This is a genomic window from Streptomyces sp. NPDC058691, assembly GCF_042714775.1.
Taxonomy (GTDB): Bacteria; Actinomycetota; Actinomycetes; order Streptomycetales; family Streptomycetaceae; genus Actinacidiphila.
In genome coordinates this window covers 56706-114376 of the sequence record NZ_JBHXSO010000020.1, presented here as the reverse complement: position 1 = coordinate 114376, position 57671 = coordinate 56706, and the positions used below count along the sequence as shown (strand labels likewise).

The following is a 57671-nucleotide window of genomic DNA, read 5'->3' as shown; positions in this document are numbered from 1 at the left end:
GACCCACGCGGCGAACAGCCCGAGCACCCACCAGCGTTCGCCGCCGTAAGGCCGCATGTTCTCGGCCCAGCCGAGCGGCGAGAGCCAGGTCAGCGTGCCGGAGCCGGCGTCCCCGGCGGCCCGCAGCAGGAAGGCGAGCCCGAGCACGGCGCCGCCGATGCCCCGGGCGGCGCGGGCGCTCTCGGTGAGCTGCGCGGCGACCGCGCCGACGGCGGCGAAGGCGCAGCCCGTGCCCGCGAAGGCGCATCCGAAGGCCAGCGCCCCGGGCGCGCCGTGGCCGAGCATCCCGAGCGTGACGAGGACGCCGAGCACGGCGGAGGCCCCGAAACCCGTGGCCAGCGCGGCGGCCAGCGGCGCCCGGCGCCCGACGGCGCCCGCGCCGACGAGTTCCAGCCGGCCGGCCTCCTCTTCCTCGCGGGTGTGCCGGACGACCAGGAGCACGGCCATCAGCCCGGTCGCCGCGGCACCGAAGGCCATCATGCGCCAGGCCGTCAACCCGCCGATCCCGGTGTCGAAGACGGGTCCGTACAGCGCGCGGAGCGAGGCGTTGCCCGCGGTGCTGGCAGCGACCTCGGCGCGCTTGGCGGCGGTGTCGTACAGCGAGCCGAAAGCGGAGGCGGTGGAGGCGACGAGCAGGGCGATCGGCACCGTCCACGCCGGGATCATGATCCGGTCGCGCCGGAGCGCGAGGCGGGTGAGCACCGCCGTCCCGGCGAGCGCGTCGGGCCTGTTCACCGCGCCGCCTCCGTCACGCTCGCGGTGTCGTCCGCCTGGTTTCCGCCGGCCGCGTCGTCCTCGTAATGCCGCAGGAACAGCTCTTCCAGCGTCGGCGGCGTGCTGGTCAGGCTGCGCACTCCGGCCTTGCTCAACTGCCGCAGCACCGTGTCCAGTTCCCCGGTGTCGACCTGGAGCTTCACCCGGCTGTCCCGGATGTCCAGGTCGTGCACGCCGGGCAGCCCGGCCAGCCCCTCGGGCGTTCCGGCGAGCTCCGCGGTGATCGAGGTGCGGGTGAGGTGCCGCAACTCGGCAAGGGTGCCGGTCTCGACGGTACGTCCCTTGCGGATGATGCTCACCCGGTCGCACAGCGCCTCGACCTCGCTGAGGATGTGACTGGACAGCAGCACCGTGCGGCCGCGGTCGCGCTCCTCGCGGACGCACTCCCGGAAGACCTCCTCCATCAGGGGGTCCAGCCCGGAGGTGGGCTCGTCGAGTATCAGCAGCTCCACGTCGGAGGCGAACGCGGCGACGAGCGCGACCTTCTGCCGGTTGCCCTTCGAGTACGCGCGGCCCTTCTTCGTCGGGTCCAGCTCGAACCGCTCCAGCAGCCGGCGCCGGCGCGTCTCGTCCAGCCCGCCGCGCAGCCGCCCGAGCAGGTCGATGACCTCGCCGCCGCTGAGGTTGCGCCAGAGCGTGACGTCACCGGGGACGTAGGCCAGGCGCCGGTGCAGCCGCACCGCGTCCCGCCACGGGTCCCCGCCGAGCAATTGGGCGGCCCCGCTGTCGGCTCGCAGCAGCCCGAGCAGGACGCGGATGGTCGTGGACTTCCCCGCCCCGTTGGGCCCCAGGAATCCGTGCACCTCACCCGCCTCGACGGCCAGGTCCAGGCCGTCCAGTGCGTGCGTGCGGCCGAAGGACTTGTGGAGTCCGGCCACACTGATTGCCTTCGTCATGGTTCTGAACGTACAGTACGTTCACAAATTTGTGAAGTTAAGGAACTGTATAAACTTCGGGCGGGAGGCGATAGTGGTGGCGGAGCAATCCATCGAGCCGATGACGTTCGTCGAGCGGTTCGCGGCGGAACTGGTCGAGGCAGGCATGCAGCGTATGGCCGCCCGCGTCTTCGCGGCGCTGCTCGCCTCCGACACGGGCATGCTCAGCGCCGCCGAACTGGCCGAACGCCTCCAGGCCAGCCCCGCCGCGATCTCCGGCGCGGTCCGCTACCTCTCACAGGTCGGCATGCTGACCCGCGAACGCGAGCCCGGCTCCCGGCGCGAGCGCTACCGGGTGCACAGCGACCAGTGGTACGAGACCTTCACCCGCCGCGACCGCATCCTCGCCCGCTGGGAGGGCACCCTCCGCGACGGCATCGAGGCCGTCGGCCCCGACACCCCCGCCGGCCGCCGCATCGCGGAGACCGCGGCCTTCTTCGACTTCCTCCAGAAGGAGATCGTCGACCTCATGGACCGCTGGCGCGAGCACAAGTCCGAACTCCGCGAGAACGGCCTCCTCTGACCCAGTCGTACCGGTTCCCCGCCCTGGACATGTTCACCAGTGGGCGAGTGAGCCGAAGGTGAGCGGCCGCTGCCGAAAGGGAGTGGGGGCCCCTCCCAGCGGTAGCTGGGGGAGCGCAGAGGCTGCGAGGAACGAGCAGCCGAGCACGGTCGACTGTCGGCAGTGGCTCAGCGAACCGGAGGCGAACCGAGCCCTCTAAAAAGCCCGCGGCACCGTCAGTCGCCACGCCGCCGGCATCACCGTCCAGGTGCGCCGGCGGACCGGGCCCGCGGTCGTCGCGTCCGCCGTGTAGCGGAAGTCCCGCCCGGAGACGGTGACCGTACGGGCGTGCACCGGCCCGGCCGGCCCGGCGCCGTCACGGCGGACGAGGACCTCGGCGAGGCCGGGGGCGGCCGTGGAGACCGACACCTCCTCGACGCAGTCGTCCAGGTCGGCCAGCACGACCCCGTCGGCCTCCACACGCAACCGCTGAGCGCCGCGCATGGCGAGCCCCGTGGGGTGTCCGTGCAGGCTGAACGTGCGGGCCAGCGAGCGGGCGCGCCGTTCGACGGGCATCAGCCACGCGGGGGTCGCGGAGGAGATGCGCAGCGCGCCCAGCACGATGCCGCCGCTGTCGTCGAGCAGGAGGTCGAGTTCCCGTTCGGTGCCGTCGAGCACGGCCCGCGCCGCGCTCACCGCGCCGCCGGGCACGCCCAAGGCGCGGGCCAGCGCGGTGCTCCGCCCGACCGGGACCAGTCCGACCACGGCCTCGCCCAGCGCCCGCGCTCCGTACAGCGCCCGCACGGTGCGCAGCAGCGCCGCGTCGTCGCCCACCACGACCGGGCGCCGCCTCCCCCGGTGCTCCAGCGCCCGTATGGCCTCTTCGTCGGACTCCGGAAGTGCGATTTTCACGGAGGGCGATCCCCCGCACAGCACATCCTTCGCGATGCGTACGGATTCGCCGTCCATGACACGGGCGGCAGGGTCGATGACCACGAGCAGGGGCTGCCCGACCGGTCGCTGAGCCGACACCTTGGTCCTTCCTCAGGTAACATCTCGGTGCAAGAGCCCCTTGCGCTGCCTTGCGCCAGGGGCTTCGTCTATTCCGGGGCACCGGTCCGACCGCTCTCCCCGACATGGGGAGCCACGTTGGACATGCCCCGCCCGGAAGGGGTGTACGCCTGTGCCCGCACTTGTGCTGCTCGGTGCTCAGTGGGGTGACGAGGGCAAGGGGAAGGCCACCGACCTGCTCGGTGGTTCCGTGGACTACGTGGTGCGCTACCAGGGCGGCAACAACGCCGGCCACACGGTGGTCGTCGGTGACCAGAAGTACGCGTTGCACCTTCTGCCCTCCGGAATCCTCTCGCCCGGGTGCACCCCCGTGATCGGCAACGGCGTCGTCGTCGACCCGGCGGTCCTGCTCTCCGAGCTGAGCGGGCTGAACGAGCGCGGCGTCGACACGTCCAAGCTCGTCATCAGCGGCAACGCCCACCTGATCACGCCGTACCACCAGACCCTGGACAAGGTGACGGAACGCTTCCTCGGCAAGCGCCGGATCGGCACCACCGGCCGCGGCATCGGCCCGGCGTACGCCGACAAGATCAACCGCGTGGGCATCCGGGTGCAGGACCTCTTCGACGAGTCGATCCTCCGGCAGAAGGTCGAGGCCGCGCTCCACGACAAGAACCAGGTCCTGGTCAAGATCTTCAACCGGCGGGCGATCAGCATCGACCAGGTCGTCGAGGAGTACCTGGGCTACGCCGAGCAGATCAAGGACTACGTCGCGGACACGACGTTCCTCCTCAACTCCGCGCTCGACGAGGGCAAGGTCGTCCTCCTGGAGGGCGGCCAGGGCACCCTGCTGGACGTCGACCACGGCACGTATCCCTTCGTGACGTCCTCCAACCCGACCGCGGGCGGCGCCTGCACGGGCTCGGGCATCGGTCCCACCAAGATCAGCCGGGTCATCGGCATCCTGAAGGCGTACACCACCCGCGTCGGCGCCGGCCCCTTCCCGACCGAGCTGTTCGACGAGGACGGCGACGCCCTGCGGCGCATCGGCGGCGAGCGGGGCGTGACCACCGGCCGTGACCGCCGCTGCGGCTGGTTCGACGCGGTGATCGCCCGGTACGCGACCCGGGTCAACGGCCTCACCGACTTCTTCCTCACCAAGCTCGACGTGCTGACCGGCTGGGAGCGCATCCCGGTCTGCGTCGCCTACGAGATCGACGGCAAGCGCGTCGAGGAACTGCCGTTCAGCCAGACCGACTTCCACCACGCGAAGCCGGTCTACGAGACGCTGCCCGGCTGGAGCGAGGACATCACCCAGGCCAAGACCTTCGCCGACCTGCCGAAGAACGCGCAGGCGTACGTGAAGGCACTGGAGGAGATGTCGGGCGCCCCGATCTCCGCCATCGGCGTCGGCCCCGGCCGGACCGAGACGATCGAGATCAACTCGTTCCTGTAGCCGCACCGGACGGAGAAGGGGCCGGGCGCGCCGTACAACCTGTCGGCGCGCCCGCCCACCGTCATACAGGGTGCCAATGGGAGCCCACCGGGGCGTCTGCTTAGCCTTGGGGCCATGACCCCTCCTTACGCAGACCCCGAGACCGGCGCCGCCGTGAAGGCCGCCGACCGTGCGCACGTCTTCCACTCCTGGTCGGCGCAAGGCCTGATCGACCCGCTCGCGGTCGCCGGGGCGGAGGGCGCGTACTTCTGGGACTACGACGGCAACCGCTACCTGGACTTCACCAGTGGCCTGGTGTTCACCAACATCGGCTACCAGCACCCCAAGGTCGTCGCCGCGATCCAGGAGCAGGCCGCGAAACTCGTCACCTTCGCGCCCGCCTTCGCCGTGGAGTCGCGCTCCGAGGCCGCCCGGCTGATCGCCGAGCGCACCCCCGGCGACCTGAACAAGATCTTCTTCACCAACGGCGGCGCCGAGGCCGTCGAGAACGCCGTACGGATGGCCCGGCTGCACACCGGCCGCCCCAAGGTGCTCTCCGCCTACCGCTCGTACCACGGTGCCACCTCCGCCGCGATCAACCTGACCGGCGACCCGCGCCGCTGGCCCTCGGACACCGGCTCGGCCGGCGTCGTCCACTTCTGGGCGCCGTTCCTCTACCGCTCGCCGTTCCACTCGGAGACCGAGGAGCAGGAGCGCGACCGCGCGCTGCAGCACCTGGAGGACACGATCGTCTTCGAGGGACCGCAGACGGTCGCCGCGATCGTGCTGGAGACGGTGCCGGGCACGGCGGGCATCATGGTGCCGCCGCCCGGCTACCTGGCGGGCGTCCGCGCGATCTGCGACCGGTACGGCATCGTCCTCGCCCTGGACGAGGTCATGGCGGGCTTCGGCCGCACCGGCAGCTGGTTCGCCGCGGAGCAGTTCGATGTCGTCCCCGACCTGCTGACCTTCGCCAAGGGCGTGAACTCCGGCTACGTGCCGCTCGGCGGCGTCGCCATCAGCGAGGAGATCGCCGAGACGTTCGCCACCCGTCCCTACCCCGGCGGCCTCACCTACTCCGGCCACCCGCTGGCCTGCGCCGCGGCCGTCGCCACGATCGGGGTGATGGAGGACGAGGGGGTCGTCACCCAGGCCGCCGCGCTCGGCGAGCACATCATCGGCCCCGGGCTGCGCGAGCTGGCCGGGCGCCACCCGTCGGTGGGCGAGGTGCGGGGCCTGGGCGCCTTCTGGGCGCTGGAGCTGGTGCGCGACCGGGAGACCCGCGAGCCGCTGGTCCCCTACAACGCCTCCGGCGAGGCCAACGCCCCCATGGCGGCCTTCACGGCGGTCTGCAAGAAGAGCGGCCTGTGGCCGTTCGTGAACATGAACCGCACCCATGTGGTGCCCGCCTGCAACATCACCGAGGCCGAGGCCAAGGAGGGCCTCGCCCTCCTCGACGCGGCCCTGTCGGTCGCCGACGAGTACACCCGCTGAACCGGACCGGCCGCGCGTGACCCCTGCCACAGGCGCGGGCCACCCGCGGCCGGGCCTCGCATAGGGTGAGGCGCATTCAGGCGCACGCACATCCGAGGGAGGCACCGGGCATGCGGGATGGTGCAGATGCAGGCGGCCCCGTCAGACGGAGCAGTCTGCGCCAGCAGATCGCCGACGCCCTGCGCGACGAGGTGCTCACCGGCCGCATGGTCGCCGGACGCCACTTCACCGTGAAGGAGATCGCCGAGCTGTACGAGGTGTCCGCGACCCCCGTGCGCGAGGCGCTGGTGGACCTCGCCGCGCAGGGTCTGCTGGAGGTCGAGCACCATCGCGGCTTCCAGGTGCGCCGCTTCACCGACTCCGAGTTCCGCTCCATGGTGGAGGCCCGCACCCTGGTCGTGGAGGGCATCTTCCGCCGGATCGCCGCACGCGGCATGCGCGAGGTCGAACCCGCCGCGCTCGCCTCCGTCCGCCGCCGCGCCGAGGCCGCCGCGCCGGCCGCCCGCGCGGGTGCGCTGGACGTGCTCATCGGCTACGACATCCGCTTCTGGCGCGAGCTGACCGCGCTGGCGGGCAACGCCCATGTCGCCGAGTTCCTGGACCGCATCCGCATGCAGACCTGGGCGTACGAGGTGCCCTTCCTGCGCGCCCGCGCGTCCCTGGAGGGGGTGTGCTGGGCGGACCACGTGGAACTGGTGGGCGCCGTCGAGAAGCGCGATCCGGAGACCGCCCAGCGGATCGTGGAGGAATTCAACGACCACTCTCTCGGGCTGATGCGGCGGCCCCCCGGCGCCTAGCCCACTACGCTGGCCCGACCACGCACGGAAGGACTTGGAGCGCCTGTGGCCTGCGACTTGTGGCTGGTTCCCCTGGTGGACGTGCTCTGCCACAGCCCGGACAACCCGTTCGCCGAGGAAATCGCCCGCTACGACAAGGCACTGAGCGACGCCGGTCTGCCGCCGGTGCCCGTCTACAGCTACATGCCGGGCCTGTCCGGCGACGTCGCGCCGGTCGCCGGTTTCGACTACGACGCACTGCACTTCCTGCGCCGGGCGTACCTGCTGCACATCCAGGGTCTCGCCGTCACTCCTGTCGACGAACTCGGCGGTGACTACGAGCAGTTGCTGGAGATGTTCGAGACCACCGCCCAGCAGTCGCACCTGGTGTGGCACTACGACCACGCCGGCGCGTACGTGCCGCTGGACTTCCCCTTCCCGCTGGTCAACGACGAACTGCTGGAGGGCGGCGGCCCCCTGGGCTCGGCCCATGGGCTGCTGCGCGAGCTGGACTTCGTCGCGCCCGTCATCGGCATCGACCCGCTCAACCCGCCGCCCCCGCCCGTGCCGCCGGCCGGGCCCACCGACCTGGAGGAGCCGGCCGCCGCGCCCGCCTCCGGCGACGGCGGCCCCTTCGCGCGGGAGCGGCACGTGTGGCTGGGGCTGCACGCGGCGGCCACACGGTCGCTCGGCCAGGGATCGATGATCGTCTTCAGCTAGCGTCCCTCAGGGCGCTGGTCAGCCCGCGCGCGGCCCCTCCGGGGGCCGCTGGCGCGGCATGTTCGGCCGGCCGCCCGGCAGCAGCGGGAACCGCCCGCCGGTGCCGGGCGTACCGCTCTCCGGGCTCCGCGCGCCCCATCCCCAGGTCAGGGACTGCGTGCGCAGGGGGGCGCCGCCGGCCCGGAAGTCCAGCATCCAGTCCGCGGTCTCGGTCCGTACGAGTTCCGAGACGTCCTCGGAGAACCGGCGCAGCACCGTCAGGCAGCGCTCGGCCGCCTCGGCCGCGGTGCCCTCGGTGGGGCCGAGCACCTCGCGCACGGACTCCGCGGCCCAGTCGTAGCGCAGCGCCTCCAGGCGGCGCTGGACGGCCTGGGCGGTGGCCACGTCCCGCATCCACCCGGCGGTCAGTCCGAGGTACCGGTCCAGGCCGACGCAGACGACGGCCAGCAGCAGCGCGGCGTACGCCCAGCGGTCGCGCACACCCTCGCCGGTCACGGCGAGCACGGCGCCGGAGGTCGCGGCGAGCGCGGCCGCGACGCGCAGCCCCCGGGCCCACAGCCGCTTGCGCACGCGGTCGGCGAGGTACCAGTCGACCGTGCGCAGCGCCTCCGCCTCGGCCCAGCGGTACAGCTCCTCCAGCCGTTCCGCCGGCTCGCCCCAGTCGCCCAGCGGGAACGAGGGTGCCCGCAGGTCCTCCCGCTGCCGGTGGAGCGCCCGCCGTTTCGGTTCCTCCCGAGGTACCTCCTCGGGATACATGTCCGGCTGGCTCACCTGCACGCTCCCTCGCGACTTCGATGACGGAGCCCCCTTCTTACCGCCGAACGGCTGAGCTTGCGAAGTGGATGGCGGTAATTCCGCTCTTATGAGGCGCGTGATCAGGTATGGGGCCCCGTGGGCAGCACCCGATCGAGTGACGCCGCCGGTGCCGCGCGGCAGGTCCGGCGTGCGGCCGGCCCCGGGGAGGGGCAGGGGGAAGCCGGCATCGAGCCGATACCCTTGGCGCCGTGAACGTCCTTGTCATCGGCGGCGGTGCCCGCGAACATGCCCTGTGCCGCGCTCTGTCCCTCGACCCCGAAGTGGCGGCGCTGCACTGCGCCCCCGGGAACGCCGGCATCGCCGAGGCGGCGCGACTGCACGCGGTGGACCCCCTGGACGGGGAGGCGGTCGCGGATCTGGCGGCCCGGCTGGAGGCCGACCTCGTGATCGTCGGCCCCGAGGCCCCGCTCGTGGCCGGCGTCGCGGACGCGGTGCGCGCCCGGGGTATCGACTGCTTCGGCCCCTCGCGGGAGGCGGCCGCCCTGGAGGGTTCCAAGGCGTTCGCCAAGGACGTGATGGCCACGGCCGGGGTGCCCACCGCGCGCGCGTACGTGTGCACCACCCCCGCCGAGGTGGACGAGGCGCTGGACGCCTTCGGCGCCCCGTACGTCGTCAAGGACGACGGCCTGGCCGCGGGCAAGGGCGTCGTGGTGACCGACGACCTGGAGGCCGCGCGGGCGCACGCCAACGCCTGCGAGCGGGTCGTGATCGAGGAGTACCTGGACGGCCCCGAGGTCTCGCTCTTCGCCGTCACGGACGGCGAGACCGTCGTCCCGCTCCAGCCGGCGCAGGACTTCAAGCGTGCCCACGACGGCGACGAGGGCCCCAACACCGGCGGCATGGGCGCGTACAGCCCGCTGCCGTGGGCCGATCCGGGCCTGGTCGAGGAGGTGGAGCGCACGGTGCTCCAGCCGACCGTCGACGAACTGCGGCGCCGCGGCACGCCCTTCGCCGGGCTGCTGTACGCGGGTCTGGCCATCACCTCGCGCGGCGTGCGGGTCATCGAGTTCAACGCGCGGTTCGGCGACCCGGAGACCCAGGTCGTGCTGGCCCGGCTCAAGACCCCGCTGGCGGGGCTGCTGCGCGCGGCGGCGAGCGGCCGGCTGGCCGCCTTCCCGGCGCTGCGCTGGAGCGAGGGCGCGGCGGTGACGGTCGTGGTGGCGTCCGAGAACTACCCCGGCACGCCGCGCACCGGTGACCCGGTCACCGGCCTGGACGAGGTGGCCGCGAAGGACGAGCACGCCTACGTGCTGCACGCGGGCACCAAGGCGGACGCCGACGGCCGGGTGGTGAGCGCAGGAGGCCGCGTGCTGTCGGTCACGGCGACCGGGGTGGACCTCGCCAAGGCCCGTGAGCGCGCGTACCGGGCGGTGGCGAGGCTCGGGCTGAAGGGCTCGCACCATCGTTCGGATATCGCGGAAAAGGCCGCCAGGGGCTGAACCCTGGGCAAGGCCACTCCAAGGGGTGATGGCTTGGCCATCCTGCTGACGTGAGCCCGGGGCCCAACTAGGGTTCCGCGCAAGCGCACTGCGAAACCACACGACCACCGCACAATCGGCCCCACCGGCATTGCGGTGTCGGTGTGCGGTGCGACAGTGGGTGGCATGCAGTCGCGTCAGCAGCTTGGGGGTGAGCACACCGTTGGCCGGGGAAGCAGGTGAAGCAGTCGCGCGGGCACGCGCGCTGGCCGTACTGCGTATTCGCAGCACCGCGCTGGCGGTGGCGCTGCTGCCCGCCGCGGTGGCGGTCGTGCTGCTGGTCGGCGGCGCGACGGGCCGGATCGTCGGCGAGACCTCGGACATCGTGCGCTGGCTGTTCGTCGCGGGCGCGCTGCTGGTGCTGCTGCTCGCGGGCGGCGTCGCGGCCGTGATCGTCCGGGCGAGGCCGGCCGTGAGCCCCACGGTCGCGGTCACCGAGAGATCCGCCCCCGACCTGTACCGCATGGTGCGGGATCTCGCGGTGCGCCTGCAGGTGCCGGCGCCCTCCTCGATAGAGCTGACCCCGGACTGCGACAGCTGGCTGGAGGACCGCACGCACGGCACGCGGCGCAAGGCCCCGCCGGAGGCCCCCGCCCTGGTGATCGGCTCGCCCTTCATGTGGTGGATGCGGGTCGCCGAACTCCGGGCGCTGCTCGCGCCGGTCGTGGCGGGCACGGGTCCGGCGGCCGATCCGGACATCGCCGCGGCCCGCCGCTTCGTGCGCGGGCTGGACGCGGCGGTCGGGGTGGCCACGGCCGCGTACGAGCCCTCGCTCACCGGATGGATACGCCGGCCCGCGTACGCGTTCCTCGGCTGGGTCGCCAAACTGCTGCTGCGCGGCTGCCAGGTGCATGCCGCGGAGATGGAGCGCGCGGTGGCCGGCGCCGCCTCGGAGCGGGCCCAGGCGGTCGACTACGGACTGCGCATCGTGGCCCAGGAACAGGTCGGCCTCGCCTACGCGGGCTGGGACCGGCTGCTGACCCGGGTGGCGCTGCCGGCCTGGCGGATGGGGCGCTGGCCGTCCCGGCTGGACGCGGGCGTGGTGGCGGCGCTGACCGAGCTGTCGCGGCGGGACCGGCTGGCCGAAGGCTTCGAGTCGCGGCTGGGCGAGCGTCCCGCGTGCGACCTGCTGGAGGAGCCGGGCACCATCGACGAGGCCGCCTCGCTCCTGGCGGCGCGGCTGTTCCACGGCGGTCCGCGGCGGCAGGGCCCCGACTGGTCGCCGGTCGGCTGGGACACCTATCCCGAAGAGGTCGTGGACCGCATCTGGCGCAGCGACGCGGCCCGTCTGATCACCGTCCTCGACGAGACGCACGACCCGGCGGAGGCACTCGGACCCCGTCGTATATCCGTCCCCACGGGCGCCTCCGCCAGCCTGCCGGGCACCCCCGACCAGCCCGGCCGCGCGACCCTGGCCCGGGTGCTGGACCGGCTGTCGGCGGGCGGCAGCGAGGAGCTCGCCGCCCGGATCACCCGGCATGTGGCCCGGGAGGAAGCCGCGCGGGAGGAGACCACCCGCGAGGAGGCAGCCGCCCAGGCCGCCGTGGACGGCGCGTTCGCCCCCGTCTTCCACCTGCTGCCGCCGCGCACCGGCCGGGAACTGCTCACCGATCACGTCACCGCGATGGTCTGCTGCGCCGCCGTGGACACCGCCGGCGCGGCCCCGGGACTGGACTGGCTGGACGGCCCTGCCCTGCTGGTCGGCGGGGTCCGCCGGGGGGACCTCTCCTGGCCGGTGCTCCGGCTCGTGGAGAACGGGGACGCGGCCCCCCTGCGCTCGTGGCTCACGGCCGTGGGCGTACGCCCCGAGAAGCCGATACGGCTTGTCTGACCGGAAGTTGACCGGATGTGTCCCGTCGACGTGAATCCCGTCCAATAAAACACCACGAACAGTGACCAGGACAGCGCATTGTGTGATGTCCTTGACCTGGGCACGCGTACACCACCTCGGGGGACGGCGAGGAGGGGAAGATCGTGGTGAGGGAGCAGGTCCATCGCTGGCAGTCCGGAGCGCTGGCGCATGGCGTCACCGATCCGTTCGGGCAGGGCCCGGTGCCCTGGCTGCGCGGGACCGCGCAGTATCTGGACGACACCGGTCAGGTCGTCCCCTGGTATGTCGATCTGACCGCGTCCCGCGGCGAGTCGCACGGCGCGCCACGCGTCCCGGGACCCCGTTCCGCGGACGATGTGCGCTGCCAGATCAAGGGCTTCGCCACCGGCGCCTCCGTGGCCCCGGGCGACGCGATCGACTTCCGCGTCACCGTCGACCCGCCGCAGTCCTACAACGTCGACGTCTACCGCATCGGCCACTACGGCGGCGACGGCGCCGCCCAGGTGGGCACCAGCCCGCGGCTCTCCGGCATCGTGCAGCCGGCGCCGCTCACCGCGGGCCGCACGGTCTCGTGCCACCACTGGTGGCAGTCCTGGCGGCTGCAGATCCCGTCCTACTGGAACGCCGGCGCCTATGTGGCCGTGCTGACCACGCAGGACGGCTACCGCAGCCACATCCCCTTCACCGTGCGCGACGACCGGGCGGCCGATCTGCTCCTGCTCCTGCCGGACGTGACCTGGCAGGCGTACAACCTCTACCCCGAGAACGGCCGGACCGGCGCCAGTCTTTACCACGCCTGGGACGAGCAGGGCCGGCTGCTCGGCGAGGAGGAGGCGGCGGTCACGGTCTCCTTCGACCGGCCGTACGCGGGCGCCGGGCTGCCGCTGCACGTGGGCCACGCCTACGACTTCATCCGCTGGGCGGAACGCTACGGCTACGACCTGGCCTACGCCGACGCCCGTGACCTGCACGCCGGCAGGATCGATCCTTCCCGCTACCGGGGCATGGTCTTCCCCGGCCACGACGAGTACTGGACCGTCCCCATGCGGCGCGCCGTCGAGGCCGCCCGGGACGGTGGCACCTCGCTGGTCTTCCTCTCCGCCAACACCATGTACTGGCAGACCGAGCTGGGCCCGTCCCCGGCAGGCGACCCCGACCGGCTGCTCAGCTGCCGCAAGCGCCGGGACGCGCCGCCCGGCCGCAGCGCGCTGTGGCGGGAGATGGGCGAGCCCGAGCAGCTGGTGATGGGCGTGCAGTATTCGGGACGGGTGCCCGAGCCGTCGCCCCTGGTGGTCCGCAACGCCGATCACTGGCTGTGGGAGGCCGCCGGAGCCGGCGAGGGCGACGAGATCGAGGGCCTGGTGGCGGGCGAGGCGGACCGCTACTTCCCGCGCACCCCGCTGCCCGGCTACACCGAGCGCATCCTGCTCGCGCACTCCCCGTACGAGGACTCCGCCGGCCGCCGGGCGCACCAGGAGACCTCCTTGTACCGGGCGCCGTCCGGGGCGTACGTCTTCGCCTCCGGAACCTTCGCCTGGTCGCCCGCGCTGGACCGCCCCGGCCATGTCGACCAGCGTGTGCAGCGCGCCACCGCCAATCTCCTGGACCGCATCTGCAAGCACGGCTGACACCCCGCGTCGCGCCCGCCCGGGCCGCGTACGGGAGAATCGGGAGCCGAACCACCGATCGGGGAGGCCCCATGTCCGGATTCGTCGAGAAGCCCGAGCCCGTGCAGGTACCCGGACTCGTCCACCTGCACACCGGCAAGGTGCGCGAGCTGTACCAGAACGAGGCCGGTGAGCTGGTGATGGTCGCCAGCGACCGCCTCTCCGCCTACGACTGGGTGCTGCCCACCGAGATCCCGGACAAGGGCCGCGTCCTGACCCAGCTGTCCCTGTGGTGGTTCGACCGGATCGCCGACCTCGTGCCGCACCACGTGCTGTCCACCGAACTCCCCGCGGGCGCCCCGCCGGAGTGGGCGGGCCGGACCATCGTCTGCAAGTCGCTGAGCATGGTGCCGGTCGAGTGCGTCGCCCGCGGCTACCTGACCGGCTCCGGTCTGCTGGAGTACCAGGCCGACCGCACGGTGTGCGGCGTGGCCCTGCCCGAGGGCCTGGTCGACGGCTCCGAGCTGCCCGCGGCGATCTTCACCCCCGCCACCAAGGCCGCGGTCGGCGAGCACGACGAGAACGTCAGCTACGAGGAGGTCGCCCGCCAGGTCGGCGCCGACACCGCCGCCGCACTGCGCCAGGCGACCCTCGCGGTCTACTCGCGGGCCCGCGACATCGCGCGCGAGCGCGGCATCATCCTGGCGGACACCAAGTTCGAGTTCGGCTTCGACGGCGAGACGCTGACCATCGCGGACGAGGTGCTGACCCCCGACTCGTCCCGCTTCTGGCCCGTCGACGAGTGGGAGCCGGGCCGGGCCCAGCCGAGCTACGACAAGCAGATCGTGCGCGACTGGCTGACCTCCGCCGAGTCCGGCTGGGACCGTCGCGGCGAGCAGCCCCCGCCGGCCCTCCCGCCGCACGTCGTGGAGCGGACCCGGACCCGCTACATCGAGGCGTACGAACGCCTCACGGGCCTGAGCTGGTAACCGCCTGCCCCCGGCGACACGGGCCCCGGCCGTTCTCGGCCGGGGCCCGCTGCCGTTCCGTCGTCACGCGGTCTTCTGTCCACAGGCTGTGGACAGAAGGCCGCGCGTGTCCGACGCGGCCGACGCGGCGTCAGCCGTACGCCGCCCACGGGCGCGTGGCTGGGTGGTCGAGGCGTCCCTGCCGTCAGCGGCCGGCCGGCCCGAGCCGCAGCTCACAGGCCAGCGTCCGCTCCAGGGGGCTCAGGGGCACCTCGGGGCACAGGCGTTCCGGATGGCCGGGCGGCGGTCCGTCCCGGCGGGGCACGTGCTGCCACCCCTCGATCGCGAAGTACAGCTCGCCCAGCTCGGCCAGCTCCCTGGCGAGAACCCGGCACACGGCCCGTACGGCCTCGCCGGCGGACGCCCGGAGGGACTTGCGCATGGGGAACCTCCCGATAGGGCACCGCGGCCGCCGGGCCGTGAGCGGTGCGCGGTCCCGTCAGGATCGGCGGTGTGCCCTGGCGTCCACCCCGCGACACGCTCGGGGGGAACGCCGAAGGCCCCGGTCGGATGACCGGGGCCTTCGCTATCGAGAGCGGACGACGAGGCTCGAACTCGCGACCTCAACCTTGGCAAGGTTGCGCTCTACCAACTGAGCTACGTCCGCATGCGCCGCGCGTTCCCGTGCGGTGCGTCCTCCACTATAGCCAACCCGGGGAGTGCTCGGCACACACCACGCCGGGCCTTTTGCCGTGGCGCGTGCCGCCGGCCGTCCCGCGCGCGGATGCCGGGAGCCAATTCCCCGGCGTGGCCCGGCCGGTACGTGCTTACGCCACCCGCCCGGCGCCGTCGCCCTGTCGCGTCGCGATGTGGGCACCGTCACACGTCGGGCGGGACCCTGGAACGGCGGACGCACACGAAGAAGGCCCCGGTCGAATGACCGGGGCCTTCTTCTCAAGAGCGGACGACGAGATTCGAACTCGCGACCCTCACCTTGGCAAGGTGATGCTCTACCAACTGAGCCACGTCCGCATGACGCGACCACTCTACCCGATCGTTAAGACCGGTCGAGCAGTCAGAGCGGGTGACAGGATTCGCACACTGCGCCTTCCCCCTGGAAGGGGGATGTTCTGCTACTGAACTACACCCGCGTGATCCGTGAGCCTTGCCTTTCGGCCCTGCCCTCGGCGCGCCTCTGACTCTAGCGGATCAACGGGGGTGGCTGTCCAATCCGTTCGGCCGGGGGGCCGGACGCGGACCTCAGTTGGCGGCGGCGTGCGCCTCGTAGACCTTCTTCGGAATGCGGCCGCGCGGCGGCACGTCGAAGCCGTTGGAACGCGCCCAGGCGCGGACGGTGGCGGGGTCGGAGGTCAGCGCGGTGTGCTTGTAGGTCTTGCCCAGCCGGCTGTGCCGGCGTCCGGCCTCGACGTACGGCGCGAGTGCGGTGCGGAGCCGCTCGGCGTTCCCGGAGGAGAGATCGATCTCGTACGACTTCCCGTCGAGGCCGAAAGTGACCGTTTCCTCTGCTTCACCGCCGTCGAGGTCGTCGGAGAGGGTGACCACTACGCGCTGCGCCATGGATGCCGGTCCTTTCATGGAGAAGGCGGGGAACCTGCCTTGGCCCCGTTGTTCTACCGAAGTCGGCGGCCCGGGGTCAATGCTTTCCCTTTTTACATCCGGAAATCTTTTCCCGGGAGCGCGCCCGGACAATTTCTCAGAGGTGTCCGCAGGCAATCCGGCCACCCGATATTCCAGGACCATTCCGGCTTATCTACCCGCGTAGACTTTCTGGCAGGGTACGGTTGGGGACATCACCGCAGCACACCACCGGGAGTGACCGTGGCACGCGTCGTAGTCGACGTCATGCTCAAGCCGGAGATCCTCGACCCGCAGGGCCAGGCCGTGCAGCGTGCGCTGCCGCGCCTCGGGTTCGAGGGAATCGCCGACGTCCGCCAGGGCAAGCGTTTTGAGCTCGAACTGGAGGGTCCGGTCGACGACGCCGCCCTCGCCCGCATCCGCGAGATGGCCGAGACCTTCCTCGCCAACACCGTGATCGAGGACTTCGTCGTGAAGGTGGAGTCGTGACGGCACGCGTCGGCGTCGTCACCTTCCCCGGCACGCTGGACGACCGGGACACCCAGCGCGCCGTGCGGCTGGCCGGCGCCGAACCGGTCGCCCTCTGGCACCGTGACAAGGATCTCCACCAGGTCGACGCCGTCGTCCTGCCGGGTGGATTCAGTTACGGCGACTATCTGCGCGCGGGGGCGATTTCCCGCTTCTCGCCCGTGATGGACTCGATCATCGCCGGCGCCAAGGACGGTCTTCCGGTCCTGGGTATCTGCAACGGCTTCCAGGTGCTCACCGAGACGCATCTCCTGCCGGGCGCGATGTTGCGCAACAATCACCTGCACTTCATCTGCCGGGACCAGAAGCTGGTCGTGGAGAACAACACGACCTCCTGGACCGCGGATTACCAGCAGGGCCAGGAGATCAGCATCCCGCTGAAGAACATCGACGGCCGCTACGTCGCCGACGAGCGCGTCCTGGACGAGCTGGAAGCGGAAGGCCGCGTGGTGTTCCGCTACGCCGACGGGAATCCCAACGGCTCGCTGCGTGACATCGCCGGCGTCACCAACGCCGCGGGCAATGTCGTCGGCCTGATGCCGCACCCCGAGCACGCGGTGGAGTCCCTCATCGGGACGGGGCGCACCGACGGCCTCGGATTCTTCACCTCGATCCTCAAGAAGCTGGTCACCGCATGAGCCGCACTCCTCTGGACACGGTCGAGCACGCGGCCGTGACCCCCGACGTCGAACTGCCCTGGGCCGAACTCGGACTGAAGAAGGACGAGTACGAGCGCGTCGTCGAGATCCTCGGCCGCCGCCCCACGGGCGCCGAGCTCGCCATGTACTCCGTGATGTGGTCCGAGCACTGCTCGTACAAGTCCTCGAAGGTGCACCTGCGCCAGTTCGGCGAGAAGGCCCCGCAGTCGGACGCCCTCCTCGTCGGCATCGGCGAGAACGCCGGCGTCGTCGACGTCGGACAGGGCTACGCCGTCACCTTCAAGGTCGAGTCGCACAACCACCCCTCGTACGTCGAGCCCTACCAGGGCGCGGCCACCGGCGTCGGCGGCATCGTGCGCGACATCATCGCGATGGGCGCGCGGCCCGTCGCCGTCGTCGATCCGCTGCGCTTCGGCGCCGCCGACCACCCCGACACCAAGCGCGTCCTGCCGGGTGTCGTCGCGGGCATCGGCGGCTACGGCAACTGCCTGGGCCTGCCCAACATCGGCGGCGAGGTCGTCTTCGACGCCTGCTACCAGGGCAACCCGCTGGTCAACGCCGGTGCCATCGGCGTCATGCGGCACGAGGACATCCACCTCGCGAAGGCGTCCGGCGCGGGCAACAAGGTCATCCTGTACGGCGCCCGCACGGGCGGCGACGGCATCGGCGGGGCCTCCATCCTGGCCTCCGAGACCTTCGACGACGCCAAGCCGTCGAAGCGCCCGGCCGTCCAGGTCGGCGACCCCTTCCAGGAGAAGCTGCTCATCGAGTGCACCCTGGAGGCCTTCCGGGAGAAGCTCGTCGTCGGCATCCAGGACCTCGGCGCAGCGGGGCTCTCCTGCGCCACCTCCGAGCTCGCCTCCAACGGCTCCGGCGGCATGCGCGTCACCCTCGACGACGTACCGCTGCGCGACTCCACGCTCTCGCCCGAGGAGATCCTCATGAGCGAGTCGCAGGAGCGCATGTGCGCGGTCGTCGAGCCGGAGAAGGTCGACCGGTTCCTGGAGATCTGCGAGAAGTGGGACGTCATCGCGACCGTCATCGGTGAGGTCACCGACGGAGACCGGCTGGAGATCTTCTGGCACGGCGGCAAGATCGTCGACGTCGACCCGCGGACCGTCGCCCACGAGGGCCCGGTCTACGAGCGCCCCTACGCCCGCCCGTCGTGGCAGGACGCGCTCCAGGCCGACGACGCGAACAAGCTGCCCCGCCCGGCGACGAGCGAGGAGCTGAGGGACCAGGTCATGCGGCTGGTCGCCTCCCCGAACCAGGCCTCCAAGTCCTGGATCACCTCCCAGTACGACCACTTCGTGCAGGGCAACACCGTGCTGGCCATGCCCGAGGACTCGGGCATGATCCGCGTCGACGAGGACACCAACCTCGGTGTCGCCATCGCCACGGACGGCAACGGCCGCTACGCCAAGCTCGACCCGTACACCGGCGCGCAGCTGGCGCTCGCCGAGGCGTACCGCAACGTGGCGACGACCGGCGCCAAGCCGCTCGCCGTCTCCGACTGCCTGAACTTCGGCTCGCCCGAGGACCCCGCCGTCATGTGGCAGTTCGCCGAGGCCGTCCGCGGTCTCGCGGACGGCTGCCTGCAGCTGGGCACGCCGGTGACCGGCGGCAACGTCTCGCTGTACAACCAGACCGGCGAGGTCGCCATCCACCCGACGCCGGTCGTGGCGGTGCTGGGCGTCATCGACGATGTCGCCCGCCGCACGCCCGTCGCGTTCCAGGAGACGGGCCAGCTCCTCTACCTCCTCGGCGACACCCACGAGGAGTTCGGCGGCTCGGCCTGGTCGCAGGTAGTCCACGACCACCTCGGCGGGCTGCCCCCGAAGGTCGACCTGGAGCGCGAGCGGCTGCTCGGCGAGATCCTGATCTCGGCCTCCCGGGACGGCATGGTCGACGCGGCCCACGACCTGTCGGACGGCGGTCTGGTGCAGGCCGTGGTCGAGTCCTGCCTGCGCGGCGGGAACGGCGCGCGGCTCGTGGTGCCGGACGGGCTGGACCCGTTCGTGTTCCTGTTCTCCGAGTCCGCCGGCCGGGCGATCGTCTCGGTCCCGCGCAGCGAGGAGCTCCGCTTCACCGACATGTGCGGCGCGCGCGGTCTGCCCGCGACCCGCATCGGTGTCGTGGACGGCGAATCGGTCGAGGTGCAGGGGCAGTTCGCGATCGGGCTGGACGAGCTGCGCACGGCGCACGAAGGTACGATCCCGGCGCTGCTGGGCTGATCGCACGGCGCGTTGACGCGCCCCCGTGCCGCTGGGCGCGGGGGCGCGTTGACCTTTTGGTAACCGTGCGCACGAACGGCTGACCCATACTCCAGGCGTGAGCGACCGCAGAGCCCCCGGCGAACTGCCCCTGTGGCGTGCCCGTGACACCAGGCGCTGGTCGGCCTGCCGGCCGGCCGCGTGGTCCCGGCCGCGGTGGGGCGCCCTGGCGCTGGCCGTCGCCGTCGGGGTGGCCGTCGCCGTGGCGCCCGGAGACCTCGGGGCCCCGCACTACTGGCTGGCGGCGGCCCAGGTGTACTGGCTGTTCCGGCTGCCCCAGATCACCTTGGTGTCGGCGCCGTCGTTCGTGGCACTGCTGGCGTGGCTCGCGGAGCCCGCGGTGGCCCTGCCGGTCTCGCTGGCGCTCGCCCTGGCCTGGGCCGGCGCCCGCCACCGGCTCGCGGTCCGGCGCCGGCAGCGCCTGCTCGCGGCCAACGCGGCCGGTGACGTGCGCCTGCGACTGCCCGCGCCGGTGCCCCCGCTGCGCCGCGGGCTCGTGCCGATCGCCGCCGGGCTGCCGTTGTGCGCCGCCGCGGCCGTGCCGTTCCTGCTCCCGGTCGCCCTGCTCGGGTTCACGCTCCTGGTCACCGGGCTGCTGGCCCGGCGGCGGGCCGCGGTGCTGCGCCGGGACGAACTGCCGGTGCTGCGGGTGCTGTCCCGTGAGGACGAGGACACCCGCGTGTGGGTCTACGCCGCCGACGACACCGCCGGCCGCGTGCCGCTCTTCTCTTGCCCGGTGCGGCCCGGTTCCGCCATCCCCGACGACGACCACGCGCCCGGCGACAGCCGGCTGCGCGACACGCTGCTCTTCGGGGCGCCCTGCGAGGGCGCCGAACTGGCGCTGCTCTCCGCCGATGTGGAACACGGACCGCTGATCGACCGGGTGGCCGGACCGGTGCGCCCGGTGGGGAGTTAACCTGCGTCCGCAAGGCAAGGCAAGGCAACCATCGCCACGACGAGGGGTCCTGACCGATGTTCGAGTACAAGGTCGTCAACTTCCGCGAGTCGCTCATAGGGGACGCGATCGACAGCGACAAGCTGGAGAAGACGCTCAACAAGCACGCCGAGGACGGCTGGCAGCTCAAGGCGATCACCGCCGCCGACGTCAAGGGCCGCATCGGTCCCGGCGCCGTCGAGGGTCTGCTGATCACCTTCGAGCGGCCGCGCCAGGCCTGACCGCCGCGGTCCCGGTGCGGGGCCCGGCCGGCGCGTAGGCTGCACGCCATGCCGCCCGCCGCCCGCCGCCCCCGCACCTACGACCCGGCGCGGACCGCCGCCGCGCTCACCGCGCAGGCGGGTCACACCCTCGACGCCGCGCGGGCGCTGAGCGCGGAGCAGCTGGCGGCCTCCGCGGGGCTGCCGGGGTGGGATGTGCACCACCTGCTGGTGCACATGGCGCGCCAGATCGAGGTGGTCCCCCGGGTGCTGGCCGAGCCGGCCCCGGCCAAACCGGATCTGGACCTGACGGGCTGGGCCCGCTCCACCAACCGCATCGCCGTCAACCTGGACGCCGACACCCGCGAGGCCGCGCTCGGCACCGGCGACGTCGCCGGGCGCCTCGAGGCGGCGCTGGCCGACCTGCGGGTCGCGCTGCCCGAGGCGGTCGACCCGCTCCGCGTGATCGCCATCACGCTGGGTGCGATGCGCGCGCCGGACTTCCTCGTCACCCGCCTCGTCGAACTCGTCGTGCACAGTGACGATCTCGCCGCGGCGACCGGCGTCCCCGTGCCACTGGACCGGCAGGCCCTGGCCGCCGTCGTCCGGCTGCTGGCCGACACACTCGCCGTCACGGCGCCCGGCAACTCCGTCGAGGTCCGTGTGCCGCCGTACGCGGCCGTCCAGTGCGTCCCCGGGCCCCGGCACACGCGTGGGACCCCGCCCAACGTCGTCGAGACCGACCCCGTCACCTGGGTGCGCCTGGCCACCGGCCGCACGACGTGGGACGCGGCCCTCGCCGCCGGCGCCGTCTCCGCGAGCGGCGAGCGCGCCGACCTGGCCCCCTACCTGCCCCTGATGGGCTGAGCTGACGAGGGCCCTCGCATAATGCGCCGGTGACCTCGAAGAACGCGCCTGCGGACATACCGGCCCGCCCCTGGCTCTCCGCCGACGCGCACCGCTGGGCCGCCGTGCGCCTGCCGGGCTGGGCGCGCCCGCTGTGGTGCGCGCCGGTGCTGCTGGTGGCGGTGATCGCCGCGATCGCGTTCTCGCCGGACGAGGTGTGCACGACGGCCGCGCCCTGCGGGCCCTCGTGGCTGGACGCGATCGGTACGGTCGGCTTCTTCGTCCACATGGTGTGGCTGTTCGTGCTGCCCGAGGCGGCGCTGCTGTCGGCGCCCTTGCTGCTGCTGTGGACGGCCGATCCCGGCAACTGGTCCGGCGGCACCGCCGAGCGTGTGGCGGATGTCGTGGTGGTGGCCGTGCTCTGCTGGAGCTGGGCGGCGGTCGTCGCGCGACTGCGGATGCGGCGTCGTCAGCGGGCGCTCGCCCTGGAGGCGGCCGGTGGCGTCGCGCTGCCGGTCCCGGACCCGGTGATCCCCGCGCGGCGCGGCGTGGTTCAGGTCGTCGCCGGGACGGCGGGGCTGGCGGTCGCGGCGGTGGCCGCCGTGATCGCGGTCACCGGTGACCGCGCGGACGAGGCGCACGCCGCGGCGGCCGCCCGCATCCCCGCGGTCGTCGTCGCAAACGGCGCCGACGACCACATCGTCGTCCGCTTCGAGGACGGGAGCCGGCACTCCGTCGAGGTCATGATCCCGGAGGACTACGAGCGCGGCACCGGGATGCCCGTCCTCGTCGACGGCGGGTGGCTGCGGCTCGCCGCGGAGCCGTATCACGACCGCACGGGACTGCAGCTCCTGGCGTTGGTGGCGGGTGGCGGCGGGGCGGGTCTGCTGCTGTCGGGGGCGCTGGCAGCGGTCCGCGCCCGTTCCGTGCGCCGTGGACCCGCGCCGGCGCTGCGGGTGCTGGCACGGCACGAGGACGGTTTCACGGTGATCCGCCCGGTGGACGACGCGGACGGCCCACCGGTCCTCAGGTACGAGGCCGTCACTTTCGGCGGGGCGCCCCGCGGCGAGAGCTTCCTGTTCGGCCTGCCGGCCGAAGCGGGCGCCCTGGAACTGGCCGGCACCGACGCCTCCGGCGGCCCGGTGGCCGAGGTGAACGTGTCCTCGGCGCGGCCGTGGTCGAGGCCGCGCCCGGATCGTCATCGGCGCAGGCTCGCGGAGCACCGCCGCGAGTCGGAGGCCCGGGTGGCCGAGGCCGCCGCCGCCCTGCGATCCGGCGCGGGCCCCGTGCGGTGGCGGAGCGGCCCGGTGTCGCGGATCGCCGGCGTACTGGTCCTGATGGGCCTGGCCGCCGTCCTGGCGTCGCACGACTACCTCGGCGACAGCTGGTGGCACTGGACCCTTTGGCTCGCCGGCTGCTGGATGTTCGGCGCGGACGCGGTGGGCCTCATCATGTGGCGCATCACGGCCGACGCGGACGGGCTGCGGCTGCGCCGGCACCTTAGGACCCGGCACGTGCCCTGGGCGGAGGTGACCAGGGTTGTCACCACCCCCTCGGGCGACATGGCATTCCGCCGTGCCAACGGCCTGGACGACATCCGGTGGGACGGCGTCACCATCCCCTCATGGGAGCGCGCGCTGCGCCGCCCGTCCCCCGCGACCCGCGCCGCCGCCGAGCTGACGGCCATGATCCGCGACCCGGGGCTGCGGCCCTGACGGCGGTCAGGAGCGGTTCAGGACCGGTTCAGGAGCGGTCGGGACGAAGGTCACACGGGCAGGCGCCCCATGGGTTTACGCGCATAGAACACGGGTTTGTCGGGTTCCCTCGTTCGGACGACACCGCAACCTGCCCTAGACTCGGAGACGTGCCACGTGGTGACGGACGACTCAACCACGACCTGCTCCCCGGCGAGAAGGGCCCCCAGGACGCTTGCGGCGTCTTCGGTGTCTGGGCCCCCGGCGAAGAGGTCTCCAAGCTCACCTACTTCGGGCTGTACGCCCTGCAACACCGCGGACAGGAGTCCGCGGGCATCGCAGTGAGCAACGGCTCCCAGATCCTGGTCTTCAAGGACATGGGTCTGGTCTCCCAGGTCTTCGACGAAACCTCCCTCGGCTCCCTCCGGGGCCACATCGCGGTCGGGCATGCCCGTTACTCGACCACGGGCGCGTCGGTCTGGGAGAACGCCCAGCCCACCTTCCGCGCCACGGCCAGCGGCTCCATCGCCCTCGGCCACAACGGCAACCTGGTCAACACCGCCGAGCTGGCCGAGATGGTCGCCGCGCTGCCGCAGGGCAACGGCCGGGCCACCAAGGTCGCCGCGACCAACGACACCGACCTGGTGACGGCGCTGCTGGCCGGACAGGCCGACGAGGACGGCAAGCCGCTGTCCGTCGAGGAGGCCGCCCGCCAGGTGCTGCCCAAGGTCAAGGGCGCCTTCAGCCTGGTCTTCATGGACGAGCACACCCTCTACGCCGCCCGCGACCCGCAGGGCATCCGCCCGCTGGTGCTGGGCCGCCTGGAGCGCGGCTGGGTGGTCGCCTCGGAGTCCGCCGCACTGGACATCGTCGGCGCGAGCTTCATCCGGGAGATCGAGCCCGGCGAGCTGGTCGTCATCGACGAGAACGGGCTGCGCGCCTCCCGCTTCGCCGAGGCCAGGCCCAAGGGCTGTGTCTTCGAGTACGTCTACCTGGCCCGCCCCGACACCGACATCGCCGGGCGCAACGTCTACCTCTCCCGGGTGGAGATGGGCCGCCGGCTGGCCAAGGAGGCCCCGGCCGAGGCCGATCTGGTGATACCGACCCCGGAGTCCGGCACGCCGGCCGCCGTCGGCTTCGCCGAGGCCAGCGGCATCCCGTACGGCTCGGGCCTGGTGAAGAACTCCTACGTCGGCCGGACGTTCATCCAGCCCAGCCAGACCATCCGGCAGCTGGGCATCCGTCTGAAGCTCAACCCCCTCAAGGAGGTTATCCGGGGCAAGCGCCTGGTGGTCGTGGACGACTCGATCGTCCGAGGCAACACCCAGCGCGCGCTGGTCCGGATGCTGCGCGAGGCCGGCGCCGCCGAGGTCCACATCCGGATCTCCTCGCCGCCCATCAAGTGGCCGTGCTTCTTCGGCATCGACTTCGCCACCCGCGCCGAACTGATCGCCAACGGGCTGACCGTGGACGAGATCTGCAAGTCGCTGGACGCCGACTCGCTGGCGTACATCTCGATCGACGCCATGGTCGAGGCCACCACCATCGCCAAGCCGGATCTGTGCCGCGCCTGCTTCGACGGCGAGTACCCGATGGAGCTGCCGGACCCCGAGCTGCTCGGCAAGCACCTCCTGGAGACCGAGCTGGCCGGCGGCCCCGACGCCGCCGACGCGCTCCGTCGTCCGTAAGCACACGACGCAAGGACACCTCACAGTCATGTCCGAGAACACCGGTGCCAGCTACGCCGCGGCGGGAGTCGACATCGAGGCGGGCGACCGCGCGGTCGAGCTGATGAAGGAATGGGTCAAGAAGGCCACCCGCCCCGAGGTCGTGGGCGGGCTCGGCGGATTCGCCGGACTCTTCGACGCCAGCGCCCTCAAGCGCTACGAGCGCCCCCTGCTGGCCTCCGCCACCGACGGCGTGGGCACGAAGGTGGACATCGCCCGCCGGATGGGCGTGTACGACACCATCGGCCACGACCTCGTCGGCATGGTCGTGGACGATCTGGTCGTGTGCGGCGCCGAGCCGCTGTTCATGACCGACTACATCTGCGTCGGCAAGGTCTTCCCCGACCGGGTCGCCGCCATCGTCAAGGGCATCGCGGAGGGCTGTGTGCTGGCCGGCTGCGCCCTGGTCGGCGGCGAGACCGCCGAGCACCCGGGCCTGCTCGGCGAGGACGAGTTCGACGTCGCGGGCGCCGGCACCGGCGTGGTCGAGGCGGACCGGCTGCTGGGCGCGGATCGCATCCGTAAGGGTGACGTGGTGATCGCCATGGAGTCCTCCGGTCTTCACTCCAACGGGTACTCGCTGGTGCGTCATGTGCTCTTCGACCGGGCCGGCTGGGCGCTGGACCGCGAGGTCCCGGAGTTCGGCCGCACCCTCGGCGAGGAGCTGCTGGAGCCCACTCGGATCTACTCGCTGGACTGCCTCGCGCTGACGCGTACGGCGGAGGTGCACGCCTTCTCGCACGTCACCGGCGGTGGTCTGGCCAACAACCTCGCCCGGGTCGTCCCGGACCATCTGCACGTCACCGTGGACCGCTCGACCTGGGCGCCGGACGCGGTGTTCCGGACCGTCGGCGAGCTCGGCGGGGTGGAGCGGCACGAGCTGGAGAAGACCCTCAACATGGGCGTCGGCATGGTCGCCGTGGTCCCCGAGGAGTCGGTGGACGTGGCGCTGACGACGCTGGCCGACCGGGGCCTGGAGGCCTGGGTGGCCGGCGAGGTCCTGGAGCGGGGCGACCGCGCCGAGGCCGTCGAGCTCACCGGTGTGTACGCGGACTAGGGCGCCCGGCGCGATCCGGATGCCCGTGCCCCGCGAGGCGGGCAGCACGAAACCCGGTCCGGGCGCGCCCGGACCGGGTCAGTGGTCACACTGGATTGGATTGTGCAGCGTCAAGCGCGACGACGTTGGGACGAGGGCTCGGACTCGTCTTCGTCCTCGTCGTCCTCATCGTCGCCGTAGAGATCCGCGTACCGTGCGTACGGGTCGTCTTCCAGCTCGTCGTCATCGTCGTCTTCCTGTACTTCCGGCGGATTGACCGGCAGTGGTGACGATGCGCCCAGCTCTTCGGCCAGACGTGACAGGTCCGTGCCGCCGCTGTTGTACTTCAGCTGGCGGGCGACCTTCGTCTGCTTGGCCTTGGCCCGGCCGCGCCCCATTGGCTCGACCCCCTCAACGTGGGGCTCGACGGCCCCGAGTCTTGACACGCGTTCACGATGTGGAACGGGCCCTCGCAGGAGAGTCCCGGTCCGTAGGGCTTCAACGGTACCTGCTTCCGAGGCCGCACGGTACGTCGCCCGCACGACGCGCGTCGGAGCAGGGGCCCGCCGAGGGCCCGTCCTGGCTGGTCAGTCGTGATTTTACCTTCTTCCGCCGCGGTCTGGCTGCCGGGGCGTGGTAACGACCGAATCTCCAGTCTGCGGCCCGTGTCCCGGGCGGCCGGCGAAGGCCGTACGGATGAACGACGGGCGCGGGCACACCGTACGACGGCGGGGCGGCGCGGTGTCCGCTTTGTGATGGAGGACACGCCCCCGCCCGGCCGGGCGGGGGCGTGCTCACCCGTGCCGTCAGTTGGCGGCCGAGGGGCGCAGCCAGCGGTCCGCGGGGGTGCGCTCGGCCATGCGCTGCTCGGCGAGCCGGTCGGCCGCCGCGGCGGGCGGGATGCCGTCGGCCGCGGCCCGCTCGAAGATGGCCAGCGTCGTGTCGAAGATCTTCGTCGCCTTGGCGCGGGCCCGCTCGAAGTCGAAGCCGTGCAGTTCGTCGGCGACCTGGATCACGCCGCCCGCGTTCACCACGTAGTCGGGCGCGTACAGGATGCCGCGGTCGGCGAGGTCCTTCTCGACGCCGGGGTGGGCGAGCTGGTTGTTGGCCGCGCCGCAGACGATCGTGGCGGTGAGGGCCGGCACGCTGTCGTCGTTGAGGGCGCCGCCGAGCGCGCAGGGCGCGTACACGTCCAGCGGGGTCCTGATCAGGACGTCAGCGTCAGTGACGGCGGTGACCTGGGGGTGACGGGAGATGATCCGCTCGACGGCTTCGCCGCGAACGTCGGTGATGACGACCTCGGCACCGTCCTCGATCAGGTGCTCCACCAGGTGGTGGCCGACCTTGCCGACGCCGGCGACGCCGACCCGGCGGCCGCGCAGCGTGGGGTCGCCCCACTTGGCCTGGGCGGCGGCCCGCATGCCCTGGAAGACGCCCCAGGCGGTCAGCACCGAGGAGTCGCCGGCGCCGCCGTTCTCGGGCGATCGGCCGGTGGTCCACTGCGGGTTGGCGCGGGCCACGACGTCCATGTCGGCGACGTACGTGCCGACGTCGCAGGCCGTCACGTAGCGGCCGCCGAGCGAGGCCACGAAGCGGCCGTAGGCCAGCAGCAGTTCCTCGGACTTGACGGTGTCCGGGTCACCGATGATCACGGCCTTGCCGCCACCGAGGTCCAGTCCGGCGAGCGCGTTCTTGTACGACATGCCGCGGGCGAGGTTCAGCGCGTCGGCGACGGCCTCCTCGTCGGAGGCGTACGCGTGGAAGCGGGTGCCGCCGAGGGCCGGGCCCAGGGCGGTGGAGTGGATCGCGATGACGGCCTTGAGGCCGGTGGCGCGGTCCTGGCACAAGACGACCTGCTCGTGTCCTCCCTGATCCGATCGGAACAGGGTCCACAAGGGGGAGACGATGCCGGATGTCTGACGTACGTCGGTCACTGTGGTGACTCCCGATGTCCAGAGGTCGCCCTCCGAGCGGGTGGGGAGGGCCGGTTGCGAGAAGAGTAGAGCCACCTGCTGCTGTGCATGCTTCCAGTGTCGTGGATCACTCCCGGTGGGGGAAGCGACGTGGGACGATGCCAGGGCGGATGCCGTCGTGAGGGAGCGGGTGTGGGCTTGTCATCGGTTCTGGTCCCGTACGCGTCGTATCTGCGCGTGTACGAGCCGCTGGCGGCCTTCCCGGAGCCCGAACGAAGCCGTTGGTACCGCTATGCCGCGGCGGGCGCGGAACGGACCGCACAGGACGAACTGCGCCAGTCCCTGGCCAATCTCCTGCCCGTCCCCCCGGTGCCGGTGCCGGTGCACGAGAGCCCGGACGCCTTCGTGGCCGTCGTGGACGGTGTGACGCACGTCTGCCCGTGGCGTACCCGGCTGCGCGGCTGGCTGGCCCTGGAGGAGCTCGCCGAGGAGTTCCCGACCGCGGTGCTGGACGCCGTACTGCCCAAGGTCGTGCGGGAGCAGGCGGCGGCCGACTACGAGGCCTGGCGGGCCGAGAAGCCCGAGAACGCCGACGCGCGGCCGTGGATCCGCGGCGCGACCTGGCACGTTCCGGTGCGCTGGTTCACGCTGTTCGACGACTCCGAGCGGGAGTACGAGCCGGCAGGCGCCGGGGAGTCCAAGCAGCCGGTGATGCGCTACCGGACGCCCATGGTGCAGGCCCGCCGGCGCACGGCGCGGGGCCTTCGGGTGCTGAAGGATTCACTCGATGAGGGTGCTCTGATCGACGGCCTGGTGGATGTGGGGCGCTGGCTGGAGGAGTTCCACCCGCGGTCGCTGGTCGAGCTCGACTACGGCGGTCTCGTCCACGTCATCCCCCAGGACCGTCTCGCCGACGACCACTCCGCCACCGATGTCGCGGACGCCCTCGCGGCGCTGCGTGACGGGGACGGGTCCCGGGCCGGCGAGGCGTACGAGCGTCTCACCGACCGCTGGCGGGCCGTTCGGGACCTGCAGTACGCGAGCTGAGGGACCGTCGGAAGTCCGTTGCCGGGGGGACCTTGGTCCCGAGTACGGTCGACCGGTACCTTTGGCCTAAGGGTGACGTAAAGCACCTTTAGGGGGCTTGCCCTCATCCCTACCCCCCATGACAATATGGGACATCGGGTCCGTAAGGACCTTAATTCCGTCTGCTTGGGACGGAATGTCCGGTATTGCAGTCCTTGAGGTGGGGCTGTTGCTCGTGGGTTGGCTGTGACTGATCGTCACTCAGGTGTGACTGTCCGTTATGGCCCGGTCCATCGGCTTCCGTCGAGCTTAGACACCTCAGAGGGCAAATCCATCGGTTTGGCCGACACGGCTGGACAGATGGTGTAGTTGTAGTGCCGAGGACAAGCCGTTCGTCCTATTACCGACTCGGCCCGCGTCCGCCATTTCGGGCAACGCGGGTCAAGGTGCAGAATTTAGAGGAAAGAACCGTGTTGGTTCGGTTCTCTCGAGGAGGCCGCTCATGACCGCTCGCACCCCTGATGCCGAGCCGCTGCTGACCCCCGCTGAGGTCGCCACGATGTTCCGCGTGGACCCGAAGACGGTCACGCGCTGGGCCAAGGCTGGCAAGCTCACGTCCATCCGCACGCTCGGCGGGCATCGCCGCTACCGCGAGGCGGAGGTCCGTGCACTGCTGGCGGGCATTCCGCAGCAGCGCAGCGAGGCCTGACCTGATCCAACGGGCCTTCGCGCAGGGCCCCCAACCTGCCGAAACGTCCGCTCCACCGGGTCCCTGCCCCCATCAGGGAAGCCCAAAGGAACGTTGATCGCACCGGAGTCCGCCGGCTCCGGTGCGATCTTTTTTGTGCGCGTGATGTGTCCGTCTTGTGTGGACGTGAGGCTCATGAGCACGGTGCAATTGCACATATTAAATTGACGGTTCCCCAGGAGACCTCAAGTTCCCCCAGACTCGAAAATCTTCGCGTGACTCCCGTCACATGCACGGGTCTTGCCCCGGATGTTCCCAGTGCGGTAGTGACCTTCCGCACTCCGCCGCGGTTCCGCCGCCCGCGCCAACGGCCGGTGGCGGACCGGGCGGTGGCGTCTGCCGGCGCCGAACGCGACCGGCCCGGGTGTGCCGTTCCCGGCCGCGTCGGCGGCGGACCCGCCCCCGGCGGTGCCCGCGGCGGCGCTCGCGTCCCGTGCCGGCCGTCCGGCGCCAGTCAAAGCCATGAGGCAGGCGTACCACGCGAGAAGGCCCGGATCCAGGGGATCCGGGCCTTCGTTTACTGCGGTCCTGACGGGATTTGAACCCGCGGCCTCCACCTTGACAGGGTGGCGAGCACTCCAAACTGCTCCACAGGACCAGGTTTCGCCGCCCTCTTTCCTGGCGACGAGGAAGACTGTACAGCAGGTCAGAGGGTGAAAGCGAACCGGATACCGGGCGGGCTCCGGGCCGGGCGCGGGGGTCGGCGCGGGGTCAGCCCCAGGCTTCGTCGAGCGCCTTGAAGATGCGCTTGTCGGAGACGGGGAACGCGGTGCCGAGGGCGTGCGCGAAGTAGCTCACCCGCAGCTCCTCGATCATCCAGCGGATGTCGCCGACCCGCTCCGGGAGGGGCCGCCCGGCCGGCCGCGCGGCGAGCAGCTCGGCGTACTCGCCCTGGATCTCGCGGACCTTCTCCATGCGCGTGGTGTCGCGCTGGGCGCCGCTGGGCATCTGCTGCAACCGCCGGTCCACGGCGACCAGGTAGCGCATCAGGTCCGGCAGCCGGCGTACACCCGTGCCGGTCACGAAACCGGGGTGCACAAGGGCCGCCAGCTGCTCCTTGACGTCCGCGAGGTTGGCGACCAGTGCCAGGCTCTGGGTGGCCTTCAGACGGCGCTCACAGGCCTGCCAGGCGGCCAGCACCTGGCGGACCTGCCCCACCGTCTTGATGGTCAGCTCGACCAGCTCCGCGCGCACGGAGTCGTAGAGCTTGCGGAAGGACTCCTCGTCCCACGCCGGTCCGCCGTTGTCGGCGATGAGCCGGTCGGCGGCGGCGGTCACGCAGTCGTCGAAGAGCGCGGCCACCGAGCCGTGCGGGCTGCGCGACAGGGCGAGCTTGTCCTGGTTGGACAACCGGTCCGCGACGAACTTCGCGGGGTTGGCGGGCACGTTGAGGAGGATCAGCCGGCGGGTGCCGCGCCACATCGCCTCGGCCTGCTCGGCCTCGGTGTCGAAGAGCTGCACGCCCACGCTCTCGCCCTCGTCCACCAGCGCCGGGTACGCCTTGACCGGCTGGCCGGCGCGCCGGGTCTCGAAGGTGCGCGGCAGGGTGCCCACGGTCCACTGCTTCAGGCCCGTGCGCCGCTCGATGCCGATGGAGCCGGCCGCGTCGAAGGCCTTGGTGATGGCGGCCTTGGTCTTCGGCCGGAGGCTGAGCTTGAGCGCCTCCAGGTCCTTGTCCTCGGCCAGCTTGCGGCGCCGTTCGTCGGTCACCCGGAAGGTGATCTTCAGATGGTCGGGCACCTTGGCGAGGTCGAAGTCCTCGGCCGTGACGGGCACGCCCACCATCCGCTGCAACTCGCGCGCCAGCGTCTCCGGGAGCGGGTCCTGCACCGGTACGACCCGGTCCAGGAACGCCTTCGCGTAGTTCGGCGCCGGTACGTAGTGGCGGCGGATCGCCTTGGGCAGCGAGCGGATGAGCTCGGTGACGACCTCCTCGCGCAGGCCCGGGATCTGCCAGTCGAAGCCGTCCGGGGTGATCTGGTTGAGCACCTGGAGCGGGACGTGGACGGTCACGCCGTCCGCGTCGGCGCCGGGCTCGAACTGGTAGGTCACCCGCAGCTTCAGCTTCCCCTGGCGCCAGGAGTCGGGGTAGTCGTCCTTGGTGACGGCCTCGGCGTTCTCGTTGATGAGCATGGAGTGTTCGAAGGTGAGCAGCTCCGGCTTCTCCCGGCGTTCCTGCTTCCACCACGAGTCGAAGTGGGCCCCGGACACGACGTGTTCGGGCACCACGCGGTCGTAGAAGTCGAAGAGCGTCTCGTCGTCCACGAGGATGTCGCGGCGCCGCGCCCGGTGCTCCAGCTCCTCGACCTCCGCGAGCAGTTTGCGGTTGTCGTGGAAGAACTGGTGGTGCGTCCGCCAGTCGCCCTCCACCAGCGCGTTGCGGATGAACAGTTCGCGGCTGGTCTCCGGGTCGATCTTCCCGTAGTTGACCTTGCGGTCGGTGACGATCGGCACGCCGTACAGCGTCACCTTCTCGACGGCCATGACCGCGGCCTGGTCCTTCTCCCAGTGCGGCTCGCTGTAGGACCGTTTCACCAGGTGCTGGGCGAGCGGTTCGATCCACTCCGGCTCGATGCGGGAGTTGACCCGCGCCCACAGCCGCGAGGTCTCCACCAGCTCGGCGGACATGATCCAGCGCGGGGGCTTCTTGAAGAGCGACGAGCCGGGGAAGACCGCGAACTTGGCGCTGCGGGCGCCCAGGTACTCGTTCTTGCTGTCGGTGTCCTTCAGGCCGATGTGCGACAGCAGGCCGGCCAGCAGGGACTGGTGCACATGCTGGGCGTTGACCTCGTGGTCCCCCTCGGCGAGGTGGATGCCCATCGTCTTGGCGACCGTGCGCAGCTGGCTGTAGATGTCCTGCCACTCGCGGATGCGCAGGTAGTTCAGGAACTCCGAGCGGCACATCCGGCGGAAGGCGGAGGAGGACAGCTCCTTCTGCTGCTCGCGGACGTACCGCCACAGGTTGAGCAGCGCCATGAAGTCGCTGGTCTCGTCGGCGAAACGGCGGTGCTTCTCGTCCGCCTGCTGCTGTTTCTCCTGGGGGCGCTCGCGCGGGTCCTGGATGGACAGCGCGGCCGCGATGACCATCACCTCGCGGACGACGCCGTTGCGCTCCGCCTCCAGCACCATGCGGGCCAGCCGCGGGTCCACCGGCAGCTGGGAGAGCTTGCGGCCGGTCCCGGTGAGCTTCTGCCCGTCCAGCGCGCCCAGTTCCTGGAGCAGCTGGACGCCGTCCTTGATGTTCCGGGCGTCCGGCGGGTCGATGAAGGGGAAGCGGGCGATGTCGCCGAGGCCCGCGGCGGTCATCTGCAGGATGACGGAGGCCAGGTTGGTGCGGAGGATCTCGGCGTCGGTGAACTCCGGGCGGGACAGGAAGTCGTCCTCGGAGTACAGCCGGACGCAGATGCCGTCCGCGAGGCGGCCGCAGCGGCCCTTGCGCTGGTTGGCGCTGGCCTGGCTGATCGGCTCGATCGGCAGCCGCTGCACCTTGGTGCGGTGGCTGTAGCGGGAGATGCGGGCCATGCCCGTGTCGATCACGTAGCGGATGCCCGGGACGGTGAGCGAGGTCTCCGCGACGTTGGTGGCCAGCACGATGCGGCGGCCCGTGCCGCGCTGGAACACCCGGTGCTGCTCGGCGGAGGACAGCCGCGCGTACAGCGGCAGCACCTCGGTGAACCGCAGCTGCCGCTTGTTGAGCGCGTCGGCGGTGTCGCGGATCTCCCGCTCGCCGGAGAGGAAGACCAGGATGTCGCCGGGGCCCTCGGCCTGGAGCTCGTCGACGGCGTCGCAGATCGCGGTGACCTGGTCGCGGTCCGCTTCGTCGGCCTCCCCATCGCCCTCCGCCAGAAGCGGCCGGTAGCGCACCTCGACCGGATACGTCCGCCCGCTGACCTCCACGATCGGGGCGTCGCCGAAGTGCCGGGAGAAGCGCTGCGGGTCGATCGTCGCGGAGGTGATCACGACCTTGAGGTCGGGGCGCCGGGGGAGCAGCTGGGCGAGGTAGCCCAGGATGAAGTCGATGTTGAGGCTGCGTTCGTGCGCCTCGTCGATGATGATCGTGTCGTACTGCTGGAGCTCGCGGTCGGTCTGGATCTCGGCCAGCATGATGCCGTCCGTCATCAGCTTGACCAGCGTGCTGTCGCCGACCTGGTCGGTGAAGCGGACCTTCCAGCCGACCGCCTCGCCCAGCGGGGTGTGCAGCTCCTCCGCGACGCGCTCGGCGACCGTGCGGGCGGCGATCCGGCGGGGCTGGGTGTGGCCGATCAGGCCGCGGACGCCGCGGCCCAGCTCCAGGCAGATCTTGGGGATCTGGGTCGTCTTGCCGGAGCCGGTCTCGCCCGCGACGATCACGACCTGGTGGTCCCGGATCGCCGCGAGGATCTCGTCCTTCTTCTGGCTGACCGGCAACTGCTCCGGATACGAGATCGCGGGTATGGCCGTGCGCCGCGCCTCGACCTTGAGCGCGGCCTTGTCGATCTCGGCCCCGATCTCCGCCAGCACCGCCGTACGGGCTTCCGGCTTGCGAATTCGGCGTGCGCCGTCGAGCCGGCGGCCGAGGCGCTGCGCGTCGCGCAGGGTCAGCTCGGTCAGCCGGGTGCCGAGCTCGGCGAATGCGGGGGTGGTGGGCTGCGTAGGCATAGCGCGTTCCAGCATCGCATTGCGCACGGCCCGCGGGCGAACCCATTACGGTCACGCCCCCCTGCGCGCGACGTGCGGCATCCCCGCACCGGGGAGACGATGCAGGAGCGGAGTCCCCCTGGGAAGCGGGCCTGTCCCCTCGCTCCCCGCGGGCCGGGGCTCCGCACGCGTGACCCACGACCCCGGCACGTCCGCAGGAAGGACCCCCACCATGGCCGCTCCCACCGTTGTGATCACCGGCGCGCTCACCGGCATCGGCCGTGCCACCGCGGAAGCGTATGCGCGCCAGGGCGCGAACGTCGTGGTCTCCGGCCGCCACCAGGAGGCCGGCGAGCAGCTCGCCGGGGAACTGGCGGCGCTCGGCGGCCGGGCGGATTTCGTCCGGGCCGATGTGCGTCTGGAGGCCGAGGTACAGCACCTGATGGAGCACGCCGTACAGACGTACGGGAAGATCGACGTCGCCTTCAACAACGCCGGCACCGAGGGCACCCCCGGCGGCATCGACGAGACCACCGACAAGGAGTACGACGCCGTCTTCGACACGAACGTGCGCGGCACGCTGCTGAGCATGAAGCACGAGTTCCGCGCCATGAAGACGGGCGGCGGTGGCAGCATCGTCAACATCAGCTCCACCTACGGCCAGATGGGCTTCCCCGGCGCCTCCCTGTACGTGGCGAGCAAGCACGCCGTCATCGGCGTCACCAAGGTCGCCGCCATCGAGGGCGCGCTGCACGGCATCCGGGTGAACGCGGTGGCCCCCGGCTTCACCCGGACGGCCATGTACGAGCGGGTCACCGCCTCGGACGGGTTCCGCCGGGCGGTGGACTCCGTCCTGCCGATGCACCGCCCCGGCACCCCGGAGGAGATCGCGGATGCCGTGGTCTTCCTCGGCTCTGACAAGGCCTCGTACATCACCGGGCAGACCCTCACCCTGGACGGCGGGCTCATGGCCGGCTGGCCGCTCTTCCCGGTCGGCTGACCGCGCGGCGTCGCGCGCCGCCCGTGGACGGACCCATGGACGACCCGCGGACAACGCAGAACCCCCGCCGAGGATCTCGGCGGGGGTTCCTGCCCTTGCGGGCTGCTGTGGCTGGGGCCGGGGTCGAACCGGCGACCTATCGCTTTTCAGGCGATCGCTCGTACCAACTGAGCTACCCAGCCAGCGCGGTCCTGACGGGATTTGAACCCGCGGCCTCCACCTTGACAGGGTGGCGAGCACTCCAAACTGCTCCACAGGACCCAGCTTTGCGCTTCACTGTGCGAGACACAGTCTCGCACAGGTCAGTGCGTGCCCCCAACGGGATTCGAACCCGTGCTACCGCCTTGAAAGGGCGGCGTCCTGGGCCACTAGACGATGAGGGCTGATGGCCCGCCGGGCGGTGTTTCGGCCGTCGGGGACGTGAGAAGCATATGGGATGCGGCGGGGGATCGCCAAAACGCTTTAGCGCCCGCCCGTCGGGGAGACCGCGGGCGACGGTTCGCGTCCCGGTTCCCGCTCCGCCGGCAGATGGCGGGAGACCTCCGCCGTGGACAGGCCCAGCCCGCCCAGCGTGATCTCGTCCCAGGCCTGCAGGGTGTGGCTGTCGCGGTCCAGATAGAGCACGGAGGCTTCCACCTTCTGCGGCGTGTCGCCCTCCACTGCCCGCAGCCCGCCGCCGCCCGTCGTGCCCTGCACCATCAGGCGGCTGCCGTGCTCCAGGACGCTGACATCGCGCTGATGGGTGTGCCCGGCCAGGATCAACGGGACGGTGCCGTCCGTCTCGGCGGCCGCGATGGGGTTGTGGGCGATGGCGATGTCGACCGTGTGGCCGGCCGCGTCCTGCCGCCGGATGGAATCGGCCAGCCGCTGGCCGGCCCGGCGCTCCGCGGGGTCGCCTGCGGCCTCGACCGAGCGGTCCGGCGTGAACTGCGGGTCGCCGATGCCGGCGATCCGCAGCCCCTTCACGACCACCGACTTCCCGTCGTCCACCACCACCGCGCCCTTGCGGGCCGCCACCGCGCGCTGGCTGCCCATGGAGTCGTGGTTGCCGCGTACGAAGACGTAGGGCGCGCCCAGGTCCGGGATGGCGGCGGTGAAGCCGTTCTCGGCGGCGGTGCCGTGGTCCATGAGGTCGCCGGTGTCCACGATGACGTCGATCCGGTACTCGGCGACGACGGACCGGATGATCTGCCACGCCGCCGGGTTGAGGTGGATGTCCGAGACGTGCAGCACCCGCAGGGTCGACGGGTCGGGGTTGTAGGCGGGCAGCGTGGAGGTCGCGTCGTACAGCCGGGTCATGTTGGTGACCAGGCGCGCCAGCTCCTGCTGGTAGACGTCGAAGTCGCTGACGATGCTGCGCGCGTTGCCGACGACGGACGGCGCGCTGCTCAGCAGCCCGGAGAACTTGGGCTCCAGGACACTGCGGGGGTTCCACGTCCCGTACGCCGTGCCCGCGCAGGCCGCCAGCACCGCCAGCGACAGACCGCCGGCGGCCAGCGCCCTGCGGGGCCTGCGGTAGACCGCAAGGCCGAGGGCGGTGGCGCCGGTCAGCACGGCCAGCGAGGACCGCACGGCGAGTTCGACGGTGCTGTTCCGCACGTCCGCGGCGACCTCGTCCGGCAGGCCGCTCAGCCGCTCCGGGTGCCGCACCAGGCCCTCGGCGCGCTCCGGGTCGAGGGTGTCGACGTCCACCACCAGCCGCAGGGGGCCGTCGTGGCTGTCCAGCTGCAGGGCTCCGAGCGGTGCCACGTTCACCTTGGTGTCCCCGGTCCACGCGGGATGCAGGGACATGCGGGTGTTCATCGGCCCCACGGGCTCCTTGATGCTCCCCAGCACCACCAGCCCGAGCCAGCCGCCGATCAGCGTGACCGCGACCAGCGCGAGCGCCGTGAGCCAGGGGCGGCGCGGCGCGTCGAGCGCGGTGCCGGCGGGGGCCGGATGAGCTGAACGGGCCGAACGTGTTTGACGGGCCGGACGGGTTGGACGAGATGTACCAAGAGCAGGAGAGGGGCGCCGGAGGGCACGGCGCAGCACGGACCGGACGCGGTGCGGCAGATCTCGGAGCATTGCCGACGTATGCCCGTCTCCTCCCTCCCGTATGCCCCGCTATCCCCAGCCCAGCTCGTGGAGGCGTTCCTCCTCGATGCCGAAGTGGTGCGCCACTTCGTGGACGACGGTCGTGGCGACCTCCTCCACGATCTCCTCCGTGGTGGAACACAGCCGCTGGGTCGGGCCCCGGTAGATCGTGATGCGGTCGGGGAGCACCCCGGCGTACCACTCGCCGCGCTCGGTCAGCGGAGTTCCCTCGTACAGGCCGAGCAGACCGGGGTCGGCCGGGTCGGGTTCGTCCTCGACGAACACCGCCACGTTGTCCATGACCCGGGCCAGCTCGGGGGGGATCCGGTCCAGCGCGTCGCTGACCAGTTCCTCGAACGCTTCGCGTGACATCTCCAGCACACCGCCCATTGTCCGGGACAGCCGGGCGATCGGGCAGCGTCCGACGCGGATTGCGTCACACGAGCGCGGCGCCCGCGAAGGCGGCGGCCACTCCCGCGGCGATGCTCCCCGCCACGTTGAGGGCCGCGTAGAGGCGCGCGCCGCCCTCGGCCAGCCGCAACGTCTCGTACGAGAAGGTCGAGTACGTGGTCAGCGCGCCGCACAGTCCGGTGCCCAGCAGGAGTTGGAGCCGGGTGGACGCGCCGGCGGCCACCGCGCCGGCGACCGCGCCCAGGATCAGCGAGCCGGCGATGTTCACGGTGAAGGTGCCCCAGGGGAAGACGCCGTCGTGCCGCGACTGGACCGCACGGTCCGTCAGATAGCGCAGGGGCGCGCCGATCGCGGCGCCGACGGCGACGAGCAGCCAGTTCACCCCTCGTCACCTCCGGCGGTGCCGTGCACGACCTCCACCTCCTCGACCGTGGCCAGACCCGTGGTCATCAGCTCCCGCAGCTGAGGCAGGAATGCCCTGACCCGTTCGGCGCTGTCCACGACGACGATCATGACCGGCAGGTCCTCGCAGAGCGACAGCAGACGCGAGGTGTGGACGACCGAGCCGGCGCCGAAGCCCTCCACGCCGCGGAAGACCGACGCCCCGGCGAGTCCGGCGGCGTGGGCGCGGTGCACGATCTCGCTGTGCAGCGGCCGGTGGTGCCAGGTGTCGTTCTCCCCCACGTGGACGGTGAGCCGAAGCGCGGGGCCGGTGAGCATCATCACGTCGTCCTCCACACGCGGCGGGTCAGGGCCGCCGCGGACCATACGCAGAGCAGGGCGGCCACGGGCGTGGCCGCCAGATAGACCAGGGCGACGGCGACATGCCCGGCGGCCAGCAGCCGCTGCACGTCGACCGTGTACGTCGAGAAGGTCGTGAAGCCGCCGAGCACCCCGGTGCCCAGGAACGGCCGGACGAGGCGGTGCGCCGAGGGCCGGCGCTCCACGACCGCCACCATCAGCACGCCGATCGCCGCGCAGCCGGCCGCGTTCACCAGGAAGGTCGTCCACGGGAAGGCCCCGGTCGCGGTGGGCCACAGCAGCCCCGCGCCGTAGCGGGCGAATGCCCCGATCACCCCGCCGAGCGCGACGACGGCGACCACCGGGCCCTGTTCGCGCAGCGGTGCCGCCCGCCGGGGGCGCGGCGGGTCGCCCACTGTCCGTGCCGGCCGGCTTCCCATGCCGCTTCCCATGCCCCGGACGGTATCCGAACGGCACCGCGGGAGGGCCGGCCGGGCGGCGTGTGGCCGCGGGCGTGTCCCCAGGGGCCGCGGGCCCGTTGGGCAGCGGGGAACCCGCTTCGCCGGGCGACTGCCTCCAGACCCACTCCAGACTTCTTCAGACCTTCCGAGGTGCTCCCGTGACCCCTGCCACAGCCCGCGCGCGCACGGCGGCCGCACTGCTTCTTCCCGTATTCGCCCTGGGGTCCCTGACCGGCTGCATGACCGTCGGCGGCACGGGTAGCGACGCCAAGCCGGACGGGATCTCCTCCGGGATCTCCGGCGAGGACGGCGGGGCCGGGGGTGCCGGCTCGGACGGCGGGCTCGGCATGCCCGGCGCCGGTCCGGGTGCCCCGGTGGGCCGCCCGGGCCGGCCGGGGCATTCGGCGTCTCCTTCGGGGTCGCCGTCGGCGAGCGCGCAGGAATCGGTGCCGGGGCCGACCCAGGGTCCGGGCGGTCCGCACAGCGGCAAGCCCTCGGGGCGGCCCTCGTCGTCGTCCCGGCCCTCCACGCCGGCGTCCCCGACCGACCGGCCCTCCACCTCGTCGTCGCCCAGCGGCGGTGGGTCCTCGGCGCCGCCCTCCGGCGGGCCCTCGCCCGAGCCGTCCCCTTCCAGCGCGCCGTCGGTGAACGGGGCCGCCTGAGGGGCGCAGGGCCGAATTGGCCAAAGTGGCCACCTATGCGTATGCTGGTAGATCGTTTGATCCCATTGCCCGGCGCCGAACCGAGACGCGCCGCGTTGGCGCGTTCCTTTTCTCCTGTGGCTGACCGCATCGAGGCGGTTGTAAGCAACCTCCGGAGCTGGCGCGTGCCGAAATCTCCGAGAGGTTTTAGCTTCAGCATGTCTATTGACACTGCCGACCGTTCCGCCATGCCCTTCGACACCAACGACACCACCGAGAGCACGGCCGGGGCCGTCACCGAGGAGCACGTCGCTCCCGAGACCCCCGAGGCCCCCGAGTCCACCTTCGGCGACCTGGGCCTGCCCGAGGCCATCGTCCGCAAGCTGGCGCAGAACGGTGTCACCACCCCCTTCCCGATCCAGGCCGCGACGATTCCCGACGCCCTGGCCGGCAAGGACATCCTCGGCCGCGGCCGCACCGGCTCCGGCAAGACGCTCTCCTTCGGCCTGCCGCTGCTCACGCAGCTCTCCGGCGGCCACACCGACCGCAAGCGCCCGCGCGGTGTGATCCTCACCCCGACCCGCGAGCTGGCGATGCAGGTCGCCGACGCCCTGCAGCCGTACGGCGACGTGCTCGGCCTGAAGATGAAGGTCGTCTGCGGCGGCACCTCGATGCAGAACCAGATCTACGCCCTGGAGCGCGGCGTCGACATCCTCGTCGCCACCCCGGGCCGGCTGCGTGACCTGATCGACCGTGGCGCCTGCTCGCTGGACCAGGTGCAGATCGCCGTCCTCGACGAGGCCGACCAGATGGCCGACATGGGCTTCCTGCCCGAGGTCACCGAGATCCTCGACCTGGTTCCCAAGGGCGGCCAGCGGCTGCTGTTCTCCGCCACGCTGGAGAACGAGATCGACACGCTGGTCAAGCGCTACCTGAAGGACCCGGTCACCCACGAGGTCGACCCCTCCGCGGGCGCGGTCACCACGATGACCCACCACGTGCTGATCGTGAAGCCCAAGGACAAGGCGCCGGTCACCGCGGCCATCGCCGCCCGCAAGGGCCGCACCATCATCTTCGTCCGCACCCAGATGGGCGCCGACCGCGTCGCCGAGCAGCTGCGCGAGGCGGGCGTCAAGGCCGACGCCCTGCACGGCGGTATGACCCAGGGCGCGCGCACCCGCACCCTGGCCGACTTCAAGGACGGTTACGTCAACGTCCTGGTCGCCACAGACGTCGCGGCGCGCGGCATCCACGTCGACGGCATCGGCCTGGTGCTGAACGTGGACCCGGCCGCCGACCACAAGGACTACCTGCACCGCTCGGGCCGCACCGCCCGCGCCGGGGAGTCCGGCACGGTCGTCTCCCTGGCCCTGCCGCACCAGCGCAAGCAGATCTTCCGGCTGATGGAGGACGCGGGCGTCGACGCCTCGCGCCACATCGTCGGCGGTGCCGGCGCGTTCGACGAGGACGTCGCCAAGATCACCGGCGCCCGCTCGCTGACCGAGGTCCAGGCCGACGCGGCCGGCAACGCCGCGCAGCAGGCCGAGCGTGAGGTCGCCGACCTCACCAAGTCCCTCGAGCGCGCGCAGCGTCGGGCCGCCGAACTGCGCGACGAGGCCGACCGCCTCACCGCCCGCGCCGCCCGCGAGCGCGGTGACGACCCCGAGGCCGCCGTCGCCGCCGCCCAGGCCGAGGCCGCCGAGGCGGTCGCCGCCGCGGCCGTCCCGGCGCAGGCCGAGGCTCCCGCCGAGCCGGCCGAGCAGCGCACCTTCCAGCGCCGCGACGACCGGGGCAGCTACGAGCGCCGCCGCGACGACCGTCCGTCGTACGGCAACCGCGACCGTGACCGCGGCGGTTACGAGCGTCGTGACGACCGCCCGTCGTACAACAACCGCGACCGCCGCGACGACCGTCCGTCCCGTCCGTCCCACGAGCGTCGTGACGACCGCCCGTCGTACGGCAACCGTGAGCGCCGCGACGACCGTCCGTCGTACGGCAACCGCGAGCGTCGTGACGACCGTCCGTCGTACAACAGCCGTGACCGTCGTGACGAGCGTCCGTCCCGTCCGTCCTACGAGCGTCGTGACGACCGCCCCGCGTACAACCGCGACGAGCGCCCGGCCGCCCGCTCCTACGACCGTCCGTTCAACCGTGACCGCCGTGACGACCGCCCGTCGTCCTTCGGGCGCGACCGCGACAACAACGACCGCCGTCCGTACGGCCGTCGTGACGACCACCGCCCCGGCACCACCGGCACCGGCACGGGCACCGGCTCCTTCGGCCGCCGTGACGACAAGCCGCGCTGGAAGCGCAACGGCTGACGCCGACTGAGCGACGTCCCGACACGAAGGGGCCCGGCAGGTGAACACCACCTGCCGGGCCCCTTCGTGTTGCCCCCCTCGGCTTCCGGGGCCTGTGGGGCGGCTGTTATCGTCCATGACAATTGCGTGGGGGGTACAAGCCGGGGGGCTTGGGGGATTCCGCGGCGCCGGACGCCGCGACACCACTGACCTGCTGTGCCGCTCCACCTTCTTCGTGTTCTTCGTGATTTTCAGGAGGAACGGGTGGCCAGACGTGCCCTCGTCCGCATCGCCGCCATGACCGCAGTCCTTTCGTGCGCGGTTGCCGTGGGCTACGGTCCACCGCAGACGCCGGCGCAGGCCGCGACCTCGCAGGAGACGATCGTCCCTGCCACACCCCGTTCGATGCCGAAGCGGGCGTTGCTGCAGAGCGCAGGTGTCTCCGGCTTTCTCCAGTACCGGACTGCCTCACTGAACGGAGCTCTGTGGTGGACCCGCAACGACGGTACCCAGGTGCAGTTGGACGACCCGGGACACCACAACACGGCCTTGCCCGGTACCTACGGTTTCTCGGACATCGTGGCTCTCGAGTACCGGCACCAGGTGGTTCTGAGGGACATGGCGAACGGCACCGTGGACAACGTCACCGTGCCCGCGGAGCAGTACTACATGCAGGCCTACGGACACACCGTCCTCACCGGTCATAACGTCAATTCGGAGCGTGCCGGGCTGCACCTCCTGCACAACGACCACGGCACCACGGTGGACGTCCCGGTCACCGGGCTGCCGGAGGGCTCGGTCTTCCCGTTCTCTCCGCACGGAGCCAGTGACGGATTCGTGGTGCATGTCGACATCCCCGGCGCGTCCACGGCCCACTACGCCTGGGTCGATGTGGCCAGCGGGAAGGCGGTCATGCTCCCCGCGGGCGTCGCCGACTCGACGTCGGTGGTCGGATCGCGGTATGTCCTGACCCGGGCGTCCGGCGCGGTGGCGGTCTACGCGCACGGCAACTGGGACGCCCCCGTACACACCGTCGCGCTGTCCGACGACGCCGCGGTCGTGGGCACGGTGGGTGACGCCCTCGTCGTGGCGCGCCATGTGCCGGAGTACGGGGAGGCGGACTCGTTGACGGCCGTGTGGCGGCTGTCCGCCGTGCCCTTCGACGGTTCCGCCGAGCGCACTCTCGTCACCCGCGCCTCCAAGGAGGTGGTGCCGGCCTCGGACGGCAGTCTGGTCTTCGCGGGCGGCGAGTCCGCCACCGACTACGGAATCGGGAGGATCACCGCCGATGCCGACGGGCATCCACAGGTCGTGCGCGTCGTCGACCTGCCGCCTGTGCCGATGGCCGTCGAGCAGCTCGCGGTGTCCAACGGCCGGCTCTTCACGCTGGAGAACGGCGACGGTCGCACCGCCTTCTACGGCCGTGATCTGAGCGGCACCACACAGGTGCAGTACGGCGGGCGGCAGCCGGTAGCTCCTGTGGCGCGCAGGCACGGCAAGTGCACCACGGACTGCCCGATGTTCAAGGCCACAGGTGACGGGCGGGTCGTGTACACGGGCTTCGCGTCCGCCGCCGACGCAGGCGACGCGCAGAGTCTCTATGTCACGGACGGCGGTCCGGCGAGCGCCGTGACCGAGCACGCCACGGGCTTCTCCGGTCCCGAGGACGTGGCGCTCAGCGCTGCTTCGGGCCGGACGGCTGTCGTCTGGTTCCGGCACGGCAACGACAACTACAACTTCACGGACCTCGACACCGGCAGCGTCCTGCGCAGCCTCGACCTGGGGTCGCGGTGGGCCCTGTGGGGGCGCACCCTGTGGACGTCGACAGGGACGACGGGCGTGGCAGCCCAGGACCTCCGTACCGGCGCACGGATCACCACTTTCGCGCTGAAGGGGTGCTCCGGCCCCGCGAGCCTGGCCGCGGTGGGCCACTGGGTCAACTGGTTCTGCCTGAGCGGGGACGTGGTCAAGGCAGGTGTCTACGACACCCTGACGAAGAAGCAGTTCGCGTTTCCGCAGACCGACGGGGCGCTCCGGTTCGGTGACGGGTTCGCCGTGAACCGCGTCGCGGACGGTGGCCTGACGCTGTACGACTTCCACAGCGGCACCGTGGTGAAGCGGCAGCTGGCCGAGCACACCGGCACGGCGTGGTCGCTGGACCCGTACACCGGTTACATCGCATATTCCGACACCGACCAGAACGTCCACATCCTCAACGCCGGCGTCCCCGCCTCCGCGTTGAGCGTGCCGGACGCGCAGGTCGGGACAACGGCCGACACCGATTCGACCCCCGTGGGGTGGCGCGGCAAGTGGTGGCTGTCGAAGCCCGCCGCGTCGTGGAAGCTGGTGGTCAGGCACAAGGCGACCGGCGCGGTCGTGCGCACGGTGAGCGGGGGCGCGGCCCGGGCTACGGTCAGCGCGGCCTGGGACGGCCGGGACGCCAAGGGCGCCCTCCTGCCGAACGGCGCGTACACCTGGACGCTCGGAGCAACCCCGGCCGACGGCAGGGGCGCGGCGCTGACGACGTCCGGAACCGTGAAGCTGAGCGGCGGAGCGGCCGTACGACGAGACTTCGCGAGCGGTGACGGCTTCGGCGACCTGCTGACGCTCACCTCCTCCGGCACCCTCGCCTTCCAGAAGGGCGATGGCGCCGGGAAGTTCTCGGGCACCCTCTCGGGCACGGGGTGGCCCGCCACCGTCACCGCCGTGCCGTTCGGGGACTTGAGCGGTGATCGGTGCAATGACGTGCTGGTGCGCTTCAGCAGTGGGACCTTGCGGGCGTACAAGCCGGGTTGCGGGAAGGCGGTCACGCCGTCGACGCCGTACACCTCGCTGGGGACGGGTTTCCAGCAGTACAACGTGCTGACCTCGCCCGGTGACGTGAGCGGTGACGGGCGTGCCGATCTGCTGGCGCGTCAGGCCTCGACCGGTGATGTCTATCTCTTCAAGGCGACGAGCGCGGGCAAGTTGGCCGCCCGGGTCAGGATCGCCTCGAAGTGGACCGGTTACAAGAAGATCGTGGGCGCGGGTGATCTGAACGGCGACGGGTTCGGCGATCTGCTGGCGCAGGACAAGTCGAACGAGTTGTGGCGTTACAACGGGGACGGCAAGGGTCACTTCAAGGCCCGGGTGCTGCTGGCCAAGAACTGGGGCGTCTCGTACAACGTGGTTGTCGGCGTCGGGGACATCACCGGCGACGGCAAGGCCGACCTGGTCGCGCGGGACGCCTCGGGCGTCCTCTACCGCCAGACCGGGCACGGCAACGGCACCTTCGCCGCGCGCGTGAAGATCGCGACCGGCTGGCAGGCCTTCAAGGGTGTCTTCTGATGCCGGGGACAAGGGTGGGGAACATGCGGAGCACGAAAAGGTCCCGCAGGGCGCGGGCGATCGCCGTCGCCGTCGTGCTGGCCGCCGCCGGGGTGCCGGCGGCGCTGCCGGGGACGGCCGCGGCGGACGGGAGCGCGCCGGCGGAGGCGGTGATCTCGGCAGGCGCGCGCTACATACCGCGCGGCGAGACCGTGGTGACCGCCGGTCCCACCGGCTACCTGCACCAACAGGAGGGCACCAGTGGCAATCTGTGGACGGACTACGCCACGGGGGCCACGACACCCTCCCTCTCCTCGGTGACGGGGCGGCTCAACACCGGCCTGTACGCGACCGCGCCCGGTAACTCGCGGGATGTCGTCGTGCGTGACCTGGCGACCGGCGGCACCACGAACATCACCCGCCCGGACGGCCAGGAGTGGTCCGGGGCCTTCAATGAGTCCTCGGCCGTCACGTACGAGAAGGCGGCCTCCGGCGCGGTCACAGCGCTGCACGTCCTGCACGCGGCTGACGGCCAGGTGACCGATGTACCGCTGCCCGCGGAGGGCCTGCTGCAGAGCGCCCCGCGCGTCGTCGGTGTCGCTGCCCAGGACCGCCAGGGCGCCGTCATCACCCTGTCCGGCGGCACGGGCACCCCGCGGCTGGTGCTGGTGGACTTCGCCGCGGACACGGCGGCGGAGCTGTTCGGCTCGCTGGCGGTCAAGCCCAGCAAGGTCGTGCTCTCCGGCGACAAGGTGCTCGGTCAGGCCCCGGGCAAGCTGATCGCCTACACCGTCCCGCGCGCCGATCCAGCCGCGGTTCCGACGCAGACCGCCATCCCACCGCTCGATGGCGCCTCGACGCAGCCGACGGTCACGCTGGCCCTGGCCGGTGACTGGATTCTTGTCACCCGCACCGAATCCCAGCCCCAGGAAGAGCGGGGCGAAGCGCTCACGGCCGTCGCCATCGGTGGCGGGGCATGGCGAACGCTGCTGAAGTACGCGGCGAACAACCTCGCGACCGGCCCCGACGGCGGCGTCCTGGTCGCGGGCGGCGGCGACTCCGCCGACTGGGCGGTCCGCCGCGTCACCGCGGCGGGGGCCGAGACCCCCGCGGTCACGTCGGTCTCCCCTGTCGCACCGATGACCGCGCCCATCGACGGCCTTGCTCTCGGCGGCGGCCGGCTGTCCGTCGCCACCGGCGCCGACAGCTGGATACGCGTCCAGTACGACTACGACCTCGCGCTGACGGGGACTCCCGAGCCGGGCCCGCGGACCCTGCGCTCCTTCCTGCACACCTGGTACCAGCCCTGCCGGGCAGGCTCCGCCTGCATCGAGCTCCACGCGCTCGGCAACGGCCGCACGGCGCACCTGTCCAGCGGATTCGTCGAGAGCCCGATCAACCAGAACACGGGTCAGGTGGTGTCGCTGCCGAACCCGAACAACCGGATCGTGGACTCCTCGGGGCGTTACACGGTCACCAACGACGCCGGCGTCGCACGCCAGTACGTCGGGGACTTCGAGCAGTACTCCAGCGACAACATCACGCACAGCCGCCCGCGTTCGGCGGCCTCCGTGTGGGGCACCAAGCTGTGGAAGCCCGCGGCCACGAAGGGCAGCGTCAACTCCTACGACCTGAAGACGAAGAAGACCTCCGCGGACATCGCGCTCGGTTCCGGCTGTGTTCCCCAGGAGTTGCAGGTCGTGGGGCGCTGGCTGTACTGGTCCTGCGGGCCCACGGCCAAGGCGGGTGTGTGGGACCTGACGGCGAAGAGGAACATCCCTGTCCCGTCCGGCGAGGCGCTGCTCGGGGACGGATTCCTCGTCCGCCACGACCGGACCGCGGGCAAGCTGTTGCTGACCGACTTCCACAAGGGTGCGGGCACGGCGGCGGCCACGGCCGACTTCGCGGACCTGCCGGCCGGGGATCCGTCGGCGGACCGCCGGATCACCTGGACCGTCGACAAGTTCGGCGGCAACGTGGCCTACGTGGACGCCGCTCAGCGGGTGCACGTCAAGCCGGTGAGCGTGCCGCGTTCCCCGGTCACCGTCCTCGAGTCGCGCGTGGACGACTACACGAACCTGGGCTGGCCCTCCGAGAGCCAGAACGTCTGGCATGGCACCTGGCTGCTGTCCCGGCCGCCGGTGAGCTGGAGCGTCAGCTTCCGGAACAGGGCGGGCAAGGTCGTGCGGACCATTCACGGCACGGGGCACGAGGGCGCGCAGGTGACCACCACCTGGAACGGGACTGACGACCACGGCACGCTCCAGGTCGGCGGGTTCTACACGTGGACGCTGTCCGCGGATCCGGGCGACGGCACCGGCTCCCGCACGGCCGCCACGGGGACGACGCAGCTGGCCGGCGCCAAGAGCGCCTGGCGTGACAGCGACGGGGACGGCATCGGGGAACTGGTCGCGCTGAAGTCCTCGGGCCTCCTGGAGTTCGACGCCTTCGGCCCCGGGCCGCAGGACGGCATGGCGATCAGTTCCTCCAAGGGCTGGAACCCCGATTACCGCTTCGTTCCCTTCGGCGACCTCGACGGGGACCGCTGCGCGGACACCCTGGTGCGCAATACGGTCGGCGAGCTCTACCGCTACACCGGACGGTGCAAGGGGGCGATCGCGAAGACCAGTCCCCGGATCTCGCTGGGGAAGGGCTTCCAGGCGTACAACGTGCTGACCTCGCCCGGTGACCTCACGGGTGACGGCCGCGCGGACCTGATCGCGCGCAAGTCCTCCAACGGCGACGTCTACCTTTTCGCTGCGACGAGCAGCGGGAAACTGGCGGCGGGCAAGCGGATCGGGGCTTCGTGGGACGGCGACAAGAAGCTCGTCGGAGCGGGTGATCTGAACGGCGACGGCTTCGGCGATCTGCTGGCGCAGGACAAGTCGAACGAGTTGTGGCGTTACAACGGCGACGGCAAGGGTCACTTCAAGGCCCGGGTGAAGGTCGCGAACGACTGGGGCGCCTCGTACAACGTGGTCGTCGGCATCGGCGACATCACCGGCGACGGCAAGGCGGACCTGCTTGCCCGGGACACCTCCAACAACCTGTACCGCTACGCCGGCACCGGCAAGGGCACCTTCGGCGGACGCGTGATGATCTGGTCCATCTGGGACGCCTACAAGGGCATCTTCTGATGGAGGAGACGATGAGGAAACTACTGGCCGTGGCCGCCCTGCTGGCGCTCACCGGGTGTGCCGGCGCGGCGGCGTCGTCCGACGCGGCGGCGCCGGCCACCGCGTCGGCTTCCGCGGCTTCTGCGGCCTCCCCGTCTTCCCCGGCTCCGGCGAAGGCCCCGCACGGCTACGACCCCCGGCGCGACGCGGCCGCGGACATCGCGGCCGCCCGGAAGGCGGCGAAGAAGGACGGCCGTCCTGTGCTGATCGACTTCGGCGCCGACTGGTGCCTGGACTGCGTCGTCCTGGGCAAGCGCTTCCGGGAGCCGGGACCGGCCGCGCTGCTGGCGAAATACCACGTGGTGACCGTGGACGTCGGAGAGTTCGACCGGAATCTCGATGTGGCCGGGGGCTACGTCGACCTGGAGACCAGCGGCATCCCCGCACTGGTCGTGCTCGACCCCTCCTCGGGACGGATCAAAGTGGCCACGAACCAGGGCGAGTTCTCCAACGCCCGGACGATGTCGGCGGACCAGGTCGGGACGTTCCTGAGGCGATGGGCATAGCCGGCGGGGCGAGGGCGATGGGGCCCGCGCGGACGGCGGCCGCCGCGCTCGGCGCCGTCGCCGTGTTCGCGCTCAGCGGCTGCGCGGGGGCCGGTGAGGGCGACGGCCCCGCGCCTCCCGTCGCGAGCAGCTTCTCGGAGGGCGGGGTCGCCGTGACGGTCAGGGTGGAGCCGGAGTCCGGTGACGACGGGCCGCGGGTCGTCGCCGTCCTGCGGCCGGAGCGGGCCGGTTTCCACCTCTACAGCCTCGCCCTCCCCGACGGCGGAGTCGACGGGATCGGCATCCCGACGCGCATCCGCGCCGAGGGCGCGCTGCGGTCCACGGGCCCGGCGACCACAGACTCGTAGGAGAGCGTCCTGAGTCCCGAAGGCCTCGGCGTACGCCTGCCCGTGTACGAGGACGGACAGGTCACCCTCCGGCTCCCGGTCCGGCGGGTCGCGGGCGAGCGCGGCGCGCGGGTGTTCCTCACCTACGGCGCGTGCAGCGAGCACGACGGCTGTCTGGTCCCCGTACGGGACCGGGCGGTCTCCGTGCCGCTCGGCGACTGACGGAAACGCGGCGGAGACACCCCCGTCACGCGCGGGTGAATACGGTCGATTTCAGCCAGCGCATGACGCATGCCGTGCCCCCGGCGGGGGAATCGCTGGGGGCATGACAATTCCAAAAGGTACGGACGCGGCCGAAGGGCCCGCCGCCCCGGTCACCGACGAGGAACGCCTGGCCCAACTGGGCTACACGCAGGTGCTGGCCCGCCGCATGTCCGCGTTCTCCAACTTCGCGGTCTCCTTCACGATCATCTCGGTGCTGTCCGGGTGCCTGACGCTCTACGCGTTCGGCATGAACACCGGCGGCCCCGCGGTCATCACCTGGGGCTGGGTCGGCGTCGGCCTGATGACCCTGGTCGTCGGTCTCGCCATGGCCGAGATCTGCTCCACGTACCCGACCTCCGCCGGCCTCTACTACTGGGCCTACAAGCTCGCCCCGGCGCGCGGCGCCGCCGCCTGGGCGTGGTTCGCGGGCTGGTTCAACGTGCTGGGCCAGGTCGCCGTGACCGCGGGCATCGACTTCGGCGCGGCGAGCTTCCTCAACGCGTACCTGGACCTGCAGTTCGGATTCGCCAGTACGCCCGGCCACACCATCGTGCTGTTCGCGGCGATCCTGCTGCTGCACGGGCTGCTCAACACCTTCGGCGTGCGCATCGTCGCGCTGCTCAACGACATCAGCGTCTGGTGGCACGTGCTCGGTGTCGCGCTGATCGTCGGCGTGCTCGCCCTCGTGCCCGACCGGCACCAGTCGACCTCGTTCGTCTTCACGCACTTCGTCAACAACACCGGCTGGGGAAGCGGGGTGTACGTCGTGCTGCTGGGCCTGCTCATGGCGCAGTACACCTTCACCGGCTACGACGCCTCCGCCCACATGACCGAGGAGACCCACGACGCCGCCACCGCCGGCCCGCGCGGCATCGTCCGCTCCATCTGGATCTCGTGGATCGCCGGCTTCGTGCTGCTGCTCGGCTTCACGTACGCCATCCAGTCCTACGACGAGACCCTCGGCACCTCCACCGGCGTACCGCCCGCCCAGATCCTCATCGACGGCGCCGGCGCCGTCGGGGGCAAGCTGCTGCTGCTCGTCGTCATAGGCGCCCAGCTCTTCTGCGGGATGGCCTCCGTCACCGCCAACAGCCGCATGATCTACGCCTTCTCGCGTGACGGGGCGCTGCCCTTCTCCGCCGTCTGGCGGCACATCAACCCCCGCACCAGGACCCCCACCAACGCGGTCTGGCTCGCCGCCCTGGGCGCCCTCGTCCTCGGCCTGCCCTACCTGATCAACCTCACCGCGTACGCCGCAGTGACGTCGATCGCCGTCATCGGCCTCTACATCGCGTACGTCATCCCCACCCTGCTGCGCCTCCGCAAGGGCGACGCCTTCGACCGCGGTCCCTGGCACCTGGGCCGCTGGTCCCGCCCCATCGGCATCCTCGCCGTCGCCTGGGTCGGCTTCATCACCGTGCTCTTCATGCTCCCCCAGGTGAGTCCCGTCACCGTCGACACCTTCAACTACGCGCCCGTCGCGGTCCTGGTCGTCCTCGGCTTCGCCGCCATCTGGTGGCTGGCCTCCGCCCGCCACTGGTTCCTCCGCGACCACGCCCCGGCCCCCACGGACACTCCCGGCTGACGCCCACGGCCGCCGCCGTCGCCACCTCCGTGACGGCGACGGCGTCCAACAGGCCCAATGCGCTCGGAGCGACGGCCGCCGTCCGGCTATGCTGCGGTGTGCGGGCCGTTAGCTCAATTGGCAGAGCAGTGGACTTTTAATCCATTGGTTGTGGGTTCGAGTCCCACACGGCCTACCCGCAGGCGGTTGGTCTCGCCACCGCTGTCCTGCGTGAATGCGGCCCCACCGGCTCAGGCCGGCGGGGCCGCAGCCCGTTTCCGGGGGCCTGGCGATCGTTGGCTCGGCCGAGATGCAGATGACCACGTCTCGCCCACCCGAGCGCCGAACCTCCCAAGGTGGCCCGCTTGTTGCGGTACGGGCGGCCGACCATGGCTCAGATCACGGCTGCAGGGGGCCGGCCCTCGTCATTCCCACGCCTCGGGTCCGTTGCCGCGCCAGTCGATGAGCTCGGGGTCGGTGACGTCGACCGTGTCCGGGTCGAGGCCTGCGCGCCGAAGGAACTCCAGCAGGTCGCTCGCGTTGAAGGCCACGCCGAGGATCTCCTCCTCCACGCGCACCTGCCGGCCGCCGCCCGGCGAGACCGGCATGACGATCACGCGGTGGTCCATTCGTTCAGGATGACCCGGGGCGGTATCGGTCGCATCCTGGAAGTGCGGCCCCGCTCGCACACCCCGGCAGGCCATTGCCCGCGCGGCGGGGTCGCCCTCACCGAATCGGCACCGCGGGGCAACCTGCCGCCAAGATCGGCGGGAGTAGTGTTGATGACGAGGGCTTCGCTCACCCCCCCGGGTGGAGCCCCAGAGGGCTCCGCTCACCCCCCCCGGGCGGAGCCCTCCCCCATGTCGAGCAGCAGAAGGCCCCCACCGCCTGCCTTCCGTGATGCTTGCCGTCGGAGAGGCGGCAGTCTCAGCTCGGCGCCGTCCAGCGGGGCGGGGCAACCGGAACCCTCTAATATCGCAGGTCAGAGCCACACTAGGGTGCGGCCATGAAATCCGTGTCCTGGAAAATTTGCGCCGCAGTACTCAGCCTGGCGCTTGCCGTCATGGCTTCATTCGTGATCTTCCGTATCGTCGCCGGCGACTGGGCGGGTCTCTCCGATCTTGTCGCCTTCGTGCCTGTCCTCGTCGGTCTCGGCTTCGGTGTGCGTGGCGCCTGGCGAAGAGCCAAGGGCACTCCGCCCGTAGCCCGAAAGCCGCTCAGCCCTTGGGGTAAGGCGCTGTGGATCGTTGTCGCCCTGTTCCTCAGCTTCTGGGCGCTCAGCGGCTTCCTTGCTGTCGCCAAGGCCCACGATCTGTCCATCGCGATCGGGTGCCTTGTGATCGGCGGCCTTTTCCTGTGGGGTGCCGTAGGCAGCTGGATGAGGGTCGGCGCGACTGGCCGTTCCGACGCGGCTGCTCACTTTCAGCGCGGTCGCGACCCCAAGACGGGGGAGTGGCCGACGTGGGATCGAAGGCAGTAGCCCCGAACGCACGAAAGCGCCCCGCCGTCCTTCGGGCAGCGGGGGCGCAGTCGCCGGACTTCCTCGGTGCGGGCGGTGGCGCGGCCCAGCCCGGCTGCGGAGGCTCGGACGGCGGCGGGTAATGAGGCTGTGACATGGCGTCCCCCTGAGTCGTGGTGCGTGTGAGTGCAAACGTCGCAGAGCGGCACATGGGGGGGCATGGCACCACGAACTCCGTGACGCGGCCGTGACTGTATGAGGACGGATCGTGCATTACGGAACGTTCGTGGCGGATCGCTCTTCGCGCGGGGGCAGATGGCCTTGGGAGGGGGGCGGGTCTTGCCGCGGGCCGGGGTTCCGTAATGGATGGGGCGTGTGCGCCGGAGCGGAGCGCGCCCGTATCGTGGGGCCACCGCGAGCGCCGCCGCGCGGCTCGTCCCGCCGTGCGTGCGCCGCCGACGCCCATCGCACTTGCCAGGAACCGGACCTCATATGACCGCACCCTCCTTGCACAGCTCCGCCGACCTCGCCTCCCTCAGCCCCGAACTCCGCCACGACCTGCGCGGGTACGCGGATCTCGGCGGTTTCACGCTGACCGCCGCCACCCACGCCTGGTACGCCGCCGCGGAGACCGTCGGCGGCCCCGAGGAGGCACGTGCCGCCTCCACCGTCTTCACGGAACTGCGCGTCCGCGACCTGCCTGCGGTCGTCAAGGCCGCGAGTCGCATCGGCGAGGGCACGGACTTCGACGCCCCCGGAACCGTGGAGGAGACCGAGCGGATCGTCGCGCTGCTGCTGCGCGTGCGTTCCACGCTGCGGACGCTGAGTCCCGAGGCGTACGAACTGTCCGACGCGGACCTCGACGAGCTGATCGCCGCCACCGCGAACGGCGCGTGGCGCCGTGAGCGCGGCCTCAAGCTGTCCTGGCTGCGCCGTCGCACGCCCGGCAAGCGCGCCCGCTCCCTCGCTTCCGGGCGGGCCCGGCGCGACGCCCTCCACGCCGCGCTGACGGCCACCTCCGCCGACCGCGCCGACTGGGCCGCTCTCGAAGTCCCCGGCCGTCCTGCCCTTCCCGCCGACGCGGACTTCCTCGACGAGGCCGCCCGCGCCTCGCAGGCGGCCATCGAGGGTCTGCGCGAACTCGGCCGCCTTCTGCGGTCCGAGGGCGACCTCGCGGCCCTCCCCTTCGCCGACCTGGCCGGACTCCTGGAGCGCCTCGCCGCGGACGAGGGCACCCTCTTCCGCCTCCCCACCCTCCGTGCCACCCGCGACCGTCTCACGGAGGGTGGTCTCGCGGACCTCCTCGCGGACCTCACGGAGCAGCGCGCCGACTCCGCGGCCCTCGCGGTCCTCCTGGGCGAGACCGAGGCCGCCGGCACGGCGTCCGTTCCCGCGCCCCGGTCGTCGACGGATGCCGACGCCGAGCCGGAAGCGGCGCCCGCGCCCGCGGTCGACGTTGAGGTGGCCGAGCCGGAGACCGCCCCTGCGGCGCCGGACGACGTGCCCGAGGTTGAGGAGGCATCCGCCTCCGAGCCGGAGGCCCTGGCCTCTGTGGAGTCCGAGCCGGCGGCGGAGGCTCCTGAGCCTGAGCCCGAGGCAGAGGCGGTCGCCTCTCCGGAGTCGGAGGCCCTGACGTCCGCGCCGTCTGAGCCGGTGGCGGAAGTCGAGCCTGAGGCCCCCTCGGAGCCGGAGGCCCTGACGCCCGTGGCGTCCGAGCCGGTGGCGGAAGTCGAGCCTGAGGCCCCCTCGGAGCCGGAGGCCCTGACGCCCGCGCCGTCTGAGCCGGTGGCGGAAGCTCCCGAGCCTGAGCCCGAGGTTGTTGCCGAGCCCGCGGTCGAGCCCGAGCCCGAGCCCGCGCCCGAGGCGGCCTCCAAGTCGGAGCCCGTCACCGTCCCCGAGGCCGTGGCCCCTGCGGAGCCCGAGGCCGCAGCCTCGGACCAGGACCAGGACCAGGACCAGGACCTGGGCGAAGGGGAACCCGCGACCGCCCCCACCGAGGCGCGGCCGGCGAAGCCGGCGATCGTGGCGGGGAAGGCCGTGACGGCTTACAAGCCCGAGGAGTTGGTCGCGATCGTGCGATGGCTCGACACCGACGGCGTCAAGCGGACGGACGACGAGCTGCTGCGGGCGGCGATGAAGGAGCTCGGGTTCGCCCGGCTCGGGCCGCGTATCAAGGAGGCGCTGGGCGCGGCGATCGCCGCGGTGCGGGCCTGACCGCATCACGAGGGCGAAGCGCGGCGGCATAGGCCGCACCGTGGGGGCACTTTCCGGCCAAGGAAAGTGCCCCCACGGGCGTTTTCCGGACGGGACTCGCGGGAAGGGCGCGCCTTCATCGGACACACGTCCGTGCGATGTACGTTCCCCTGGCGGTAGAGCCGAAGACCGCGGGAAGAAGCGCGCCCCGACGCGCGCGGGGGGACCCATGAACAGATTTCGCCGTAAGCCGCCGGGGCGCCGGAGGGCGGCGACGGAGCGGCCGCTGACCCTGGCGGGCGCGGTGGGTTCGCTGCCGCAGGTGAAGGCCGCGCGCCGTGTCGCGTTCAGGGTGCGCCCCGCGTATCCGCGTCCCGGGCGCACCGGGCCGCGCCGCTGGGTGCCGTCGTGGCGGCAGGTGCTGGGGCTGGTGCTCTTCGGCCTGTTCGGGGTCTCCACGGTGGTGGGCGTGGCCTACGCGGCCACCGACATCCCGAAGCACCTCAACGACTTCGCCACCCAGCAGGACAACGTCTACTACTGGGCCGACGGCTCCGAGATGGCGAGGACCGGTCCGGTCAACCGCCAGGACATGCCGCTGGACAAGATCCCGGAGAGGGTGCAGTGGGCGGTGCTGTCCGCGGAGAACGCCACCTTCTACAGCGACTCGGGTGTGTCGATGAGCGGCATCGGCCGCGCCGCGCTGAACATGGCGGGCGGTGGTGACACCCAGGGCGGCTCCACGATCACCCAGCAGTACGTGAAGAACGCTTATCTGAACCAGAACCAGACCTTCACCCGCAAGTTCTCCGAGATCTTCATCGCGATCAAGCTCGACAAGAAGATGAGCAAGCAGGAGATCCTGCAGCGGTATCTGAACACCAGCTGGTTCGGCCGCGGTGCCTACGGCATCGAGCGCGCCTCCTGGGCGTACTACGGCAAGGACGCCTCGGAACTGACGCCGAGCGAAGGCGCGTTCATCGCCTCCCTGCTCAAGGGGGCCGGTCTCTACGACCCGGCGGTGAGCAAGGCCAACCACAAGCGGGCCGTGGCACGGTGGGGCTGGATCCTGGACCGGATGGTGGCGACCGGCCATCTGTCGCAGCGGGAACGCGACACCTACCGCACCTTCCCCGAGCCGCACGACCCGCCCAGGTCGGCCGGTCTCGACGGGCAGACGGGCTATCTCGTGGACACGGCGCGGGCGTACGTCAGCGCCCACTCGCCCATCTCGGACCAGGAGTTCGACCTCGGCGGCTACCAGATCCACACCACCTTCGAGAAGCCGAGGGTGACCGCGCTGGCGGCCGCGGTGAAGAAGGAGCTGAAGGGCGTCCCGGCCAAGGTCCACGTGCGGGCCGGGGCGGCCTCGGTGAGCACCGGCGGGCGCATCCTCGCGCTGTACGGGGGGCCGGGCTATCTGAAGCAGGGCTTCAACGACGCCAACATCGCCATCGTCCCGGCGGGCACGACCTTCATGCCCTTCGTGCTGGCCTCGGGCATGGAGAACGGCGTGCTGAAACAGCGCGGCGCGGACCGGACACCGGTCGACGGTTCGACCCTCTACGACGGCGACGACAAGGTTGCGATCCGCACCCCGGAGGGGCCGTACTGGGACCGGGGCGGACGGGTGGTGAAGGGCGCCAACGACGGGGGGCGTTCCTGGGGGCAGATCTCGCTGCGGGATGCGCTGGCGAACTCCGTCAACACGCCGTTCATGCAGCTCGGCATGGATGTCGGGCTGGACCGGGTGACGGCGACCGCGACCCGCACGGGCATGCTGGGCAGCAGCATGGGGGCGCGGGTACCGGCGTTCTCGCTCGGCAACTCCACGCCGAGCCCGATCCGCGTGGCGAGCGCGTACGGGACCTTCGCCGACGGCGGCGTCCACGTCGAGCCGTTCTCCGTGGACCGGATCAACCGGCACGGCGCGACGGCCTTCCGGCAGCAGGCGAAGGGCACGCATGTGCTGGCGGCGAGGACCGCGGCCACCGTGACCGACGGCCTGCGGGACTCCGTCGACCACGGCGCGGGGCACGCCGCCGCGGCGGCCGGCCCGGACGCCGCCGGGAAGCCGGGCGTCGCGGAGGACGAGGTGATCGGTGCCCGCGTCGCGTCCTGGTTCGCGGGTTACCGGGACAACGTGTCGACGGCGGTGGCGGTCTTCCGGGTGGACCCGAAGAAGCAGGAGCTGGTCGCGCTGAAGGGCCCGGGGGTCTCCGGGATCAGCCCGACGCGGGTGTGGACGCGGGTCATGTCCGGCAAGGGGTGAGCCCACGCGGGCCCGAGGGACCGGCGGGGGCCCCGGGCGTCATTTCAGGTACGTCTTCCAGTCCGGCGCCTGGGCGGGGTCGAGGAGCCGGAGTTGCTGCAGCACCTCGGGGTCCTGCGCGTCCATCCAGTCCGCGAGCTCCTTGAAGGAGACGCAACGCACGTCCTTGCGGACGCAGACGTCGCGCATGACGTCCTCGACGGCCTTCATGTAGACCCGGCCGTTCCACGTCTCGAAGTGGTTGCCGATGAACAGCGGGGCGCGGCTGCCGTTGTACGCGCGCTGGAAGCCGTTGAGGTAGCCCTGGCGGGTCTTCTGCTCCCACTTCGGGTACTCGGCCGGGTCGCCCTCGGTGCTGTCGCCGGACTGGTTGGCGAGGAAGTTGAAGTCCATGGACAGCACCTGGAAGTCGCTGTCGGCGTAGGGCACCAGCTGCAACGGGAAGTCCCAGATGCCGTTCTTCTTCACGGGCCATATCTGGAAGTCGCCGGGAGAGCTGGCGTCGTACCGCCAGCCGAAGGACTTCGCCGCCTTCAGCAGGTTCTTCTGGCCCTCCAGGCAGGGGGCGCGGCCGCCGGCGAGGTCCTTGGCGTAGTCGAAGGGGAGCGGGTCGATGTCGGTGTAACCGGTGTTGGTCTTCCAGTGCTCCACGAAGGAGTAGGCCTGCCTGATCTCGCTCTTCCACTCCTTGACGCTCCAGTCGCCGCCGCCCTTGGCGCCGCAGAAGTGCCCGTTGAAGTGGGTGCCGATCTCGTCGCCGTCCTCCCAGGCGCCGCGCAGCTGTTCCAGGGTCTCCTTGATGTGCTCGTC

General features: G+C 71.6%; 48 protein-coding genes and 8 tRNA genes (2 of these 56 cut by a window edge). 33 read left to right on the top strand and 23 right to left on the bottom strand.

The window, feature by feature from the left end; translation table 11 throughout:
• Positions 1–735: the 5' end (the start) of an ABC transporter permease gene (locus tag ACFWVC_RS16725; protein WP_384285389.1), read on the bottom strand. Its footprint begins 858 nt before the window's first position; only the first 735 of its 1593 coding nucleotides appear in the window; the start codon lies at positions 733–735; its stop codon lies off the left edge, out of view.
• Positions 732–1670, bottom strand: a complete 939-nt coding sequence (locus ACFWVC_RS16720) for an ATP-binding cassette domain-containing protein (protein WP_384285385.1) — start codon at positions 1668–1670, stop codon at positions 732–734. Before ACFWVC_RS16720 ends, ACFWVC_RS16725 begins: the two co-directional genes overlap by 4 nt.
• Before the next feature lie 100 nt (positions 1671–1770).
• On the opposite strand from ACFWVC_RS16720, the gene ACFWVC_RS16715 reads away from it, so the two are divergent.
• Positions 1771–2232, top strand: coding sequence for a GbsR/MarR family transcriptional regulator (locus ACFWVC_RS16715; protein ID WP_384285490.1), 462 nt, complete (start codon positions 1771–1773; stop codon positions 2230–2232).
• 195 nt (positions 2233–2427) lie between these two features.
• On the opposite strand, the gene ACFWVC_RS16710 is transcribed toward ACFWVC_RS16715, so the two are convergent.
• The gene (locus ACFWVC_RS16710; RefSeq protein ID WP_384285487.1) at positions 2428–3207 is read right to left on the bottom strand and encodes a diacylglycerol kinase; all 780 of its coding nucleotides are present in this window, start codon (positions 3205–3207) and stop codon (positions 2428–2430) included.
• Between the two features lie 187 nt (positions 3208–3394).
• Between ACFWVC_RS16710 and ACFWVC_RS16705 the strand changes: the two genes are divergently transcribed.
• From ACFWVC_RS16705 to ACFWVC_RS16690, 4 genes are all read left to right on the top strand, one after another.
• A complete protein-coding gene (locus ACFWVC_RS16705) occupies positions 3395–4678 on the top strand; it encodes an adenylosuccinate synthase (protein ID WP_384285382.1) in 1284 nt (427 codons plus the stop codon).
• 114 nt (positions 4679–4792) lie between these two features.
• Entirely contained in the window at positions 4793–6151 is a 1359-nt protein-coding gene (locus ACFWVC_RS16700; protein WP_384285378.1) for an aspartate aminotransferase family protein, read from the top strand.
• 110 nt (positions 6152–6261) lie between these two features.
• Positions 6262–6948: a GntR family transcriptional regulator gene (locus tag ACFWVC_RS16695; RefSeq protein ID WP_384285373.1), complete on the top strand. Its 687-nt coding sequence runs from the start codon at positions 6262–6264 to the stop codon at positions 6946–6948.
• Positions 6949–6993: 45 nt separating this feature from the next.
• Positions 6994–7647, top strand: coding sequence for a hypothetical protein (locus tag ACFWVC_RS16690; RefSeq protein ID WP_384285371.1), 654 nt, complete (start codon positions 6994–6996; stop codon positions 7645–7647).
• Positions 7648–7665: 18 nt separating this feature from the next.
• On the opposite strand, the gene ACFWVC_RS16685 is transcribed toward ACFWVC_RS16690, so the two are convergent.
• Positions 7666–8418, bottom strand: a complete 753-nt coding sequence (locus tag ACFWVC_RS16685; protein WP_384285367.1) for an SLATT domain-containing protein — start codon at positions 8416–8418, stop codon at positions 7666–7668.
• 233 nt (positions 8419–8651) lie between these two features.
• On the opposite strand from ACFWVC_RS16685, the gene purD reads away from it, so the two are divergent.
• From purD to ACFWVC_RS16665, 4 genes are all read left to right on the top strand, one after another.
• On the top strand, positions 8652–9902 hold the full coding sequence (gene purD, locus ACFWVC_RS16680) for a phosphoribosylamine--glycine ligase (protein ID WP_384285361.1): 1251 nt from the start codon (positions 8652–8654) through the stop codon (positions 9900–9902).
• A gap of 190 nt (positions 9903–10092) precedes the next feature.
• Entirely contained in the window at positions 10093–11772 is a 1680-nt protein-coding gene (locus ACFWVC_RS16675) for a hypothetical protein (RefSeq protein WP_384285358.1), read from the top strand.
• Positions 11773–11915: 143 nt separating this feature from the next.
• Positions 11916–13400: a N,N-dimethylformamidase beta subunit family domain-containing protein gene (locus ACFWVC_RS16670; protein ID WP_384285354.1), complete on the top strand. Its 1485-nt coding sequence runs from the start codon at positions 11916–11918 to the stop codon at positions 13398–13400.
• 71 nt (positions 13401–13471) lie between these two features.
• Positions 13472–14368 carry a phosphoribosylaminoimidazolesuccinocarboxamide synthase gene (locus ACFWVC_RS16665; RefSeq protein WP_384285349.1) on the top strand — a complete coding sequence of 299 codons (897 nt, stop codon included), beginning with the start codon at positions 13472–13474 and terminating at the stop codon, positions 14366–14368.
• A gap of 184 nt (positions 14369–14552) precedes the next feature.
• Here the strand turns inward: ACFWVC_RS16665 and ACFWVC_RS16660 are convergent, their stop codons facing one another.
• From ACFWVC_RS16660 to ACFWVC_RS16640, 5 genes are all read right to left on the bottom strand, one after another.
• A complete protein-coding gene (locus tag ACFWVC_RS16660; protein WP_384285345.1) occupies positions 14553–14789 on the bottom strand; it encodes a DUF6059 family protein in 237 nt (78 codons plus the stop codon).
• 152 nt (positions 14790–14941) lie between these two features.
• Positions 14942–15014, bottom strand: a tRNA-Gly gene (locus tag ACFWVC_RS16655).
• Positions 15015–15306: 292 nt separating this feature from the next.
• A tRNA-Gly gene (locus ACFWVC_RS16650) sits at positions 15307–15379 on the bottom strand.
• A 47-nt stretch (positions 15380–15426) separates the two neighbouring features.
• Positions 15427–15498: transfer RNA gene (locus ACFWVC_RS16645), tRNA-Gly, on the bottom strand.
• A 109-nt stretch (positions 15499–15607) separates the two neighbouring features.
• Positions 15608–15925 carry an Lsr2 family protein gene (locus ACFWVC_RS16640; RefSeq protein ID WP_384285341.1) on the bottom strand — a complete coding sequence of 106 codons (318 nt, stop codon included), beginning with the start codon at positions 15923–15925 and terminating at the stop codon, positions 15608–15610.
• Between the two features lie 261 nt (positions 15926–16186).
• On the opposite strand from ACFWVC_RS16640, the gene purS reads away from it, so the two are divergent.
• From purS to purM, 9 genes are all read left to right on the top strand, one after another.
• Entirely contained in the window at positions 16187–16432 is a 246-nt protein-coding gene (gene purS, locus ACFWVC_RS16635; RefSeq protein ID WP_360900414.1) for a phosphoribosylformylglycinamidine synthase subunit PurS, read from the top strand.
• The gene (gene purQ, locus ACFWVC_RS16630) at positions 16429–17109 is read left to right on the top strand and encodes a phosphoribosylformylglycinamidine synthase subunit PurQ (protein ID WP_384285336.1); all 681 of its coding nucleotides are present in this window, start codon (positions 16429–16431) and stop codon (positions 17107–17109) included. Before purS ends, purQ begins: the two co-directional genes overlap by 4 nt.
• A complete protein-coding gene (gene purL, locus ACFWVC_RS16625; protein ID WP_384285335.1) occupies positions 17106–19364 on the top strand; it encodes a phosphoribosylformylglycinamidine synthase subunit PurL in 2259 nt (752 codons plus the stop codon). Before purQ ends, purL begins: the two co-directional genes overlap by 4 nt.
• A gap of 97 nt (positions 19365–19461) precedes the next feature.
• The gene (locus tag ACFWVC_RS16620) at positions 19462–20319 is read left to right on the top strand and encodes a hypothetical protein (RefSeq protein ID WP_384285332.1); all 858 of its coding nucleotides are present in this window, start codon (positions 19462–19464) and stop codon (positions 20317–20319) included.
• A 56-nt stretch (positions 20320–20375) separates the two neighbouring features.
• Positions 20376–20579, top strand: a complete 204-nt coding sequence (locus ACFWVC_RS16615; protein WP_384285329.1) for a DUF4177 domain-containing protein — start codon at positions 20376–20378, stop codon at positions 20577–20579.
• A gap of 48 nt (positions 20580–20627) precedes the next feature.
• Positions 20628–21425, top strand: coding sequence for a sterol carrier family protein (locus ACFWVC_RS16610; RefSeq protein ID WP_384285324.1), 798 nt, complete (start codon positions 20628–20630; stop codon positions 21423–21425).
• 29 nt (positions 21426–21454) lie between these two features.
• Positions 21455–23119, top strand: a complete 1665-nt coding sequence (locus tag ACFWVC_RS16605) for a PH domain-containing protein (RefSeq protein WP_384285321.1) — start codon at positions 21455–21457, stop codon at positions 23117–23119.
• A 149-nt stretch (positions 23120–23268) separates the two neighbouring features.
• Positions 23269–24786 carry an amidophosphoribosyltransferase gene (gene purF, locus ACFWVC_RS16600; RefSeq protein WP_384285317.1) on the top strand — a complete coding sequence of 506 codons (1518 nt, stop codon included), beginning with the start codon at positions 23269–23271 and terminating at the stop codon, positions 24784–24786.
• Positions 24787–24814: 28 nt separating this feature from the next.
• Positions 24815–25882, top strand: coding sequence for a phosphoribosylformylglycinamidine cyclo-ligase (gene purM, locus ACFWVC_RS16595; RefSeq protein WP_384285312.1), 1068 nt, complete (start codon positions 24815–24817; stop codon positions 25880–25882).
• A 110-nt stretch (positions 25883–25992) separates the two neighbouring features.
• On the opposite strand, the gene ACFWVC_RS16590 is transcribed toward purM, so the two are convergent.
• Together ACFWVC_RS16590 and ACFWVC_RS16585 are read right to left on the bottom strand one after the other, a co-directional pair.
• Entirely contained in the window at positions 25993–26307 is a 315-nt protein-coding gene (locus ACFWVC_RS16590) for a DUF3073 domain-containing protein (RefSeq protein ID WP_384285307.1), read from the bottom strand.
• 360 nt (positions 26308–26667) lie between these two features.
• Entirely contained in the window at positions 26668–27795 is a 1128-nt protein-coding gene (locus ACFWVC_RS16585) for a Leu/Phe/Val dehydrogenase (protein ID WP_384285305.1), read from the bottom strand.
• Positions 27796–27966: 171 nt separating this feature from the next.
• Between ACFWVC_RS16585 and ACFWVC_RS16580 the strand changes: the two genes are divergently transcribed.
• Both ACFWVC_RS16580 and bldC read left to right on the top strand, forming a co-directional pair.
• Positions 27967–28821 carry a hypothetical protein gene (locus tag ACFWVC_RS16580; protein ID WP_384285302.1) on the top strand — a complete coding sequence of 285 codons (855 nt, stop codon included), beginning with the start codon at positions 27967–27969 and terminating at the stop codon, positions 28819–28821.
• 481 nt (positions 28822–29302) lie between these two features.
• Positions 29303–29509, top strand: coding sequence for a developmental transcriptional regulator BldC (gene bldC, locus ACFWVC_RS16575; RefSeq protein ID WP_003949541.1), 207 nt, complete (start codon positions 29303–29305; stop codon positions 29507–29509).
• A gap of 562 nt (positions 29510–30071) precedes the next feature.
• Here bldC and ACFWVC_RS16570 read toward each other — a convergent pair.
• Both ACFWVC_RS16570 and hrpA read right to left on the bottom strand, forming a co-directional pair.
• Positions 30072–30146: transfer RNA gene (locus tag ACFWVC_RS16570), tRNA-Asp, on the bottom strand.
• Between the two features lie 113 nt (positions 30147–30259).
• Complete coding sequence (gene hrpA / locus ACFWVC_RS16565) at positions 30260–34186, bottom strand: ATP-dependent RNA helicase HrpA (protein ID WP_384285300.1); 3927 nt, start codon at positions 34184–34186, stop codon at positions 30260–30262.
• A gap of 211 nt (positions 34187–34397) precedes the next feature.
• Here hrpA and ACFWVC_RS16560 point away from each other — a divergent pair, with 211 nt between their 5' ends.
• The gene (locus ACFWVC_RS16560; protein ID WP_384285293.1) at positions 34398–35165 is read left to right on the top strand and encodes an SDR family NAD(P)-dependent oxidoreductase; all 768 of its coding nucleotides are present in this window, start codon (positions 34398–34400) and stop codon (positions 35163–35165) included.
• Positions 35166–35273: 108 nt separating this feature from the next.
• Here ACFWVC_RS16560 and ACFWVC_RS16555 read toward each other — a convergent pair.
• The 8 genes from ACFWVC_RS16555 to ACFWVC_RS16520 all read right to left on the bottom strand — a co-directional run bounded on the left by ACFWVC_RS16555 (position 35274) and on the right by ACFWVC_RS16520 (position 38845).
• A tRNA-Phe gene (locus ACFWVC_RS16555) sits at positions 35274–35347 on the bottom strand.
• Between the two features lie 4 nt (positions 35348–35351).
• Positions 35352–35426: transfer RNA gene (locus ACFWVC_RS16550), tRNA-Asp, on the bottom strand.
• A gap of 49 nt (positions 35427–35475) precedes the next feature.
• Positions 35476–35548, bottom strand: a tRNA-Glu gene (locus tag ACFWVC_RS16545).
• A 79-nt stretch (positions 35549–35627) separates the two neighbouring features.
• On the bottom strand, positions 35628–37232 hold the full coding sequence (locus ACFWVC_RS16540; protein WP_384285288.1) for a metallophosphoesterase: 1605 nt from the start codon (positions 37230–37232) through the stop codon (positions 35628–35630).
• A 39-nt stretch (positions 37233–37271) separates the two neighbouring features.
• Positions 37272–37622, bottom strand: coding sequence for a metallopeptidase family protein (locus ACFWVC_RS16535; RefSeq protein WP_384285285.1), 351 nt, complete (start codon positions 37620–37622; stop codon positions 37272–37274).
• 55 nt (positions 37623–37677) lie between these two features.
• Complete coding sequence (gene crcB, locus ACFWVC_RS16530; protein ID WP_384285281.1) at positions 37678–38034, bottom strand: fluoride efflux transporter CrcB; 357 nt, start codon at positions 38032–38034, stop codon at positions 37678–37680.
• A complete protein-coding gene (locus tag ACFWVC_RS16525) occupies positions 38031–38378 on the bottom strand; it encodes a DUF190 domain-containing protein (protein WP_384285483.1) in 348 nt (115 codons plus the stop codon). The genes crcB and ACFWVC_RS16525 overlap by 4 nt, the downstream gene beginning before the upstream one ends.
• Complete coding sequence (locus tag ACFWVC_RS16520) at positions 38375–38845, bottom strand: fluoride efflux transporter FluC (RefSeq protein ID WP_384285276.1); 471 nt, start codon at positions 38843–38845, stop codon at positions 38375–38377. The genes ACFWVC_RS16525 and ACFWVC_RS16520 overlap by 4 nt, the downstream gene beginning before the upstream one ends.
• Before the next feature lie 167 nt (positions 38846–39012).
• On the opposite strand from ACFWVC_RS16520, the gene ACFWVC_RS16515 reads away from it, so the two are divergent.
• The 9 genes from ACFWVC_RS16515 to ACFWVC_RS16475 all read left to right on the top strand — a co-directional run bounded on the left by ACFWVC_RS16515 (position 39013) and on the right by ACFWVC_RS16475 (position 51133).
• Complete coding sequence (locus ACFWVC_RS16515; protein WP_384285271.1) at positions 39013–39516, top strand: hypothetical protein; 504 nt, start codon at positions 39013–39015, stop codon at positions 39514–39516.
• Between the two features lie 197 nt (positions 39517–39713).
• Entirely contained in the window at positions 39714–41816 is a 2103-nt protein-coding gene (locus ACFWVC_RS16510) for a DEAD/DEAH box helicase (RefSeq protein WP_384285265.1), read from the top strand.
• A gap of 243 nt (positions 41817–42059) precedes the next feature.
• The gene (locus ACFWVC_RS16505; protein WP_384285262.1) at positions 42060–45122 is read left to right on the top strand and encodes an FG-GAP-like repeat-containing protein; all 3063 of its coding nucleotides are present in this window, start codon (positions 42060–42062) and stop codon (positions 45120–45122) included.
• 23 nt (positions 45123–45145) lie between these two features.
• Complete coding sequence (locus tag ACFWVC_RS16500; protein ID WP_384285257.1) at positions 45146–48238, top strand: FG-GAP-like repeat-containing protein; 3093 nt, start codon at positions 45146–45148, stop codon at positions 48236–48238.
• 11 nt (positions 48239–48249) lie between these two features.
• Positions 48250–48783: a thioredoxin family protein gene (locus ACFWVC_RS16495; protein ID WP_384285254.1), complete on the top strand. Its 534-nt coding sequence runs from the start codon at positions 48250–48252 to the stop codon at positions 48781–48783.
• 17 nt (positions 48784–48800) lie between these two features.
• Complete coding sequence (locus tag ACFWVC_RS16490; protein ID WP_384285251.1) at positions 48801–49130, top strand: hypothetical protein; 330 nt, start codon at positions 48801–48803, stop codon at positions 49128–49130.
• 42 nt (positions 49131–49172) lie between these two features.
• Positions 49173–49331: a hypothetical protein gene (locus ACFWVC_RS16485; RefSeq protein ID WP_384285248.1), complete on the top strand. Its 159-nt coding sequence runs from the start codon at positions 49173–49175 to the stop codon at positions 49329–49331.
• Positions 49332–49434: 103 nt separating this feature from the next.
• A complete protein-coding gene (locus tag ACFWVC_RS16480) occupies positions 49435–50958 on the top strand; it encodes an amino acid permease (RefSeq protein WP_384285246.1) in 1524 nt (507 codons plus the stop codon).
• Positions 50959–51060: 102 nt separating this feature from the next.
• Positions 51061–51133 (top strand) — tRNA-Lys (locus ACFWVC_RS16475).
• A 229-nt stretch (positions 51134–51362) separates the two neighbouring features.
• Here the strand turns inward: ACFWVC_RS16475 and ACFWVC_RS16470 are convergent.
• Positions 51363–51566, bottom strand: coding sequence for a hypothetical protein (locus tag ACFWVC_RS16470; RefSeq protein ID WP_384285243.1), 204 nt, complete (start codon positions 51564–51566; stop codon positions 51363–51365).
• A 377-nt stretch (positions 51567–51943) separates the two neighbouring features.
• On the opposite strand from ACFWVC_RS16470, the gene ACFWVC_RS16465 reads away from it, so the two are divergent.
• The 3 genes from ACFWVC_RS16465 to ACFWVC_RS16455 all read left to right on the top strand — a co-directional run bounded on the left by ACFWVC_RS16465 (position 51944) and on the right by ACFWVC_RS16455 (position 56861).
• Positions 51944–52417 carry a hypothetical protein gene (locus ACFWVC_RS16465; RefSeq protein WP_384285239.1) on the top strand — a complete coding sequence of 158 codons (474 nt, stop codon included), beginning with the start codon at positions 51944–51946 and terminating at the stop codon, positions 52415–52417.
• Between the two features lie 471 nt (positions 52418–52888).
• Positions 52889–54610, top strand: coding sequence for a hypothetical protein (locus ACFWVC_RS16460; protein ID WP_384285235.1), 1722 nt, complete (start codon positions 52889–52891; stop codon positions 54608–54610).
• 208 nt (positions 54611–54818) lie between these two features.
• Complete coding sequence (locus ACFWVC_RS16455; RefSeq protein WP_384285232.1) at positions 54819–56861, top strand: transglycosylase domain-containing protein; 2043 nt, start codon at positions 54819–54821, stop codon at positions 56859–56861.
• A gap of 39 nt (positions 56862–56900) precedes the next feature.
• Here the strand turns inward: ACFWVC_RS16455 and ACFWVC_RS16450 are convergent, their stop codons facing one another.
• Positions 56901–57671, bottom strand: the 3' portion of a protein-coding gene (locus ACFWVC_RS16450) for a hypothetical protein (RefSeq protein ID WP_384285229.1). The gene runs 486 nt beyond the window's last position; 771 of the gene's 1257 nt are visible here — the last part of the coding sequence; its start codon lies off the right edge, out of view — the gene reads right to left on this strand; it ends in the stop codon at positions 56901–56903.

Coding starts and splice junctions, on each gene's coding strand:
- purM (WP_384285312.1), top strand. CDS start 24,815: ATGTCCGAGAACACCGGTGCCAGCTACGCCGCGGCGGGAGTCGACATC.
- ACFWVC_RS16715 (WP_384285490.1), top strand. CDS start 1,771: ATGACGTTCGTCGAGCGGTTCGCGGCGGAACTGGTCGAGGCAGGCATG.
- ACFWVC_RS16460 (WP_384285235.1), top strand. CDS start 52,889: ATGACCGCACCCTCCTTGCACAGCTCCGCCGACCTCGCCTCCCTCAGC.
- ACFWVC_RS16665 (WP_384285349.1), top strand. CDS start 13,472: ATGTCCGGATTCGTCGAGAAGCCCGAGCCCGTGCAGGTACCCGGACTC.
- ACFWVC_RS16500 (WP_384285257.1), top strand. CDS start 45,146: ATGCGGAGCACGAAAAGGTCCCGCAGGGCGCGGGCGATCGCCGTCGCC.
- ACFWVC_RS16520 (WP_384285276.1), bottom strand. CDS start 38,845: ATGGGAAGCGGCATGGGAAGCCGGCCGGCACGGACAGTGGGCGACCCG.
- ACFWVC_RS16540 (WP_384285288.1), bottom strand. CDS start 37,232: ATGCTCCGAGATCTGCCGCACCGCGTCCGGTCCGTGCTGCGCCGTGCC.
- ACFWVC_RS16720 (WP_384285385.1), bottom strand. CDS start 1,670: ATGACGAAGGCAATCAGTGTGGCCGGACTCCACAAGTCCTTCGGCCGC.
- ACFWVC_RS16510 (WP_384285265.1), top strand. CDS start 39,714: ATGTCTATTGACACTGCCGACCGTTCCGCCATGCCCTTCGACACCAAC.
- ACFWVC_RS16495 (WP_384285254.1), top strand. CDS start 48,250: ATGAGGAAACTACTGGCCGTGGCCGCCCTGCTGGCGCTCACCGGGTGT.
- ACFWVC_RS16560 (WP_384285293.1), top strand. CDS start 34,398: ATGGCCGCTCCCACCGTTGTGATCACCGGCGCGCTCACCGGCATCGGC.
- ACFWVC_RS16490 (WP_384285251.1), top strand. CDS start 48,801: ATGGGGCCCGCGCGGACGGCGGCCGCCGCGCTCGGCGCCGTCGCCGTG.
- ACFWVC_RS16700 (WP_384285378.1), top strand. CDS start 4,793: ATGACCCCTCCTTACGCAGACCCCGAGACCGGCGCCGCCGTGAAGGCC.
- ACFWVC_RS16615 (WP_384285329.1), top strand. CDS start 20,376: ATGTTCGAGTACAAGGTCGTCAACTTCCGCGAGTCGCTCATAGGGGAC.
- purL (WP_384285335.1), top strand. CDS start 17,106: ATGAGCCGCACTCCTCTGGACACGGTCGAGCACGCGGCCGTGACCCCC.
- ACFWVC_RS16455 (WP_384285232.1), top strand. CDS start 54,819: ATGAACAGATTTCGCCGTAAGCCGCCGGGGCGCCGGAGGGCGGCGACG.
- ACFWVC_RS16610 (WP_384285324.1), top strand. CDS start 20,628: ATGCCGCCCGCCGCCCGCCGCCCCCGCACCTACGACCCGGCGCGGACC.
- ACFWVC_RS16470 (WP_384285243.1), bottom strand. CDS start 51,566: ATGGACCACCGCGTGATCGTCATGCCGGTCTCGCCGGGCGGCGGCCGG.
- ACFWVC_RS16465 (WP_384285239.1), top strand. CDS start 51,944: ATGAAATCCGTGTCCTGGAAAATTTGCGCCGCAGTACTCAGCCTGGCG.
- ACFWVC_RS16480 (WP_384285246.1), top strand. CDS start 49,435: ATGACAATTCCAAAAGGTACGGACGCGGCCGAAGGGCCCGCCGCCCCG.
- ACFWVC_RS16660 (WP_384285345.1), bottom strand. CDS start 14,789: ATGCGCAAGTCCCTCCGGGCGTCCGCCGGCGAGGCCGTACGGGCCGTG.
- ACFWVC_RS16695 (WP_384285373.1), top strand. CDS start 6,262: ATGCGGGATGGTGCAGATGCAGGCGGCCCCGTCAGACGGAGCAGTCTG.
- ACFWVC_RS16640 (WP_384285341.1), bottom strand. CDS start 15,925: ATGGCGCAGCGCGTAGTGGTCACCCTCTCCGACGACCTCGACGGCGGT.
- bldC (WP_003949541.1), top strand. CDS start 29,303: ATGACCGCTCGCACCCCTGATGCCGAGCCGCTGCTGACCCCCGCTGAG.
- hrpA (WP_384285300.1), bottom strand. CDS start 34,186: ATGCCTACGCAGCCCACCACCCCCGCATTCGCCGAGCTCGGCACCCGG.